Source organism: Alteromonas sp. ASW11-130 (assembly GCF_026183735.1).
Lineage (GTDB): Bacteria > Pseudomonadota > Gammaproteobacteria > Enterobacterales > Alteromonadaceae > Alteromonas.
The window spans coordinates 1-57,671 of record NZ_JAPFRE010000035.1; the positions used below are offsets into that span (position 1 = coordinate 1).

49 protein-coding genes and 1 tRNA gene are annotated in these 57,671 nt (G+C 43.9%); 31 read left to right on the forward strand and 19 right to left on the reverse strand.

Annotated elements, in window-relative coordinates; genetic code table 11:
* The first annotated feature begins 476 nt into the window (after positions 1-476).
* Positions 477-2,936, forward strand: coding sequence for a S8 family serine peptidase (locus tag OPS28_RS12380; RefSeq protein ID WP_265609779.1), 2,460 nt, complete (start codon positions 477-479; stop codon positions 2,934-2,936).
* Positions 2,937-2,942: 6 nt separating this feature from the next.
* Here the strand turns inward: OPS28_RS12380 and OPS28_RS12385 are convergent, their stop codons facing one another.
* The 6 genes from OPS28_RS12385 to OPS28_RS12410 form a co-directional block, all read right to left on the reverse strand.
* On the reverse strand, positions 2,943-3,584 hold the full coding sequence (locus OPS28_RS12385; RefSeq protein ID WP_265609780.1) for a response regulator: 642 nt from the start codon (positions 3,582-3,584) through the stop codon (positions 2,943-2,945).
* On the reverse strand, positions 3,581-4,276 hold the full coding sequence (locus OPS28_RS12390; RefSeq protein ID WP_265609781.1) for a sensor histidine kinase: 696 nt from the start codon (positions 4,274-4,276) through the stop codon (positions 3,581-3,583). Before OPS28_RS12390 ends, OPS28_RS12385 begins: the two co-directional genes overlap by 4 nt.
* Positions 4,263-7,367: a serine/threonine-protein kinase gene (locus OPS28_RS12395; RefSeq protein ID WP_265609782.1), complete on the reverse strand. Its 3,105-nt coding sequence runs from the start codon at positions 7,365-7,367 to the stop codon at positions 4,263-4,265. Before OPS28_RS12395 ends, OPS28_RS12390 begins: the two co-directional genes overlap by 14 nt.
* A 43-nt stretch (positions 7,368-7,410) precedes the next feature.
* Complete coding sequence (locus OPS28_RS12400) at positions 7,411-8,244, reverse strand: FHA domain-containing protein (RefSeq protein ID WP_265609783.1); 834 nt, start codon at positions 8,242-8,244, stop codon at positions 7,411-7,413.
* 1 nt (position 8,245) lies between these two features.
* Positions 8,246-9,094 carry a DUF6689 family protein gene (locus OPS28_RS12405; protein WP_265609784.1) on the reverse strand — a complete coding sequence of 283 codons (849 nt, stop codon included), beginning with the start codon at positions 9,092-9,094 and terminating at the stop codon, positions 8,246-8,248.
* Positions 9,095-9,175: 81 nt separating this feature from the next.
* Entirely contained in the window at positions 9,176-11,656 is a 2,481-nt protein-coding gene (locus OPS28_RS12410) for a S8 family peptidase (RefSeq protein WP_265609785.1), read from the reverse strand.
* Between the two features lie 202 nt (positions 11,657-11,858).
* Here OPS28_RS12410 and OPS28_RS12415 point away from each other — a divergent pair, with 202 nt between their 5' ends.
* The gene (locus OPS28_RS12415) at positions 11,859-12,911 is read left to right on the forward strand and encodes an aldo/keto reductase (protein ID WP_265609786.1); all 1,053 of its coding nucleotides are present in this window, start codon (positions 11,859-11,861) and stop codon (positions 12,909-12,911) included.
* A 159-nt stretch (positions 12,912-13,070) separates the two neighbouring features.
* Positions 13,071-15,017 carry an acetate--CoA ligase gene (acs, locus tag OPS28_RS12420; RefSeq protein WP_265609787.1) on the forward strand — a complete coding sequence of 649 codons (1,947 nt, stop codon included), beginning with the start codon at positions 13,071-13,073 and terminating at the stop codon, positions 15,015-15,017.
* Between the two features lie 546 nt (positions 15,018-15,563).
* Here acs and OPS28_RS12425 read toward each other — a convergent pair.
* The 3 genes from OPS28_RS12425 to rimK are packed head-to-tail and all read right to left on the reverse strand — an operon-like array spanning position 15,564 to position 17,963.
* Positions 15,564-16,013, reverse strand: coding sequence for an ATP-dependent zinc protease family protein (locus tag OPS28_RS12425; protein ID WP_265609788.1), 450 nt, complete (start codon positions 16,011-16,013; stop codon positions 15,564-15,566).
* A gap of 16 nt (positions 16,014-16,029) precedes the next feature.
* Positions 16,030-17,058: a succinylglutamate desuccinylase/aspartoacylase family protein gene (locus OPS28_RS12430; RefSeq protein ID WP_265609789.1), complete on the reverse strand. Its 1,029-nt coding sequence runs from the start codon at positions 17,056-17,058 to the stop codon at positions 16,030-16,032.
* On the reverse strand, positions 17,058-17,963 hold the full coding sequence (gene rimK, locus OPS28_RS12435) for a 30S ribosomal protein S6--L-glutamate ligase (RefSeq protein ID WP_265609790.1): 906 nt from the start codon (positions 17,961-17,963) through the stop codon (positions 17,058-17,060). The genes OPS28_RS12430 and rimK overlap by 1 nt, the downstream gene beginning before the upstream one ends.
* A gap of 256 nt (positions 17,964-18,219) precedes the next feature.
* Between rimK and OPS28_RS12440 the strand changes: the two genes are divergently transcribed.
* From OPS28_RS12440 to OPS28_RS12465, 6 genes are all read left to right on the forward strand, one after another.
* Positions 18,220-18,819 (forward strand): mechanosensitive ion channel family protein, encoded by a 600-nt coding sequence (locus OPS28_RS12440; RefSeq protein ID WP_265609791.1) that lies wholly within the window; start codon positions 18,220-18,222, stop codon positions 18,817-18,819.
* Positions 18,820-18,888: 69 nt separating this feature from the next.
* Positions 18,889-19,152 carry a DUF4212 domain-containing protein gene (locus OPS28_RS12445; RefSeq protein WP_265609792.1) on the forward strand — a complete coding sequence of 88 codons (264 nt, stop codon included), beginning with the start codon at positions 18,889-18,891 and terminating at the stop codon, positions 19,150-19,152.
* Between the two features lie 5 nt (positions 19,153-19,157).
* A complete protein-coding gene (locus OPS28_RS12450) occupies positions 19,158-20,846 on the forward strand; it encodes a sodium:solute symporter family protein (RefSeq protein ID WP_265609793.1) in 1,689 nt (562 codons plus the stop codon).
* 84 nt (positions 20,847-20,930) lie between these two features.
* Positions 20,931-21,017, forward strand: a tRNA-Leu gene (locus OPS28_RS12455).
* A gap of 246 nt (positions 21,018-21,263) precedes the next feature.
* A complete protein-coding gene (locus tag OPS28_RS12460) occupies positions 21,264-22,223 on the forward strand; it encodes a 3'-5' exonuclease (protein ID WP_265609794.1) in 960 nt (319 codons plus the stop codon).
* Between the two features lie 390 nt (positions 22,224-22,613).
* Complete coding sequence (locus tag OPS28_RS12465; protein ID WP_265609795.1) at positions 22,614-23,351, forward strand: hypothetical protein; 738 nt, start codon at positions 22,614-22,616, stop codon at positions 23,349-23,351.
* Between the two features lie 43 nt (positions 23,352-23,394).
* On the opposite strand, the gene OPS28_RS12470 is transcribed toward OPS28_RS12465, so the two are convergent.
* The gene (locus tag OPS28_RS12470) at positions 23,395-23,811 is read right to left on the reverse strand and encodes an MAPEG family protein (RefSeq protein WP_265609796.1); all 417 of its coding nucleotides are present in this window, start codon (positions 23,809-23,811) and stop codon (positions 23,395-23,397) included.
* Positions 23,812-23,893: 82 nt separating this feature from the next.
* On the reverse strand, positions 23,894-24,409 hold the full coding sequence (locus OPS28_RS12475; RefSeq protein ID WP_265609797.1) for a fasciclin domain-containing protein: 516 nt from the start codon (positions 24,407-24,409) through the stop codon (positions 23,894-23,896).
* Positions 24,410-24,605: 196 nt separating this feature from the next.
* Here OPS28_RS12475 and OPS28_RS12480 point away from each other — a divergent pair, with 196 nt between their 5' ends.
* Entirely contained in the window at positions 24,606-25,778 is a 1,173-nt protein-coding gene (locus OPS28_RS12480; protein WP_265609798.1) for a tetratricopeptide repeat protein, read from the forward strand.
* Between the two features lie 30 nt (positions 25,779-25,808).
* Here OPS28_RS12480 and OPS28_RS12485 read toward each other — a convergent pair whose 3' ends face one another.
* The 5 genes from OPS28_RS12485 to OPS28_RS12505 form a co-directional block, all read right to left on the reverse strand.
* Positions 25,809-26,648, reverse strand: coding sequence for an isopenicillin N synthase family dioxygenase (locus tag OPS28_RS12485; RefSeq protein ID WP_265609799.1), 840 nt, complete (start codon positions 26,646-26,648; stop codon positions 25,809-25,811).
* A gap of 96 nt (positions 26,649-26,744) precedes the next feature.
* Positions 26,745-27,956 carry a NupC/NupG family nucleoside CNT transporter gene (locus OPS28_RS12490; RefSeq protein ID WP_265609800.1) on the reverse strand — a complete coding sequence of 404 codons (1,212 nt, stop codon included), beginning with the start codon at positions 27,954-27,956 and terminating at the stop codon, positions 26,745-26,747.
* Positions 27,957-27,968: 12 nt separating this feature from the next.
* Positions 27,969-28,592, reverse strand: a complete 624-nt coding sequence (udk, locus tag OPS28_RS12495; protein ID WP_265609877.1) for a uridine kinase — start codon at positions 28,590-28,592, stop codon at positions 27,969-27,971.
* A 111-nt stretch (positions 28,593-28,703) separates the two neighbouring features.
* On the reverse strand, positions 28,704-29,660 hold the full coding sequence (locus tag OPS28_RS12500; protein WP_265609801.1) for a hypothetical protein: 957 nt from the start codon (positions 29,658-29,660) through the stop codon (positions 28,704-28,706).
* The gene (locus OPS28_RS12505) at positions 29,653-30,477 is read right to left on the reverse strand and encodes a PhnD/SsuA/transferrin family substrate-binding protein (RefSeq protein ID WP_265609802.1); all 825 of its coding nucleotides are present in this window, start codon (positions 30,475-30,477) and stop codon (positions 29,653-29,655) included. The genes OPS28_RS12500 and OPS28_RS12505 overlap by 8 nt, the downstream gene beginning before the upstream one ends.
* 418 nt (positions 30,478-30,895) lie before the next feature.
* Between OPS28_RS12505 and OPS28_RS12510 the strand changes: the two genes are divergently transcribed.
* A complete protein-coding gene (locus tag OPS28_RS12510) occupies positions 30,896-33,937 on the forward strand; it encodes a TonB-dependent receptor (protein ID WP_265609803.1) in 3,042 nt (1,013 codons plus the stop codon).
* 134 nt (positions 33,938-34,071) lie between these two features.
* Complete coding sequence (locus tag OPS28_RS12515; protein ID WP_265609804.1) at positions 34,072-34,758, forward strand: type 1 glutamine amidotransferase domain-containing protein; 687 nt, start codon at positions 34,072-34,074, stop codon at positions 34,756-34,758.
* Positions 34,759-34,800: 42 nt separating this feature from the next.
* On the opposite strand, the gene argR is transcribed toward OPS28_RS12515, so the two are convergent.
* Positions 34,801-35,265: a transcriptional regulator ArgR gene (argR, locus tag OPS28_RS12520; RefSeq protein ID WP_265609805.1), complete on the reverse strand. Its 465-nt coding sequence runs from the start codon at positions 35,263-35,265 to the stop codon at positions 34,801-34,803.
* A 250-nt stretch (positions 35,266-35,515) separates the two neighbouring features.
* Between argR and mdh the strand changes: the two genes are divergently transcribed.
* Complete coding sequence (mdh, locus tag OPS28_RS12525) at positions 35,516-36,454, forward strand: malate dehydrogenase (protein WP_265609806.1); 939 nt, start codon at positions 35,516-35,518, stop codon at positions 36,452-36,454.
* Positions 36,455-36,913: 459 nt separating this feature from the next.
* On the opposite strand, the gene ppc is transcribed toward mdh, so the two are convergent.
* Positions 36,914-39,535, reverse strand: a complete 2,622-nt coding sequence (gene ppc, locus OPS28_RS12530) for a phosphoenolpyruvate carboxylase (protein WP_265609807.1) — start codon at positions 39,533-39,535, stop codon at positions 36,914-36,916.
* Between the two features lie 232 nt (positions 39,536-39,767).
* Here ppc and OPS28_RS12535 point away from each other — a divergent pair, with 232 nt between their 5' ends.
* The 16 genes from OPS28_RS12535 (at position 39,768) to OPS28_RS12610 (ending at position 54,766) form a co-directional block, all read left to right on the forward strand.
* Complete coding sequence (locus OPS28_RS12535) at positions 39,768-40,388, forward strand: FKBP-type peptidyl-prolyl cis-trans isomerase (RefSeq protein ID WP_265609808.1); 621 nt, start codon at positions 39,768-39,770, stop codon at positions 40,386-40,388.
* A 124-nt stretch (positions 40,389-40,512) separates the two neighbouring features.
* Positions 40,513-41,046, forward strand: coding sequence for a TRAP transporter small permease subunit (locus OPS28_RS12540; protein ID WP_265609809.1), 534 nt, complete (start codon positions 40,513-40,515; stop codon positions 41,044-41,046).
* Between the two features lie 11 nt (positions 41,047-41,057).
* On the forward strand, positions 41,058-42,431 hold the full coding sequence (locus OPS28_RS12545; RefSeq protein ID WP_265609810.1) for a TRAP transporter large permease: 1,374 nt from the start codon (positions 41,058-41,060) through the stop codon (positions 42,429-42,431).
* A 13-nt stretch (positions 42,432-42,444) separates the two neighbouring features.
* Positions 42,445-43,536, forward strand: coding sequence for a TRAP transporter substrate-binding protein (locus OPS28_RS12550; protein WP_265609811.1), 1,092 nt, complete (start codon positions 42,445-42,447; stop codon positions 43,534-43,536).
* A 70-nt stretch (positions 43,537-43,606) separates the two neighbouring features.
* Positions 43,607-44,785 (forward strand): enoyl-ACP reductase FabV, encoded by a 1,179-nt coding sequence (gene fabV, locus OPS28_RS12555; protein WP_265609812.1) that lies wholly within the window; start codon positions 43,607-43,609, stop codon positions 44,783-44,785.
* 478 nt (positions 44,786-45,263) lie between these two features.
* Positions 45,264-46,601 carry a Na(+)-translocating NADH-quinone reductase subunit A gene (locus OPS28_RS12560; RefSeq protein WP_265609813.1) on the forward strand — a complete coding sequence of 446 codons (1,338 nt, stop codon included), beginning with the start codon at positions 45,264-45,266 and terminating at the stop codon, positions 46,599-46,601.
* 3 nt (positions 46,602-46,604) lie between these two features.
* Positions 46,605-47,807, forward strand: coding sequence for an NADH:ubiquinone reductase (Na(+)-transporting) subunit B (locus OPS28_RS12565; protein WP_265609814.1), 1,203 nt, complete (start codon positions 46,605-46,607; stop codon positions 47,805-47,807).
* Complete coding sequence (locus OPS28_RS12570) at positions 47,797-48,558, forward strand: Na(+)-translocating NADH-quinone reductase subunit C (protein WP_265609815.1); 762 nt, start codon at positions 47,797-47,799, stop codon at positions 48,556-48,558. The genes OPS28_RS12565 and OPS28_RS12570 overlap by 11 nt, the downstream gene beginning before the upstream one ends.
* Before the next feature lie 12 nt (positions 48,559-48,570).
* Positions 48,571-49,203, forward strand: coding sequence for an NADH:ubiquinone reductase (Na(+)-transporting) subunit D (locus tag OPS28_RS12575; protein ID WP_265609816.1), 633 nt, complete (start codon positions 48,571-48,573; stop codon positions 49,201-49,203).
* Between the two features lie 3 nt (positions 49,204-49,206).
* Positions 49,207-49,815 (forward strand): NADH:ubiquinone reductase (Na(+)-transporting) subunit E, encoded by a 609-nt coding sequence (nqrE, locus tag OPS28_RS12580; RefSeq protein ID WP_265609817.1) that lies wholly within the window; start codon positions 49,207-49,209, stop codon positions 49,813-49,815.
* A gap of 20 nt (positions 49,816-49,835) precedes the next feature.
* On the forward strand, positions 49,836-51,068 hold the full coding sequence (nqrF, locus tag OPS28_RS12585; RefSeq protein ID WP_265609818.1) for an NADH:ubiquinone reductase (Na(+)-transporting) subunit F: 1,233 nt from the start codon (positions 49,836-49,838) through the stop codon (positions 51,066-51,068).
* A gap of 64 nt (positions 51,069-51,132) precedes the next feature.
* Positions 51,133-52,155 (forward strand): FAD:protein FMN transferase, encoded by a 1,023-nt coding sequence (locus tag OPS28_RS12590; protein WP_265609819.1) that lies wholly within the window; start codon positions 51,133-51,135, stop codon positions 52,153-52,155.
* Between the two features lie 10 nt (positions 52,156-52,165).
* The gene (nqrM, locus tag OPS28_RS12595; protein ID WP_265609820.1) at positions 52,166-52,399 is read left to right on the forward strand and encodes a (Na+)-NQR maturation NqrM; all 234 of its coding nucleotides are present in this window, start codon (positions 52,166-52,168) and stop codon (positions 52,397-52,399) included.
* 142 nt (positions 52,400-52,541) lie between these two features.
* Complete coding sequence (gene dinB / locus OPS28_RS12600; protein WP_265609821.1) at positions 52,542-53,618, forward strand: DNA polymerase IV; 1,077 nt, start codon at positions 52,542-52,544, stop codon at positions 53,616-53,618.
* Complete coding sequence (locus OPS28_RS12605; RefSeq protein ID WP_265609822.1) at positions 53,615-53,842, forward strand: DUF1653 domain-containing protein; 228 nt, start codon at positions 53,615-53,617, stop codon at positions 53,840-53,842. Before dinB ends, OPS28_RS12605 begins: the two co-directional genes overlap by 4 nt.
* Before the next feature lie 69 nt (positions 53,843-53,911).
* On the forward strand, positions 53,912-54,766 hold the full coding sequence (locus OPS28_RS12610) for an MBL fold metallo-hydrolase (protein ID WP_265609823.1): 855 nt from the start codon (positions 53,912-53,914) through the stop codon (positions 54,764-54,766).
* A 581-nt stretch (positions 54,767-55,347) separates the two neighbouring features.
* Here the strand turns inward: OPS28_RS12610 and OPS28_RS12615 are convergent.
* A complete protein-coding gene (locus tag OPS28_RS12615) occupies positions 55,348-56,343 on the reverse strand; it encodes a THxN family PEP-CTERM protein (protein ID WP_265609824.1) in 996 nt (331 codons plus the stop codon).
* 600 nt (positions 56,344-56,943) lie between these two features.
* Between OPS28_RS12615 and OPS28_RS12620 the strand changes: the two genes are divergently transcribed.
* Positions 56,944-57,066 (forward strand): hypothetical protein, encoded by a 123-nt coding sequence (locus OPS28_RS12620; RefSeq protein WP_265609825.1) that lies wholly within the window; start codon positions 56,944-56,946, stop codon positions 57,064-57,066.
* A 136-nt stretch (positions 57,067-57,202) separates the two neighbouring features.
* On the forward strand, positions 57,203-57,520 hold the full coding sequence (locus OPS28_RS12625; RefSeq protein WP_265609826.1) for an antibiotic biosynthesis monooxygenase family protein: 318 nt from the start codon (positions 57,203-57,205) through the stop codon (positions 57,518-57,520).
* The last annotated feature ends 151 nt before the right edge of the window (positions 57,521-57,671 follow it).

Genomic DNA, 57,671 nt, shown 5'->3' on the forward strand with positions numbered 1-57,671 from the left:
CAATCCGTGAAGGTGGTCGTACCGTAGGTGCTGGTGTTGTAGCTAAGATTATCGAATAATCAAAGCTGACATTGAGTTATCCATAGAAAGGTCGCGTAAGCGGCCTTTCTTGCGTTTAGGGACCCGTCCTATACCGTGTAAAGGTTTTCAGAGTAATTTTTCTTTCTTAATTCCTAAACCCCCAATATAGTAATATTTACCACGCCCGTAGGGGTAAACCCCTATACAAAAATGCTAAAACTTTTGCGATATTCCCTCATGTTCGCGCTCTTATAAGAACGCAGACTTTTCACTGAAAATGAAATCGCTCCCGATGAAGATAGTGCTGTTAATCTTCATATTTGTGTAATGGTTTTGCATTGCACTACCTTTTAGCCCTTCTCTTGAAGGGCTTTTTATTTATAGGGGTAACCCCCCATATAAGGGGGCTATTTTTTCCCAGATACTAAATGAGTCAATTTTAAATGAGGTGGCTCATGAAAGTATTTAATAGAAAATCCCTAGTTTCAGTGGCGGTAGCATTTTCCCTACCATGCAGTGTCTTTGCGAAGACTTTCGACGAAGATCTCGCGGCGCAATTCAATCAAAACCCTTCATCATTGCAGCAAGTCATTGTTACGTTTGATGGCAAGGGGGCACCTACTACCGAGCAGCTCACTGCCCTTACTACTTTAGGCATCGATCAAGGGGTGAGTTTACAAAATTTACCCATCGTGGGTATCCTAGCCACAAAAGCGCAAGTTGAGCAGTTATATCAGCGTGATGATGTCGTCTCTGTGTGGAATAACGAGTCACTCCGCTTAGAGAACCATGAGTCTACCCAAATAACAGGGGTCCAAGCCATGCGCGCCGATAGTGAACTTCGACGCAATGGTGTACCTTTCTCTGGCAAGGGGATCGGCGTAGTTGTAAACGATTCTGGCGTCGATGGCACCCACAGCGACCTGGCATACCCGAATCATGTGGTACAGAATGTATTAGCCCAAACCAACCTGCATAGTTTGAGTGACCTGTTGCCGATAACCTATCAGGAAAATATAGCCAACACCGATATTGGTGGAGGGCATGGAACTCACGTAGCTGGTACGGTCGGTGGGAATGGAGCTAAAAGTGGCGGATTGCATGCTGGTGTAGCACCGGGAGCCGACATAATTGGCTATGGTTCTGGTGCAGGGCTGTTTATACTAGATACATTGGGCGGGTTTGACTACGCACTCACCCATCAGTTTAATTATAATATCAGAGTTATCTCAAATTCGTTTGGCAGCACGAGCGATGTGGGCACAGACTTTAATCCAGATCATCCAACGAATGTCGCTACAAAAGCATTAGCAGACAGAGGTATCATCACCGTATTTTCTGCCGGTAATTCTGGGCCGGGCGAATCTACCATTACTGGTAACTTTAAAAAAGCACCCTGGGTGGTTACCGTGGCGGCAGGAGATAAGAACGGTGAGCTGGCGGAATTTAGCTCCCGAGGAGTAGAGGGTAAGGAGGGCGAAGTGGTTGTTGATGGCGAAGTCTATACGTGGCAGGATCGTCCAACAATAACTGCGCCTGGAGTCGATGTCATTTCTGCTCGCGCTTCTACCTCAAGTTTAGGTGGTTTAAGTGCTCAGGATGATGTCGCTATGATTGATCCGGAACACCTCCCATTTTATACAGTTTCAAGCGGTACATCGATGGCGGCACCCCACGTGTCAGGTATCGTGGCATTGATGCTTGAAGCCGACCCCACGTTACATTGGCAAGATGTAAAACGTATTTTGCAAAATACTGCTACTCCTATGGCAGGACTTGCAGAATGGGAAGCGGGAGCTGGATATGTCAATGCACACGCCGCTATTACTGCCGTCGTGAATGGGGAAGCAGTTTTTGGTGATACGGTGAAACAGAACCGTGACTTTAACGGCAAAGCACTCGTAAAAGAAGGCGCTAGTTTTACCCTTACCACGACGTATCTACCGGCTGGCGAATCGCCAACAGAAACGTTCGAAGTAAGCGAAGATGTAGCTATGGTAGTAGCAAGCGCCACAATCGAAACAGCGACGGCCTTTGTATTGGAAGACCCTGCCGGTAATCGCTATGGTTCAGGAATAGGTTTACCCGTATTAGGATCGGCTGTGGGCACCACTGCGCCCGGTATGGCTGGTACCTGGAAGTTGTATAGTCGTGGTATTGGCAGTATCAGTGGGGTTTCTGTCGATCCGCTCGGCCTAACTAATGGGGTCGGCATTCCGGCATCTATCGATGTAACAATCAGGTTACTTGAAACAGCTGGCTTTGAAGGCATCGCAGATACACAAGGAGAGCCGAGCCGTCCGTTCGTAGAATATGTTACAGCACGCCATCTGATGGATGCGACTTCCCAAGGCTTTATGCCCCATAGCAAGATGACGAGAGGGGAGCTAGCAGACACTCTCACTTTGTCTGCAAATGTTCGACAGTCGATAAAAGGTAATCAGTTGCAATTTACCGACGCCGATGTGGAATTATCCGCCGCGCTTAATTCGGTAAGCGAAACCGGCAGTATCTTACACGATATAGCGCAAACGGATGAACCTGTTATGTTAGCTAAATCCGATACAGATTTTCTCCCGGAAAATAGCATTAGCCGAGAGGAACTTGCCTACTCACTGGTTCAGGCTTTAGGATTGCAAAGTGTGGCAACGTCCTTTGATCAGAACAGTACTATCATCGCTGTCGTATTTGATCAGGCAGTGGAAGTGGTTGATACCAAAGAAATTACGCCGGAGCTACGTGGCTATGTGCAAAGTGCCCTTGCTATAGGCTTGCTCGATGTTACCGTCGAAGTAGAGCAAGGTGAATTTGACGTAGCGCCTACTTTAAAAGCGTATTTTAACCCGTCTGATTCAGTAACGCGCGGCGAAGCCGCTTATATCATTACAGAGTTTGACCAGCTAAATACTAAATAATTACCATTACTCTAGCAGGCCGGCTTTGCCGGCCAACCTAATAAGTTCCGCGGAGCTACTTACGTGGAGTTTTTTGTAGATATTGCTACGATGGTTTTCAGCTGTTTTCAAGCTCATATTTAACAGCTCTGCAATTTTTTTACTGGTATTGCCTGCAGCGACTAGAAAAAATACTTCTCGCTCTCTTCGCGTTAATTCTGTAAGTGGATTCGCTCTGCGAGATCCTGCAGGTTGTTCGAGGCAAGTTTTTGCTTCTTCCTTAAGAGTATAAAAGTAGCGTTGGCCCTGCGCTATCGTCATAATTGCTTTTTGTAATTCTTCGCTAGACGATTCTTTCAGCATGTATCCACTAGCGCCTGCATCTTGCATAGCTTCAACGTATTCCAATTCGTTGTGCATGGAAAGAACCAATACTTTAGCTTCTGGCCGTTGAGCGAGTAGCTTGTCTATAGCCACCAGTCCACTCATACGTGGCATCGAAATATCCATTATAGCTACGTCAGGATTAAGCTTAATTACATGCTCAATAAACTCGATACCATCGCCACATTCGCCGATAACACTGATGTGGCCAGTTGAATTAAGCATTTGTACCAGACCTTGGCGCATTAAAACGTGGTCGTCGGCGATAACTACGGTGATGCTCATAAGGGTATCGTCAGTGAAATTCGTGTTCCGTTTTCTGGAGAGGAATTTATAGTCAGCTCGGCATTAAAAGCTTTGGCGCGATCTTCTATACTGGCTAGGCCCACTCCAGGCGTTATTTTATCTCGTGTAAACCCTTTACCGTTATCAATGAGGCTAAGTTTTACCATATTAAAATGTTGCCTTACCGTAATCTTCACATCGCTTGAATACGCATGTTTGATTGAGTTGACTAATGATTCTTGCGTAACACGAAATATCAATATACTGATATCTTTAGGTAAATCAGCGTTAACGTCAACCTCACAAGTATAGTTAATTTGCTCATGTTCAAACAGATTTCGGCACAGCCAGTTTAGTGCGGGTTTCAGCCCGAGATCATCTAAAATAGTGGGGCTCATCAGCCGTGATAATTGGCGTACATCCGACAGAGCCAGTTCGGCAATGTCTGCAAGTTCACTTACGGCAGGGTCAGTGGATGCCATTGTTTGCAAACGGCGGGTTAAGCCAGTTAATAGCTGACCTACTCCATCGTGAAGCTCACGTGAAAGTCTTGCTTTGTCTGATTCTTGCTGCGCCCATAATCGTTTAGCCAATTCAGTCAATGCATTTTGTTCATCATCAAGTCGAGCCTTTAACACGCCCTGTTGACGCTGAATTTCAGCAATTAAGGTGTCGGTATCAGAGTCGCTCAAGGTAAGTCCTTTGATAGTGCTGGGCTTGTGTCTCGTTTAGCTTTGATAACCATTGTTGGAGTAGTGCCCTACTTTTAGTTTCATCCCAGCTGCGATAGTAAATGTGATTTCGCCAATAGTTGGGATACGACTCAACCTTTTGTTTTAATTGTTTTATATCCCCGGTCAAGTATAACCATTGCATGTGGGCTTGATAAAAAGCAGGTTTTATTAGTTTATTTATTCGTTTCATATAAGTGCTGTCCGCTGGAAGCTTTAAACGATGTTGGAGATCGAGCAGAATTTTGAGTTCGGTTAACACCGGAATTGTGCTGGCGGTAAACGGAAGGGCTTCAGCTGTACTGTGCAATTGTTCTTTCTGGTTCAATTCAATATCCACTACTATTTGTAACCACGTTAGTACTGCTTGCTGCTCTTTCATGGCTGCACTTACTAGCTCATTCAACTCGCCAAGCTCTTCCTGCACACACAGCCAGTCTGCAATATAGACACAGACTTCTGCCTGCCACAGCTTCACTTCAGACAATGCTCGGGTATCACCCATATCGTGGGCCAGTTTTAACGCTTGCGCTATATTTTCTTTCGCAACGTGGAGCTTGCCTTCTGAAAAATTTAAAAAACTAAACAATAACTGATTATACATGTGCTCTTGGGTTTGTTGCGGAGCTAGTTGTGTCGCAACGCTTGCAAGACTTCGTGATGTAGCGAGTTTATCTCCCTTAACCAAACTTAATTGGGCAAGATTCTGGATCGTTCTGATAAGATGCGTTTTATCCCCATCACGCTCAAAATGCGTTTTGGCCTGTCGCCAATAAATATCTGCTAGGGAAAAGTCGCCCATAAGAAAATGCATATAAGCAACATTACTCATGCTTTCAGCTTGCTTACTCCCTTCTTTTAGCTGAACGCGGATATCTAAACCATGTTTGTAGTAGGCGAGTGCCTCCTGATATCTACCTTGTTCCTCAAATAAAAAGCCTAATGTGTCCAATACATGCGCTTGCTTAATTCGGTCCCCAAGTTGTTCGAGAAGCTCTAGTGCTTCATTTAAAGAGTCTTCAGCAAGTGCGTAATCACCCCCTATCGCCGCTACGTTGGCGAGGTTAGCTAAGGAGGTAACTCTTTCGGAGGGGAAGTCCTGTGGTGTTCTTAATGCCAGGGAATCACTAAAATATCGTTGAGCCACTGCATAATTAGCCAGACGCAAATGGGCGACACCGAATGCATTTAGCAGTAAGCTTTCTCCAGCAATATTCTCTTGTTGGCGGTAAAGAATAAGTGACTTCGTTAACGCTTCGTCGATGGCACTTTCAATATCTCCATTAATGATTTGCTGTCGGGCAAGCTCAAACCATAGTTGCGCATTTTTAGGTGAGCTACTTAATGCTTGGCGATAGTCTTTAAGAGCAGCATCAATATTGTCCGCCCAAATGTGTGTTTGCGCCCGCATTGTCAGCAATTTTGCATTTTTTGGATAAAGCGTGGTTAATCGCGTAATGGTTTGTTGAGCAAGTTTTAAGTCGTCCGTGATCTGAGCTTTAAGAAAGTTTCCCTGTAAAAGCCAGTATTCGTGAACGTTGGGTAGTGCTGCTAATGTATCTAATTGTTGATAAGCATCACCAATACGTCCTTCTTCCCAAGCCAACGTTGCTCCCGCCAGCCAACCCTCGGGAGCGTTTGGAGAGGTCTCTTGGAGAGCCTCGATTAGGTGATTTTGACTAACATATTCACTTTCAGATAATGCAGGATCTGTGGGTAAAAAATTAATGTCTGGTGCCGCAATAGGACTATCGGTGTGCTGGATGATCGCAGCTAAAATCTCCTCTGAGAAAGAGGTCAAATCATTTTGCATTGATTGAGTGTTTAAACTAGAGCTAATTGAAAAGAGTAGTTTATTGGCAGGCATGAGGTAGCCGGTGCTATCGAGTAAAAATGTTCCATTTCCTGTTGGTGCAGCGGTTAAGGTTACGACCAAGTTAGCATCAAGCGGCGTGGCGAGCTCCACTCGATCGTTTACGTTAACAATTGGATCAAGCGATAGATTAGCTACTAAGGGGCGAAAGTTTTCTTCTTCAAAAATGTTAACTTTCGGATGTTGGCTTAATGAAAATTTCAGCAGGCGATTGACTGTGGTTAAAAAAGGGATATCAGGTTGATTATACACAATTAGATCCACGTGCCCGTGGGGTATTTCAGATCGCTTCGGTGACAGGAACGAGTAAGCTAGAAATATTACTAAACATAATAGAGTAGCACTAGCGAACCAATATCGTTTGTTTGACGCGTCGCTATGTATATTTGAATTGAAACGGACCAGCACTGAATCTATTTCAGGCCGCTTAGAAGCAAGCCTATGAGTTAACGTATTTAAAAAAGCTCGCTGTTTGTGGTGCCACCATCGATCTTTTAATGAAAGTTTATGCACCGTTACACATTCAAGAATTTCGTGTAACACTTTACCTACGCTATAGGTATCGGCCACGGTAGACGATTTAGCGCCATGCAGTACTTCTGGAGCCGAATAATGCTTGTGACCGCTGGTTTGCTTATCAAACACTCCGTGTTGACCGATACCAAAATCAATAAGTACCAGTTTCCCGTTTGAATCTATCAAGATGTTATCGGGTTTGATATCTCCATGTAATACGTTGGCTTGACGGCATGTATATACCGCATCTAGCAGCTGATTTGACCAAGTAAGGTATTCAGATTTAGAAACCGGTTTTTGCAATCGGTGACAGAGTGCTTCACCCTCTACATATGCCATCGTGAAGAACATATGATGTGTATCGGCAAATACATCGTGAACACGGATAATATTGGGATGGTTTAGTTTTCTGGCGACCACTACCTCGGTACGAATAGTTTGCAATTGGGTGGAGTGGGTGGTTACACCTTCGATTAATTTAAGTGCGATATCGACTTGCAGTAATTCATCAAAGGCATGGTATACCGCGGCTTGAGCTCCTGCCCCGAGTTTTTCGCGGATAGTAAAGCGGCCCGCTAATACTGTGCCAGAGGATAATTGAGTAGAATTAAGTTGTTGAGTTTCAAGCGAGTTCAGAGAAACGCTGTCATGCGACTCAGTCAATAAACCACTCCTAAACTGATTATATCACTGCTTACTTAGCGTACTACGAACGATGCAGTAAAGATATCTTATGATCGATAGAATGGAATAATAACCGTAAAGACAAAAAATTTGCCATCGAGACAGCGAAAGATACATCGGTCTCTGTAAAGTATTGGCGACCTATTGTATTGTCACCATAGAGGACCCCTACTACCTGATTTTCTACCAAGATCGGGACACATAGTGCAGCTAATATATTGTTTTGAATAACACTTGCTTGTAAAGCGTAGCGTTGATCAGCTTTTAGGTTTCCCAAAGCTAGGGGAGTCCGTGTTTTAATGACATTTTTTATCACTGTCCGGCTACCGGAAAAACCTTCCGCATCCATCCAGGGTTCATAACCTAAACCCTGCTGAAAACCAGTTTGTTCATCGAGCAAAATAAGTGCAGCCCGTTCGCAACCCAACGATTGCAACATGCATTCACGTGCTACTTGAATAAGCGAAATACTATCGTCAGATTCATTCAACTGACTACGATATCGCCGTAACTGAAGCTTTCTCCAAATTTGCTGACTTTCCACTTTTTCCACATCGAGGTTACTTATGGGCTTCAGTCTGCATGCTACAGGTCCAATGGAAATAGACTGCTCATCTCCAATAGGTAATAACGTGACTCTTTCTCCATCACAGAAACAGCCAGTGCTGCTAGTATCATTTAGCGCCCATTGCTTATCATCGTTATTACTTAGAATGGCATGTCGCCTAGACACCTGCGGATGGTCGATTACTATGTCAGCAGTTTCCGCCCGTCCGATATGATACGGCTGACCTTCGAATAAAAGGTGTTCTGCCACCATTCCTTCAGGTGTAGAAACTGCTAATTGAAGTGGCATGTTACCGTGTCCGTAAACTATAACGCAGCGTATACAGATGAGTGAGCATTTCGCCTTTAACATTGATGATGTCATTAGATGAACGCCAAACATCCGGGATAAGGTCTCCAGACGCTGACTCAAGCAATGCTATCATCGTATCAATCTGCGTTAATGCAACGGCGTAATTCTGTAGTGTTATAGCTGAATAGAGGCTACCCATGGCAACGTCTAAAGGATTCAATACAGAGGTATCTATAGCGCTTCGATTACTAGATAGCACGTTATTTAGGGCACTAAACTTATCATTCAAATTTTCACTTAAGGAGCGCATATCAGCAAGGATGATAAAATCAGAAAAACTGCCTGTATTGCCCCTCGCCCGAAAACTTCCTGACGCTGTCAACATGGTAATATCTTCGAAATCTCCATTGTCGTGAGACCTGAATAACCGAAGTGGCGTACCTTCGACATAATGCAAAGCAGTGGTGTAGAGTTCTACCATAGCAACACCTTCAAATCCAAAACCAAAGTCGGCTTTGGGACTTATTGATACTAAAACAGGAAACGCACTATCGGCCGTAATTAACGAAGAAGGCAAGCGGTCTACAATACTGGGATCTGAGGGGTTTAGTAAAGTTGCGTGTATATCAATATTGTTAGCGTGTAAGCCGATACTATTGTCAAATTCTACCTTCACATCTACGCCAATATTGCCTGGTAGTGATATAGAGGCCTGAATCGTATCATCAGCAACAGTAAGTGAGTGGGGGGGCGTAACCTGTGCCTCCGCCATATTGGCGGTAATAATCATTAAGCCAACTAGCCATTGAAGACGCATTAATAAAAACTTTGGTGCTCGTGGGATCATGTGAATTACCTCGTCAGAATATAAAACAACCATAAAGCAGCTGCACGCCAGTATCAAGTTGAAACCGGCGCGCGCCATACCTTACTCAAAATATTGGGTGAATAGCCGCGATGCAATCACTGCATAATGGGCACGGCGGATTTGCTTATCAGGCGAAAATGTTGCCACAAGTTTAGGCTCAAGCCCAAAGCCGTCTTGTTCTACATCAAACTTAACACCTAACAGGGAAAGGGAGAGGGCAGCCTGGACGTAGCCTTTCATTTCATCCGGTATTTGTTCTTGATCAGCCAACACGATTTGCTGCCCCTTATATTCCACGATGATATCATTACTTGGATCGAACGCCTCAGCTAAGGGTTGCATCCCCAAAAGCTGTACAAGCGTGTAAGCCATCTCAAGCTTATTCACTCTGCCGTAAGCGGCAATTTGTTCATCTTTTGGCAGCATAATTGGGTTTTGTGACGCGGTAGCGTCTTTTAGTGCCCCCCCCGGCATCATCGCTGCCTCAATATAGGGGCGGCTATCAAAAGGTGTTACACCATCTAAAGGACGCGGCTCGTTCAGTAGATCGCGATATTGTCTGACGGCTCCCCCCATTACAGCATAGCGAGCTAGATCCATTCTTTTTAATTGCCAATCAGGATGAAATTTGCGATTGACGGAGCCATCCATTAACCGCTCACTTATAGCAAACTCTATGATGCCCCGCTGCGGGTGTTCGTCGATATCGTTAATACCGTTGAAGCCACCGCTTTCTTCAAATGATACAGTTACTGCGAAAGTCTCTGGTAGTCCAGGGCCATTAGTAACCCCCAATGGGTCTGCCTCAACCCCCGAAAGAGATGTTAAACCGTAAGCGTATATCCCCCACGTTCCAGCCATAGCAGGAGCAGAAACACGCATTTTTTCACTTAGTATCGGGGTGGTTAAATTGCCAAAATACTCTGTGCCATCAGGTGCCACTAGCACAAGCTTAGTCAGATTCGAGGGCGAACTGGCTGACGCTTTGATTAGCACTTCCGTTTCACCCACTTCAAACTGTGCAATCTCCGGTTCACCTACGGGCGAATAAAATAAATCAATATTTTCTGTTCTTTCGCTGGTGGAAACCAATGCGTTAGCGCGAAATTTCTTATCAGGCAAGTTGTTAACTGTTGTTCGATACTCCATATCGTAATTCAACGCTGCGGCGACTGCACTTCTGGCATTTACATAGCCAGCACCAACCTCCCATCGCTGGTATCCAGGCATATTGGTTGCCGATTCCTGAAGTAACTTTTTAATAGTGAGAGGATCTAGACTTGGGTTGGCTTCTAGCATCAGAGCTATAATACCTGATACATGAGGAGCAGCCATTGACGTCCCTGAAATCATAGTATAGAAAGGCATGTATTCGGTTTCTATTGCCTCTATATCAGCATCTCCGCCATTGGCGACGAGATTGGTAGTTGCGCGTGTAGAAATGATATCCACACCAGGCGCGACAATCGACACCTCGTTGTGATAAGTCCACTCACTTCCGTCGGGCATGGTGAAATCGCCAGATTCACTTTTTAGGCCGCGCGATGAAAAGTCGGCTAACCGCCCAAATTTATCCCCAGCGCCAACCGACACCCCCCACGGAATTTGAGCATAAGGGTTGTGGGAGTCTTCTCCAGGGCCATCGTTGCCTGCGGCAAATACACTCACTATACCTAGTTTATGAGCTTTGTAAGTAGCGAGAGAAACTGGTCCCAGAGGCTCATATTTCCCGCTGGTTCCCCATGAGTTATTGATGACTTTAATAGGATTTTCATAGGTATATAAATTATTGATTGCGAAATCAAAGCCGCCAATAGTGTCGAGCAAAAATAGACCGCCTCCGGAGCCATAGCCTATTAAATCAGCCTCCGGCGCGGCCCCGAGATACTTACCATCAGACATAAAGCCACTACCAGCGATGGTCCCAGCACAGTGCGTTCCATGGCCAGAATTGAGGTCGGTATTAATTTGACCTTTTATCGTGACACCGTCTGTCATACCGGTAACACTGATTGCTGAGGCATGGGTGAGTGCCTGAACGTTCTCCACCACAGTATCGCCGAACAGTAAATCCTGATGAGATGCGTCCACACCCGAGTCATTTACCATTATCGTCACGCCTTTGCCCGTGAACTCAACGCCATTTCTTTGCACGAAGGCAGCGCCTTGTATTTTGTTAACGCCAGTTATTTCGCGTGCATCGGCATTATAATAGTCCATCTTTCGGTTGGCGAAAATTGAACGAACGCTGTCTAATTTAGCGAGGGCTTCAATTTGCGCTTTCGTGGCCACTACACCAATTATGGGCAAAGCACGAAATTGAACACCTTTTACAATACCTAAATTTAGAATTTGTTGAATTTGAGCTTCAGCAAGGGGCTCGAGTTGATCGAACGTAACTACCGCCATCACTGCTTCAGTATTTGACAGCGTAGTTAACCTATTGGCAAGTTGGTTACCAATGTATGCATCAGCGAGGGCTTGTGAGCTCGGTGCAGCCATAAATACAGCAGCAACGGCAGAGAGAGTAAATTTTTTCATGATAGTCCCGACTCATTTAACGTGATTTCTGATGTGATAACAGAATATGGATTCATCATGACTGTTCGTTTTCTATTCATCTATAGGGGTTTCACCCTAGATTTGCCCTACTGCTATTTTCGTGGATAGGTAAAGTCATTGCTTCACGGAAGTGTATTCTCTATGGTTATCACATCCCAGAAACTTTTGAATTGAGGTAGAGATGAAATATCATCCGCTAGGGCGTAGTGGGCTAAACGTGTCTGAAGTGTGTTTGGGGACTATGACCTGGGGAATACAAAATACCCAGGCAGATGCGAATGAGCAATTAGCTATGGCAATTGATGCCAACGTAAATTTCATCGATACCGCTGAAATGTATCCGACGCCCCCGAATGAACAAACCTACGGAGAAACCGAGCGAATTCTCGGTCATTGGCTTAATCGCCATAGGCACTACCGCGAACAGCTGGTTATTATGAGTAAAGTGGCCGGCAGAGGGCTTAGCTATATACGTAACGGGTCCAAGATAAGTGGGGACTCACTTACTGAAGCGCTTGATAACTCTTTAGCGCGTCTGAATACAGATTACTTAGATGTGTATCAACTTCATTGGCCAAATCGTCCTACGCCCCATTTCGGCAAACATTGGCCAGGAAGCACAAATCCTTTAAACACCGAGATTGATAATGAAATCGAAGGCATGCGAGACATTCTACTTGCGCTCGACAGAGCTATGGCGAGTGGGAAAATACATCATTGGGGCTTATCTGACGACACGCCATGGGGAATTGCGACATACCTCAAACTGTGTGACGAAATGAATATCGAACGGCCAGTGTCTATTCAAAATGAATTCAGTCTATTACACACCAAAGATTGGCCTTATCTGATTGAACAATGTGTGTTTGAACACATCGCTTACTTACCGTGGTCACCTTTGGCTACCGGCATACTGACAGGGAAATACATGGGTGGCGAAAGGCCTGCCGGTTCGCGGTGGACGTACATTCAAAGACAGGGATTATTTAGAGACAAACCGGCGGCGCACGACGCTACAAAGCGTTACCAGCAGATTGCTGAAAGGCTAAATATCTCTTCAGCCCAATTGGCACTGGCGTGGTGTAAGCAGGTCTCGGGAGTAACGTCTACAATCATCGGTGCGACCAGTAAGCAACAACTTTCGCAAAATTTAGAGGCATTCAAACTGGAACTAGCGCCATCGACGCTTTCGCAAATCGATGAGGTGTTACAGCGGTACCCAGTAGGATTTTAACTAGGGTACGCTGAAATCAACAAGAAGGAATAACTTATTAACTTTAACGCTTGCCCAGAGCGTAAGGTTACCGTTAGAGTGATTGTGAATATGATTCACTATATATTTACATGTTACTTTCATTTTCTAATTGTTTCATAAAGCATTGGAGGCAAACGCATGACATCACCAAAATTGTATCCTGTTCCTGAGTCAGTCGCGCAACAGGCAAACGTAAGCACCGCTGAATATGCGTCGCAATATAGAGAATCAATCGTAAATTCTGATATTTTTTGGTTGGAACAGGCGAAGCAATTAGATTGGATTTCTTTCCCGACTAAAGCAAATGAATCCATCATCACAAAAGACCGCGTGGACATTAAATGGTTTAGCGGCGGTAAGTTAAATGCAAGTGTGAACTGTCTTGATAGACATTTACCAGATCATTCACAGCGTATTGCTTTTTATTGGGAAGGTGACTCACCCGACGACTCAAAGGCCATAACCTATCTACACGCTTTTCAAGAAGTCTGCCGATTAGCTAATGGGCTTAGGCAGTTAGGCGTACAAAAAGGTGACAGGGTGGCTATTTATATGCCGATGGTACCCGAGGCAGCGTTTGCCATGTTAGCTTGTGCACGAATCGGTGCAGTTCACTCCGTTATTTTTGGCGGCTTTTCGCCCAATGCCATAGCTGATCGTATCAATGACAGTAGCGCAAAAGTAATCATTACCGCTGATGAAGGAAGACGAGCAGGCAAAACCATACCTTTAAAAGCTAATGTAGATAAGGCATTGGAAAATGATGCGTGCCCCTCCATCAAATCTGTTCTGGTGTTTACGGTTACTAACGCTGACACTGGCGCAGGCAATGATATTGATGTCAATTGGAATGACTTGAAGAATGAATGTGAACCAACCTGCGAACCTGAAGTTATGGACGCTGAAGATCCATTGTTCATATTGTATACCTCAGGCTCTACTGGCAAACCAAAAGGTGTAGTGCATACTACTGGTGGTTACCAACTCTATACCAGCATGACCTTCAAAACGGTATTTGATTACAAACAAGATGATATCTATTGGTGTTCAGCTGATGTGGGCTGGATCACAGGGCATAGTTATATGATTTACGGGCCTATGGCTAACGCCGTTACCCAGGTGTTTTTTGAAGGCGTGCCAACCTACCCAGATGTACGACGCATTGCTCAGGTCGTGGAAAAATACAAAGTTAATATTTTATACACCGCACCCACCGCTATTCGCGCCCTTATGGCCCACGGTTATAAGCCTGTGGAAGGTTGCGATACGTCTTCTTTACGTTTACTAGGCTCGGTTGGAGAACCTATTAATCCTGAAGCATGGGAGTGGTATCACCGTGTTATTGGTAGCAGCCAATGTCCCATTATGGACACATGGTGGCAAACTGAAACTGGCGGTATCATGATCACGCCACTTGCGGGTGTAACAGATCTTAAACCCGGCTCTGCCACTCAACCTATGTTAGGTATTCAACCCGCCTTATTCGATGCTGAGGGCAACGAAGTTGAAGGTGCGGGGGAAGGAAACCTGGTGATTAAACAAAGCTGGCCCAGTCAGGCCAGAACGGTCTATGGTGATCACGAGCGCTTTATACAAACCTATTTCAGTACCTATCCTGGCGTGTACTTTACAGGGGATGGGGCCAAGCGTGATGAAGACGGTTATTATTGGATTACAGGGCGGGTAGACGACGTCCTAAATGTTTCCGGCCACCGCCTAGGAACTGCGGAAATCGAAAGCGCCTTGGTTGCACATGAAAAAGTGGCTGAAGCGGCAGTGGTTGGGTATGCCCATGATATTAAAGGGCAGGGGATATATGTATACGTTACCTTAAACGAAGGGATCCAAAGTAGTAATGAGCTAGCTGGCGAACTTAAAAATTGGGTAAAAAACGAGTTAAGTCCTATCGCTGTACCGGATAAAATTCAGTGGGCTGAAGGGCTACCTAAAACCCGTTCGGGTAAAATCATGCGTCGTATCTTACGAAAAATCGCAGCGAACGAACATGAGCAATTAGGCGATACGTCAACTCTTGCCGACCCATCGGTAGTGGATAAGTTAATTCAAGAACGCTTAAATAAATAGATATACCCTTCTACATGAGTAACCTCTCTGGCTACTCACTGCTGTAGGAACATTGTTTCTGCGCGTGGGTAGTTTCTCTATTCAGTAGTGGATGGGCGATGTGATACACCTATCTATGGCTCATAGCCTTACAGCTGACTAATAAATTGATAGTTTGGCAAAATGTGTTTTATCGTTGTTTTTGTAAAACGTTTCTCCCCCGTGGTTATCCCGCTACCAGCATAATGTGGCTTTCGTAACGATAAAACATGGTGCCAGTTACGCCAATCCAAATACGGTGCTATGCGCCAAAACGTTATCTTTTGACAGAGCCAATAATGTGATTGTGGCAACGTAAACATAACAACAACGTAATTGTTATTAATAGGTTGGCTACAGGTTATGAAAAAGCAAGATAGGTAACGGCAGCTGGCCTGCAAGGTAAACTTGCTTGGGGACCTATAGAGGCGACCCCAATAATACTAACGTTTCTACAGAAGAAACAAAGACTGATGTCGAACGTATGCTGCGCGTAATTGTTAATTGCTAAGTGCTAAGTGCTAAGTGCTAAGTCTTGGGTTTGGTTAAAATGTAATCATGCTCCGGATCAACGATAAAGTGTCCTGACATTGCTTCCCTTCCCAATAACATTAAATACGTCATTTCCGATCTGTCGGTTAAGGTTAGCTGAATTTCCCAGGTTTCCCCCGCCATCACAATTGGGGTGTCGATGGTATAGCGTCGCTCCCTGGTAGCTGTTGAACTTTTTACCTTTTTTTGTGCTACTACCTTTGCTTCACGGCGAACAATTTTCGATACATTATGAATATCCGGATGAATATCAAAACTAACCCAAAGTTCCCCGTCCTTTTCAAATTCGTCAATATTGTCAACATGAAGTGATGAGGTGGTGGCGCCAGTATCAACTCTAATATTCAAGTCCGTTATCGCGAGTTTAGGCAGGTCGCACAATTCAAGTGCGCCAACAAGTCGCTTTTCATGAGAGCTTTGGCTCATAGGCGTTATCCTGTTATTAAGTTATGGATTGTTCATCCGGTAAAAGGTGGTCCTGAAGTATCCCCACATGCTCTGCCACTGAACTTGGCCGTTTAAAATAAGCTATATGGTAAATTGCTTCACCTTCTTGAGTGAGAGGGATATTCTGTTTACCTATTACGACCCCTTCAGCAGGACAAACAATATCGCCTCTATGATCGCCAAACGGATCGGCAATCTTTGCCAGTACATCACCTTTATAGACGTGATCACCCAACTGAGCTAAGTGATTAACAAAACCACTTTCTGATGCACGTACCCAGCCGCTTTCGCGAGCAATAAAACGTTTAATATCATGGCCTTTACTGCGACTTTTGTTCAGCATTCCCAAATGGCGCATGGTATGAATGACACCTCGTAGACCTGCACGAATGGAAAATTCATCATACCGTAATGCCTGACCTGCTTCATAGAGTAGAATTTTCACCCCTGCATCACTGGCTGCTTGTCTTAGTGAGCCATCACGAATATCAGCATTCAGCAAGACCGGAATACCAAATGCTTTGGCCATTTCCAAAACTTCTATATCATCCAGGTTAGCGCGGATTTGCGGTAAGTTACTGCGGTGAATCGCTCCCGTGTGTAAATCAATGCCGTAGTCACACTTGCTAATAATTTCATTAAAAAACAGATGCGCCAGCCTACTTGCCAACGAGCCCTTTTTGCTGCCAGGAAAGCTGCGATTCAAATCTCTGCGATCAGGTAAGTAACGTGATTGCGCCAATACTCCGTACACATTTACTATAGGCACCGCTATCAACGTACCGCGTAATCTTTCGATTGATTTTGATTTAATCAAACGCGATACAATCTCAATTCCATTCAGCTCATCACCATGAATTGCGGCGCTGACAAACAGGGTTGGGCCGGGCCGTTTACCTCGTTTCACGTACACTGGGATACTCATGTGAGTGGCAGTGTATAGCGGAGGCATGTCTAACTGAATTTTTGCTGATTCGCCTGGGGCTACCGATACGCCACCTATTATTAGTTCAGGCTGGGTCATTAGCCTGTTCCTTTGGTTTTAGTATTGTGCGGCTTAGCCGATTTGGCGATAAAGTCGATAATCATACCTGCCACATCTTTATTGGTGGCATTCTCAATACCTTCCAAGCCTGGGGATGAGTTTACTTCCATCACCACAGGACCATTATTGGAGCGCAAGATATCCACTCCGCAGCAATTTAGTCCCATTGTTTTCGCTGCTTCGACGGCCGTTTTCCGTTCTGCCGGTGATAGCCTGACTAAACTGGCTGAGCCACCTCGATGCAAGTTTGAACGAAACTCTCCCGGTGCGGCTTGTCGTTTCATCGCAGCAATTACTTTACCCCCCACCACTAAACAACGTATATCTGAACCGCCAGCTTCTTTAATGTACTCCTGTACCAAAATACTGGCATTCAAACCCATGAATGCTTCAATAATTGCTTCTGCCGCCTTTTGAGTATCAGCTAAAACCACGCCAATACCCTGCGTACCTTCAAGCAATTTTATAACCACAGGGGCGCCACCTACATTTTTAATGAGGTCATCAATTTTATCAGGATGGTGGGCAAAGCCAGTACGCGGCATTCCAATGCCTTTACGTGAAAGTAGCTGCAACGAGCGGAGTTTATCTCGCGACCGACTGATGGCGACGGACTCATTAATACTATAGGTGCCAGTCATCTCGAACTGACGTACAACTGCTGTGCCGTAAAAGCTAACTGAGGCGCCGATTCTCGGTATGATCGCGTCATATTTGGGCAAGCGTTTACCCTTGTAACGTACAGAAGGTTTTGCACTGGTGATATCCATGTAACAGTGCATGGTGTCAATTACATCTACTTCATGACCTCTGTCACGCCCTGCTTCAACTAGCCGTTTGGTCGAGTACAGGTTCGCATTTCTTGAAAGTATAGCTATACGCATAGCGAATATTCTCTTTTAAATTTAGTGGGTTGCTACGCACCTTAGCAGTTATTGGATGACCACAAATTGGCTGCTTTAGTTCGATTGCGAGATTAATTCACTTTCAGTATAGAAGATAGTTTTTTTATTTATTGGATTGCGATTGAGATAAGTTCTATTCACTCACTGTATTAACATATAAAATCTTAAAACAAAACGTGCTAATTGTATGCGTTTTCCCTATGCTTTAGGCGTTGGGTATTGAGTGGTCAAAAAAATGGTGTGGATTAACGAACTGAGTTATTGGTTGTCAGCTTATAAAATGCATTTCATCTGGACGGTGGTTATGCTGGTAGCTTATTTAGCAATGACGCGATTCGTATTACCTCGAGTCGAGAGTAATATTGAAAAAAGCCGTTTAAAATCAAACAACGCGGTAAACGGCTTGTTTGTCGTTAGAATTTTAACCGCCGTCGTGACCTTTTCATTAATTTTAATAGCCTGGGGAATAGACTTTTCAGGGCTGCTTGTTTTATCGACCTCTATCATCACGCTTACCGGCGTAGCTTTGTTTGCTAGTTGGTCACTCATAAGTAATATCACTGCCTATTTTATATTGCTGACTAATGTGGCATTCCGTCGGGGTAATTATATTCGTTTACTGGACGGGGATAATTACATAGAAGGTTATATAGGCGACATAAACTTGTTTAACACCCGCCTCGTTACCCCCGATAGAGAGACGGTTCTTTACCCAAATAACCTTGTATTGACTCGACCTGTGCTGATTAACCCAAAAGTTAAATGGCAGTCAATGGGGAAGGTAGCGCCACTTCCTGCCGAAGAAAAAGAAATTAAAGAAATTCAAAAAACGTAATAACATTTTTATAGTGATTGCGAACGTTTTTTTGTAAGGTAACTGAATCCTGAATGTTAAAAAAACGTTATGAACGAACATCGCGGCCATGCAGTCGGGTACTGGAAAGCCAACTTACAATTACTTTTAACGCTACTTCTGGTGTGGTTTGCTGTGTCATTTGGGGCAGGTATCCTCTTCGTAGATTTTCTCAATCAGTTTTCTTTTTTCGGTTTTAAACTCGGTTTTTGGTTTGCGCAACAAGGTGCTATTTATACCTTTGTTGTGCTGATCTTTGTGTACGTGTACAAAATGAATGCGTTGGATAAGCGATTTGGCGTGGATGAAGATTAAAAAATATGGATGTTCAACAGCTCACATTTATTATCGTTGGCCTTACTTTCGCGCTATATATCGCAATTGCGCTTTGGGCCAGGGCAGCTTCAACTAATGACTTCTATGTAGCGAGTGGAGGCGTCCCGCCAGTTTTAAATGGCATGGCCACCGCGGCCGACTGGATGTCTGCCGCCTCTTTTATTTCAATGGCAGGCCTTATTTCTTTCATGGGCTACGATGGTGCTGTGTACCTGATGGGGTGGACGGGCGGTTATGTTTTATTGGCGCTTTGTTTAGCGCCCTATTTAAGAAAATTCGGCAAGTTTACTGTACCCGATTTTATCGGCGATCGATATTACTCCCAGACGGCACGTACCGTTGCGGTGGTATGCGCTATTTTTATTTCGTTTACCTATGTTGCTGGACAAATGCGAGGCGTGGGCGTGGTGTTCAGTCGGTTTCTGGAAGTCGATATTGTCACCGGGGTTGCTATTGGAATGGCAATCGTATTCTTCTATACAGTATTAGGGGGCATGAAAGGCATTACCTATACACAAGTAGCCCAATATTGCGTAATGATTTTCGCCTACCTTGTCCCTGCTGTTTTTATATCATTAATGCTAACAGGACATGTGCTTCCACAATCCGGTTTTGGGGCAACGCTTACAGATGGTTCAGATCTTTATCTATTACAAAAGCTCGATCAGGTTTCGGTCGAATTAGGCTTTGCAGAATATACATCAGGTAGCAAAAGTACCATTGATGTATTCTTTATTACGTGTGCATTAATGGTAGGCACTGCGGGTTTACCTCATGTTATCGTGCGTTTTTTCACGGTACCGAAAGTGCGAGATGCGCGGAAAAGCGCAGGCTGGGCGTTGCTATTCATAGCAGTACTTTATACTACGGCCCCCTCATTGGCAGCGTTTGCTCGAATTAACATGATCGATACTATCAATGGTCAGAACATGCAAGGCACGAATTATCAGCAAGCTCCTGAATGGATAAAAAACTGGGAAAAAACAGGTCTGATCGCTTGGGACGATAAAAACCAGGACGGCAAGATGTTTTACGCAGGCGATGAGCGCAACGAAATGAGTGTTGACCGAGACATCATGGTATTGGCCAATCCAGAAATAGCAAACTTACCTTCCTGGGTGATTGCACTGGTTGCGGCTGGTGGTGTGGCAGCCGCTTTGTCAACATCGGCAGGGTTATTACTCGTTATTTCAACTTCTGTATCACATGATCTGCTTAAACGAAATTTAATGCCATCAATTTCTGAAAAAGCAGAGTTGGGCTACGCTCGGATAGCCGCAGCCACTGCCATTGTAATCGCAGGATGGTTTGGTATTCATCCCCCCGGGTTTGTAGCACAAGTGGTGGCTTTTGCTTTCGGGTTAGCCGCATCCAGCTTCTTTCCTGCCATTATCATGGGAATTTTCAGTAAACGCATGAATAATATTGGGGCCGTCAGTGGTATGGTAACTGGCATTGTGTTTACAGCTAGTTATATTGTGTTTTTTAAATTTATCGCGCCTGAACTGAATAGCGCTGAGTACTGGTTATTCGGAATTTCACCAGAAGGGATTGGAACATTAGGCATGCTGATCAATTTTGGTGTCGCTTTCACGTTTGCGCGTTTTACAGCAGATGCACCACACGATGTCCAACACATGGTAGAAAATATTCGCTACCCAAAAAGCGAGTAGAACGGGTAAAACAAATTGACAAAAAAATGAGGTCGGCGTATCTTGCGTTGCCCATCCCAGCGTGCTTCGTTTAGCTTGCTGAAAGCCCAGGTGGTGAAATTGGTAGACACGCTAGCTTCAGGTGCTAGTGGCCTTACGGCCGTGGCGGTTCAAGTCCGCCCCTGGGCACCATTTATACATTCCAAAATATTCTAAAGCGTTCGCAATCCCTGACCTTTTCCCCTGAACTAGCACCCCTACTTCGATGAGGTTATCCGTAAGTTATAACGTGGCTAAAATTGACTACTGCACATTTGAGGATGAAAACGTGATGAACTTATGATGCATAATGAGTACAGCTAATATTCTGTCCAAACTAGTATTAAAAGAATGACTTGTACTGTGCTAATCTCAATTTAAGCTAAAGGGAGGATTAGAATGATTGAAATTTTAATTATGCTAGTTGTAGTAGGAGTGACAATTTGGTTTACGAAACTTTTGTTAAATAAACTCTTTGTTCCTCACAGTAAAAATCGAATTCCGATAGCAAAAACACCCCCGGCATTAAAGCAAGGTTCAGCCATCAATCGCAACACCGTTGAAGCACCAACCATACTGCAAGAAATCTATAATAAAAATCGAAAAGTCTACGTATTTGCCGATCTGGAAACCACTGGCTTGTACGTTGATGAACATAAAATAACCGAGGTGGCGGCAATTAAATATTCTGGTGGTGACAGCGTCGAATATTTTTTCACATTGGTTAATCCATCCACGTCAATACCTAAGCATATTACCAATATTACTGGTATTACTGATGCGATGGTTTCAAATGCGCCAAGAATGGAAGCGGTATTACCAGCTTTTAAAGAGTTTGTCGGTAATGCTGAGTTGATTTTTTATAACGCTCCATTCGATAAAAAGTTTCTGGACAAAGCAGCTTCAGACCTTAACAGCCCCTTCTGCAACAAATTTATTGATGCGCTTCCAATCGCTAAGGAAGCATTTCCTGAACTTCACGATCACAAGCTTACTACCGTTGCCAAGCACTTGAACGTTTCAGTTTCTGGTGCACATAGAGCATTAGATGACACTAGGATCCTAATGTTTGTATATCTAGGCTGTCGAGTTGCATTGCTAAGCCGTGGCCAATTTATGAATGCCACCGCATTGGGTCAGGCCTTAGGAGGTTATAGTGCAATCACAACAAATAAAGCGCTCGTAGAACAAGGATTTCAAACGAAGGCTAAGAATGAGGATGATAAGTGGATCTATACTCCAACCACTCAAGGAATGACCTTCATTCGTTTAAGTGAAAACGGAAGACACTTTTTATGGCACGAAAGTATTATCGAAAAACTAGATATGCAGAATTTTCCAATAAGCAAAAAAGCTTAACATTTGTTGAAAGCAAATCGCCCGTAACATCCTCATGTGCTATTTCCAATAAAAATCCTTTTAGGCGAGAATTCCAGTTTTCTATCGCGGAGCAGTTGCTATTGTTCCCCTATGAAGAGTGGCACCACGGTTAAATGTGAGTAATACCGACAGCATCACTCAACTAATAAATAACACAATTTTGTAGTGCAATAAGGGGCGCGACCGAGCTCTAAAAACTGTACAGGTCTAAACCGCACAAGGTATGTTCAAAAGAGTGAACTCACTTTAATTGCTGAGTATAAATGGGTATACCACAGTATCCATTAGGCTACCTAAAACACATTCTAACTGGTTAACAAATAACCACATTTTGTTATTATTGGCGCGTCAAAATGTGAGGTCAGTAGTATGCAAATCAACACCAATCTTGAAAAACAGGATTATATCAACGCTTACAAGGAGATGTGCTTATTCGTATTAAAGCGTCCGCTCTTTGCTAGTTTGATTATGGCGGTTGCTCTTGCGACAACAATTATCCCCTTTCACATGTTTCCACTCAAAATGGCAGGTTTTGCACTGACTATTTTAATCACGGTTTGTTTAACCACGCTGTTGTACCGTACAGGCTCGTTGCAAGGCTTGATTGATGAAGTACGGTTCCAACAAAAGGTGTTTCTACCCGCCGTTATCGCTATTTTAGCGTTAAGCTGGTTGGGTTTTGTGGTCGCAGATGTATTGATTGCAATGGTTGGGCAGCAGTCCGAGGTACAAACACAACTTGCGGCCGCCACTATATCTGAAGGGTTAACCTCTACGTCTATGTTGGCTGCGGTCCTTGCTGGTGCGATTATTTGCATCGCGCAGATCATGCCCTTTGTTTTGGCTTACTTTTGTAATGGCCTGAATGTGTCTAAACGGCAGGGTGAACATATTTGGCTGGCCTTAATGATGCGTTCTAAAACGTTCTTGGCATTCATTCCTGTAGCGCAGTTAATTCCAATCGGCCTGATATTTAATATCGATACTACTGGGGCTATGATTTTGCTGGCTTCGCTTTATAGCACATTTCTATTTTTTATTGTGTTTAACATTGAGCCTAAGCAAGCAGAGAAGTCACAGCAACTGACCATAGCTGAGCAAATGTAGCCGTGTTAGCAAACAGGACGGGCGCTAAGGCCGCCCTTTTTGATTACAGCAAATGAATTGCCAACATCACGAGTAGTACGCCACACGCTAACCACCCTATCATGAAAAAGTAGCTTCTTGGGCTAGGGTTTTTCTCGGTGGCAATAGCGTAGTAAAGTACCATATGGAAAAGTCGTGCTATGGCATAAATCCACACGATAATAGCTAAAGTACTGGGATCAAAACCAACCATTATTGCTAGCAGCGAGGGAAACACTATTAGCGGTAAGTTTTCCAGCGAATTTTGGTGTGTTCGATGGCTTCTGAACACAAAAGAGTGGTGACCTAAGTTGTCGTCGACCACCCCTGGTACATAGTGGGTCTGCTTGCGATGTGCCAGGGTAGCAACGAAGCTCTGTATAAATAAAAGCAGCAAGATAAACCACAAACCCCAAATTGCTAAATTGTAGGTGACAAACATAGCCTTCCTTTTTATTAGGTTATTTCTATCTTATTGTTTTAACGCAATAATATTATAATAAGTACAATGTATTTCAACATAGTTACAATTTACCCTTTACGTCCTTTGGAATAAGAAGCGTATCAATAGCGTGTATGACGGCGTTCGAGGCAGAAATATCGGCCTGAGTTATGTTGGCCCCGTTAACTCTTAACACCCCGTCACTGCTTGATAACTTCAGAGGTGCCCCTTCGACGGACCGTAAGTCAGCTTTATCTCCTAATTCACTTGCTTTATGTTTACCTTTGATTAAGTGATAGGTAATTACTTGAACTAAATATTCACGATTATCTTTGTTTAGCAGCCTGTTGAGCTTTTCTTCAGGAAGGGAATTAAAAGCTTCGTTCGTTGGCGCGAATACCGTAAACGGCCCAATATCACGAAGCGTTCGGGTAATACCAGCACTTTTGATTGCTTCAATGAAGATTGTAAATTGAGGATCCTTGGCGGCGGTCGCTATAAAATCTGTTTCTTCTTCCATGTACTCCTGAGCGCTTACGGAGGAAGCTAACACTATTAACGCTATTACTAAAAATGAACTCAAAGCTTGAATTCGCATATTTTTCTCCAGTATAGGTATCAGTTTGTTTTTCTTATGCTGACAATAGAATAAGTCACGCGTAATTTGCCAATATCATTTAACGAAAATTGCGGTTAAAAGGTTACCTGATAAGTTAAATGAAGCGGTGTTGAACCAATGCCCTCCTCTTTATTGTCTATACTAACAATAGGGTAAATAGGTTTGGGTGACCGCTATGAATCGCATATTAAATTTATTCTTATCCATATGCTTACTTTGTGCGTGTGTCACTACCCCCGACCCATCCGATCTATCAAAGTCGTCCTTTAAGAATTTAGACGACAATTTGTTTCCTAGCTATAAATTATTCAAAGTTGAAACCAAAGACCAAATATTTGCTCTTAATGAAGGGGCGAAATTGTTTGTCGATCGCATTAAAAAGCCCAGTCCTTCTAGCGCAGTGAATACGCCAGACGTGAAAAAGCTGGTAGAAAACATATTCGACCATACCAAGATGGGGCTCAGCTACAGAAATAATGCAAATTCAACAGCTAGCGAAACATTCGATAATAGAACGGCGAACTGCCTTTCTCTGTCTATCATGACCTTCGCAATGGCCAAGTATGCGGGGTTAGATGCCGCGTTTTATGTAGTGGATATTCCGGAATATTGGGTAAGGCAATCGGGGTTTGATGTGTTAAACGGACACATTAACCTAAAGATTTCGCCTGAAAAAGAACCGAATTCTATTGTGTTACTTAGCGAAATTGTTGATGTGGACTTTGATCCACAAGATATACGCAATCAATTTCCCAGAAAACGTATCGCTCCAGACCGAGCATTAGCGATGTTTTATGTGAACAAAGGAGCGGAAGCGCTAATGCAAAATAGTTATAGCAAAGCTTACGCGTATTTTAGAGAGGCTGTGCTAACTGATCCTGAATACTCTTCAACGTGGACGAACTTAGGGGTACTGTTTAGGATAAATGGCTACTACGAGGCAGCAGAGAAGGCTTACCGCCATTCGCTGGCACTTGATGAAAGCAATTGGACTGCTTGGGAAAATTTAGCTTATTTGATGAATCGGACCGATAGAAAGAATGAAGGTAACGCTATTTTAAACAGGCTCAAGCGCTTGCGATTACATAACCCGTTTTATCATCAAATTCTCGGCGAAAAAGCATTTGAAAAAGGGGAATACGCTAAAGCGATTAGACATTATCGTAATGGTTTAAAATTAGACAGAAAGAAAGCGCAGATATTATTCGGATTAGGTAAAAGCTATTATGCGGAAGGTAACATTAATAAAGCCGCACATTACTTATCTTTGGCCGCACGCTTTGCGCCCAATAAAGATTTAGAGAAAAGGTATCAGAGTAAGCTCTCTTTACTACAAACAAGTTTATAAGCGACACCCTAAATCGGGTGCCCGCATCAATTAAATGACACCCAGCTCCTTCAGCCGCTCTTTTAAGTATGAATCGGCCGTATGACGCTCTGATAAGACGACATCTGGACGTGGATGAAGAAAGAGTGGTAATGAAATACGTGACTTGGTCATATCTACGTTTTCAGGGTTTATCACTCTATGTGTGGTAGATGGGAAATAGTGGCCGGAAGCCTCTTGTAGCATGTCCCCAATGTTGACAATTAAATTACCGAAGTCACAAGGCACATCTATCCATGAACCATCTTGTGCTTTCACCTGTAAGCCAGGCTCGTTTGCGGCGGGGAGTATAGTAATTAAATTAATATCTTCGTGGGCAGCTGCTCGAATAGCATCGGGCTCTTCGTCACCTTTTAGCGGCGGATAATGCAATACACGTAGAAGAGTTTGATCACTATCTTTAATCATTTCTGATAGTGGCTGACTATACTTCTCGCTTACTTCTTTTGGAGAGTTCGTTTCAATCCAACTCAGTAGCTCTCTAGCAAGCGTATTTGCTTTTTCATAGTATGACGCAAGCAGAGGACGCAGCTCTTCAGGACACTGACCCCATGGATAGAAGTGAAAATACTCTTTAATATCTTTTTGCTTAAAGCCTTTAGCTACTTCTGAGACAGTTGTTGGGAAGAAGCCATCTTGCTTGTGTTTGTTATATAGGTATTGATGTTTTTCTTCGCTATCAAAAAAAGTTTGCCAGGCATCATAAATTTCCTGCACCATGGATTGCTGAAGAGGGTGGTTTTTTAGTACACCAAAACCGGTTTTGCGAAGCGATTCAACAAACAACTGATCCGCATTTTCGGCGTTATAATCGACTGCGACTAATTGCATAACTATCTTTCCAAATAAATAAAAGGGCTGAGTGATTTAAACAGCCCTACTTTTAAAAAGGGAATCTTACCGCAGATTTCACGGCAGTAAAATTGCTTAACCTAGTGACAAATAAAAACCTGCCAAAGAAGCACTCATTAAGTTAGACAAGGTGGCGGCAATAACCGCTTTAAGTCCAAGTGATGCAATCTCTTTGCGGCGGGTTGGAGCCATCGCGCCAATTCCACCCATTAATATAGCGATAGATGAGAAATTAGCAAAGCCACACAATGAAAAGGTTACAATAGCTTGTGTAGCCGGTGATAACGTATCTATTTGTTTAACAAAATCTAGATACGCGACAAATTCGTTCACCACAATTTTCTGGCCAATAAAACTACCTGCTATTTGTGCTTCTTCCCAAGGCACGCCAATAGCCCATGCTAATGGTTGTAAAATAAAGCCTAAGATACCTTGAAAGGTCACGCCATCAAAGCCAAACAATTCCGCAGTCCAGCCAATTAAACCGTTTAGCATGGCGATAAGTGCCACGAATGCCAATAACATAGCGCCAACGTTTAGGGCGAGTTGCAACCCGGCAGCTGCTCCAGTCGCCGCCGCATCAAAAACATTGGCGTAGCTGGTTTCTTCAGCATCTATATTATCCAGCTCATCATTCGCTTTATTAATTTCAGGCTGAATGATCTTCGCCATTAATAAGCCGCCAGGTGCAGCCATAAAGCTTGCCGCCAGCAGGTATTTCAGCTCCACACCTAAACTGGCGTAGCCTGCCATTACCGAGCCCGCGATAGAAGCTAATCCCCCCACCATAATGGCAAAGAGCTCTGAACGTGTCATGTGCGGTATAAAAGGACGCACCACTAACGGGGCTTCGGTCTGTCCGACAAAAATATTGGCCGCAGCCGACATGCTTTCTGGGCGGCTGGTCTTCAATGCAGCCTGTAAAAAACCACCGATAATTCGAATGATCCAACTCATAATACCTAAGTGGTAGAGAACCGCGATTAACGACGAGAAGAAAATAATGACAGGCAATACATTAAAGGCAAAGATGAAACCAAGGGATTTGTCGCCCACTGGGCCGAATAGAAAATTAATCCCTTGTTGGCTGTAGTTAATGATGTCGCCAACGAACTCAGTCATTTTCAACAGCATCTTAATGCCTGGTTCGAAATAGAGAATAAATGCACCTATCAGCGCTTGGATGGCGAATGCACCGCCCACTGTTCTCCAGTTAATCGATGATCTTGAAGCTGATAAAGCAAAGGCGATGCCGAGCAACAGCAAAATGCCCAGTAAACTTACCATAGCCAGTCTTCCTTATTGCAATGCCTGCTGGATATGCGATTTGATCACGTCCAGTGCGATTTGGTTTTTCCCACCTTGTGTAACAACTACATCAGCAGTGAAACGACTAGGCTCAATGAATTGGTGATACATCGGTTTAACAGTGGCTTCATATTGCTTTGCCACAGATTCTAATGTTCTCCCTCGTTGTTTGACATCCCGCATCATACGTCTCATCAAGCAAATGTCTAATGGCGTATCAATGAAAATTTTAACATCGTACAAGGGGAGCAGTTCCGGCCGGGCAAGTAACATTATTCCTTCAAGAATGATAACCGGGGCCGGTTGAAGACACTCGGTTTCAGGTAATCTGGTGTGGGTTTTAAAGCAATAGTGAGGGTAATCAATATTTTTACCTTCACGTAAGCTTTGTAGGTGAGCTTTTAACAGCTCGTGTTCAAATGCATTTGGGTGATCATAATTGTTCTTTTCACGCGCCTCCATAGGCAAATGATCCTGAGCGCGGTAATAGTGATCTTCCCGCAAGATCTGGACAGAACTGCCTTGAGCAGAAAAAGCATTAAACAAATTTTCGGTAAAAAGCGATTTGCCAGAGCCCGAAGCTCCGGAAATAGCAATAATTAATGGCGATTGCATAGCGTGTGAGGACAATTTTTCTTGGTGCAAAGATACTTGTTTGTACAGCATGAATCAATCACAACGTTATAAATTGTGCAATTTGGGCTCAAAAACCGAGTCAATAATTAATTACGTGTGGGTAATTTCTATGTCTGAGGCTTTCAAGTTGCGCAATGCAAACGAGTGTTGTTTAGATCGTGAGCCTTCGCCCTGCGCTCTGGGGGGATAGTATTTCTCTTTTAACGTGGGCTGACCGATATACAATTCATCCAAAGCTGAACGAATTTCGCTAAGTGTTTTGTCAAGATTAGCATTAAAGTCAGGACGCTTGCGTTTCGTATGACCCAGTTCAATTAAACGGCTAAACACTCTATTACATAAAGCAGAGAGTTCATTAGGTATGTCCTGTTGATGGGAAAGGGTACTGTTAGGATGGTTGATGCAATACTGTAACAAAGCTGCGTAAAAACAGAATGGTTTATTTTGTAAGTTCACCACTTTGTTATCAATATTATTAATTAGTGTTTTTTCTTCGAGATTGACAATCAAAATTGGCGTAAGCGGTTTTGGTGCTCTTTTCGATGGGGACGTGCTTTTCTCACTCCGTTTTGTTCTATATAAAGCCAATCCGAGAAAAATAGAAACAACCAGACTTGGAAGATTGAAGTGTAAATAGGTAAGTAGCGGCAAATTAGCCAAATGAATCGTCACGTGTTGTTCCGAAGATGTAAACGATTTTATTATAGGGTGGCTGTAATCCGCGTTAAAATCGTAGGTGTTGTGAACGTCTTGAATCGATAATACGCGCACGGGGAGGCGTTGTTCTCGTAAGTCGGCGTTTAAACTATGTATATACGATCGTAAATCTTGTTCGTTTACCGATGTTGAAAGGGCATCATTACCTACGTCAAGATAAAAACTATCCAATAAAATGCGTTCATATACACGGTCATTAGCTTGATGATGCAGCGCTAATGCACCAATGATTTGCCCGCCAAACACCGCTGTTTGTAACACTACAAATGCCGTAACAATTAGTAGTATCAGTCGGCGGCACGAAATGCGAGAAAATATTTTATTATTCATTACAGCTGCCTACTAATTCGACCCGTTGGTAATATCCTTTATTCTGACTAGTTGCCAAAGCCCTTATCATACTTTGAATAGCGCATTTTAAGTCGGTATTCTGGGTCTGCATCTTCAAATACCAACGCATCCCCGTAACGGTATCATTAACTGGGGTAATGTAGTTTTTAGAAAGAATTTCGCTATCGGTTTGATCCCAATAGGACGAGATAATATCTACTTCCCCGGCAAGTAATGCCTTTCTTAGCTCAAAATGTGAATTATAGTATTTTAGCGTAACGGTATTTTCACTTAAGCCTAAAGTCGTTAGCACCGTTTTGGGCACAATATGGCCTGAACGACTGCTAGGGTAATCCAATAAACCTATTCGCTGTCCCAATAGGAATTCCTTTGTAATTCGCGGTTTCTCTCTTAGGGCAATAAAATAAGCTTGATAGTCAGGATATGTAGCAATCGCCTCATACCCGTATATCTCATCCGCGACAAAAGCCTCAACTATATTGCTCTTTATTAATGCCAAATCACTTACACCGTGATTGATATAACGAAATGTATCGAGATCACTATGACCGACCCGTACTTCAACCTGGCCAAATTGTCGTTTTATCACACTATCATTACAGAGTAATTCCAGCGTGGTGTTGGCGACACCTTCATCTGTGATATAAACCGAGAAGGGGGTCTGATTTTCTGAAAGCGGAGCCGCACAACGTAAAGTATGGGTAATTTGTGAGGGCACTTCGGCTATATTCTTAAAGTTATCGTTGAAGCCCCAATAGCCAAAAACGGCTATCAAAGACAACCATAAGATAGGCATTGTTAGGCTGGGTGAGGGAAATTTGATCAAGTTTTGTCGCTGAGGTTTTCTTATTTATTGGCCTTATTTCATCAGTGAACGTTATTTATTGCAATAGGTAAAGTTATTTAAGAATGGTAAGTTGCTGTTTTTTGGTTTTATTTTATAAAATAACTTGAATTTTCTTAAGGGCTGTTTATTCGTTGGGGGTTTGTGACAATTGCGCCCGCAATGAAAGGGTCTTATCTAGTCATTCGTCCTTTGCATTAGAAGAATAAAAAGCACAGCGACTCATTAGGGTACAGTACGTTGGCACAGCGAAAAATGGCCAAGAGATTGTCACAAAGATGCAACAATAATCTTTAACAATTTCGCCGCCAAAAAAACTAGTCAGGCTACAAAAACAATTTTTAAAGCCAAATTAAAGGGAAACACACACATGTTTGCTAAATCTAAAATAAGCCGTGTTGCTATCGCGGTTGCTATGTCTGTTGGCATTGCTACCAGCGCAATGGCACAAGAAACTACGTCAGCTATAAGTGGTTATATAGTAGGGCCCCAAGGTACTCCTGCAACTGGTACTACTGTTACTATTAAGCATATACCTTCTGGAAGCACGAAAACCGTTACCGTAAATGATAACGGAGAGTTCGACGTAAGTGGTTTACGTGTCGGTGGTCCGTATCAGATTTCAATGGACTCTGATAATTTGAATGACGCTGTAGTAGATGATTTATACCTTTCATTAGGTGACACATTAAGCTTCGACTATGCCTTGACTTCTGGTAATGCTACAGTTGAAAAAATTCAGGTCACGGGCACGCGTTTAGCGGCAATGAACTTTGGTCAAAAAGGTCCGGCTGCTAATTTTGGACTCCAAACAATCGAAAACGCCCCCGCAATAAACCGCAATATCACTGATATTATTCGTATAGACCCCCGTATCTATGTTAATGAAGGTGCTGGCGATTTAAACCAAGTTCAGTGTGTAGGTAAAAGCCCGCGTTTTAACAGTCTGACCTTAGATGGCGTTCGTATGAACGATTCATTTGGTCTTAACTCTAATGGTTACCCTACAGAAAGAATGCCTTTTTCTTTCAGCGCGATCGAGCAGGTTGCTGTTGAAATCGCTCCCTTTAGTGTTATCTATGGCGGCTTTACTGCATGTAATATCAATGCAGTAACAAAAAGTGGTACAAACGAAATCCACGGCGGCGTGTTCTATGACTACACAAACGACAGCATGCGCGGTGACTCTCTTGAAGGCGAAGATATCACTTTAGGTGATTACAACGAAAAACGCTTTGGCTTCGACATTGGCGGCGCCATCATTAAAGATTCACTTTTCTTTTACGCGTCGTATGAGAAACTTGAAGGCGTGAACTTGTTTGATCGTGGTGTACAGGGTTCTGGTGCTATAAACGAGTTAAATATTACTCAAGCTCAAGTAGATGAGATTGTTCGTATCGCAAATGATCTTTATCAATACGATCCAGGTCCTATACCTTCCAGTCTCCCTGTTGAAGATGAGAAATTATTGGTTAAATTAGACTGGAACATCAATGATGACCATCGTGCATCTTTTACCTACAACTACAATGATGGTTTTAACAACAATGAAGCTGATGGTGATCTCGACGAATTTGAATTTCAAAATCATCTTTATGAGCGCGGCGCTGAGCTAAATTCTTATGTAGGTGCTTTCTATTCTGACTGGACCGATAACTTCTCCACCGAAATCCGTTTATCTTACCTGGAACTTGATAATCGTCAGATTTCGCTTGGCTCTTCAAACGGAAAAGTTGGCGGCAATGATTTCGGCGAAATGCGCATCGTTCTTGATGACGTCGATGTTTACTTAGGCACCGACGATAGCCGTCAAGCGAACGATTTGAATTATGATACGATGGGCTTAATTCTACGCGGTTATTATTATATGGATAACGGCCATAAGCTGACGTTTGGATATGAAAGAGAAGATCTAGACGTATTTAACGTATTCGTTCAGCACACTGAAACTGAAATGCGTTTCTTTGGTGGTATTTCTGCTTTTGAAGCAGGGACACCGGGAGCCATTTATTATAATAACGCACCGTCAGGGGATCCGAATGATGCTGCGGCAGTGTGGGGCTATGCGTCTAATAGCTTATATGTCCAAGATGAGTTTGACCTGACCGATGATTTGTCAGTAACTGCAGGGATTCGATACGACTGGTATACCACCGATGACGCACCGATTGAAAACCCTGATTTTACCCGCGAATATGGTTTCAGTAATGCAACTAATCTTGATGGTGCAGCACTACTTCAGCCACTTATTGGACTAACCTATACGTTGACTGACAGTACTGAACTTCGTGGTGGTATTGGTCGCTTCAGTGGTGGAAATCCGAACGTATGGTTATCCAATAACTTCTCCAACAATAATGTACTTCAGTTTGGTGCGCGTGGTCGCAGCTTTGGTTATACCGATGGGTCTCGCTCTCTGTTTGATGATGACGTAGTCTACAAAGGTGTAGAGGATGGCGTACCTGCCGGCCCTGGGTATGGTATCCCAGCAGAACTGTTTGACGCAGTGGCTTCGGGTGAAGGAAGTAATTTTGATATTAATTACTTAGATCCTGATTTCAAAATTCCAAGTGAAATCAAGCTTTCGACTGGCGTAACCCATATCACCGATGGCGGCTATGTTGTTACAGCTGACTTATTGATGTCATTGACTCAAGATGCGGCAATGATTAAGCGTGGCGATATCGTAAAAGTGGGCACCGTAGAAGGTGGTTATCCGGATTATGAGAGCACTAAGATGTCCTCGTTAGTATTGACGAATTCTGATGAAGATTCGCTATCTTATACTATCTCAGTGGGCGCGAATAAATCTTGGGACAACGGTTTCTCTTTAACCACTGGTTATGCGTATAACGAAGCCGAAGACGTACAGCCGATGACAAGTTCGGTTGCTTTCTCAAACTACCAGTACCGCGCTTTCTTCGATCCAAATGAAGAAGTATCTTCTACTTCGGATTGGAACGTACAACACCGGTTTACTGCTAGTTTGCAATATGAGAAAGAGTTCTTTGCTGGCTTAAATACTACCTTTACTATGGTTGCGTTGGCAAACTCTGGCCGTCCATACAGCTTCACATACGATCAAGATACGGGTAACAGCATTTATGGCTTCACCCCGTACATTGATAGCGACAGCGTGTTACCTCCAGGTTTTGAACGTAATGACCAGGAAACTCCTTGGTGGTTCAAGGTTGACATAGCCGTTAGGCAAGAACTTCCTGCGTTTTCTGCGGATCACTCGGCCTCTGTATTCTTTACTATCGATAACTTTACCAACTTCTTGAAAGATGATTGGGGTATTCTGGAAAGTGTTCCATTCAATACTGTGGAAGTAGGTACAGAATCTCCTCACCGTCGAGTTGGTGACGCTTCACTATGGGAAGCACGTATTGGCGTTAAATATGAGTTCTAATATTTAATCAATATTGCTAAAAGCGCCTCGAAAGAGGCGCTTTTTTTTGTCTTAAAATCGAGTGATTAATAAACTTTATCTATTTTAAAACGGTATGGAATAACACATGCTAAATTAAAGAAGCGAGGGAACATATGACAAAGCAAATTTTAATGGTAATGACGTCACATGACGCATTAGGCGACACAGGTAATAAAACAGGATTATGGTTAGAGGAATTTGCCTCTCCCTATTATGCGTTTGTAGACGCCGGCTATTCAGTCGCACTTGCGTCACCAAGGGGGGGCGAGGTGCCAATCGATCCCAATAGCCTGGAGGAAGATGCGTTAACGGACGCCACCAAACGCTTTGCAGATGACGAACAGGCGCGTACTGCGTTGGCTTCGACTATTCCGTTGATTGACGTACGAGCTGATGAATTTGACGCTGTTTTCTATCCCGGTGGCCATGGACCCTTATATGATCTGGCGGATAATCGCGATTCTATTACCTTGATCGAAAATATGCTTAAAGCCAATAAACCCGTTGCTGCCGTTTGCCACGCGCCAATTGTGTTAAAGGACGTTATGGGTGAAGAGGGTAAAGCGTTTATTGATGGTAAGGAAGTGACGGGTTTTTCAAATGAAGAAGAGTCTGCCATGGAACTGGATAAAATAGTACCGTATTTAGTAGAAGACGAGTTACGTTCCCGCGGCGGAAAGTTTAGTAGTGCAGATCAATTTGAACCCCATGTATGTGAAAGCGGCTTGCTGATAACTGGTCAAAATCCAGCGTCTTCAAAACCCGCCGCAGATGCATTAGTGTCACGCTTAGGAAGCTAAGCTTAGCTGGATAGTAAGAAAGGTGCGCCGAAAGAGGCGCCTTTAAACACTGTCAAATAGATCTTCTACACGCTGCCGTAACTCTTCGATTTTACTTACGTCAGCAGGGGCAATAAAAATGGTGTCGTCCCCAGCGATAGTACCTAATACACCATCTTTTTTACTCAGTGAATCCAATAAGCGAGCGATTAACTGTGCGGCACCGGGGCTAGTCCGAATAATTACCATAACGTTGTTATGCACGATATCTAGTACCAAATGCTTTAGCGGACTCTTTGCTGTCGGCATGCCAAGCTCGGGGGGCAGGCAATAGACCATATCGCCACGTGCATTGCGGGTGCGTACAGCACCAAATTTGCTCAGCATCCGGGATATTTTAGATTGACTAATATTGTCATATCCCTGGATTTTTAGCGCATCTACTATTTCGCCCTGAGACCCATAGCTTTCTGCTTTAAGTATTTCCTTGAATGCTTTCACTAGTTGTTCTTGTTTTATATTAGCCATTACATCTCTTATTTTTGGTGTTGTGGTAGGGTTACGTTATTATATACAAAACCGATTGTGCATTTTGCCCGATGGGTGCATGAAACGCAATTTAATTGCATAATCATTCATATTTTTGAATATAAGCAATCGCCTGTAAAGAATGCTGATTTACTATCTAGCTGCGCTTTGTATGCGATTGCGTTTTCTTTTGCGTTACATTACTGTGACGCTCCGTTATTAAACGTGAGTAAACCATAGGAGAAATGGTATGAAAGTAGCCGTGTTAGGTGCTGCCGGTGGTATTGGTCAAGCGCTATCCTTGTTGTTAAAAACACAACTGCCTGCTGGATCAGATTTAGCGCTTTACGATGTTGCACCTGTTGTACCAGGTGTTGCAGTAGATTTAAGTCATATCCCCACCGCAGTTAATGTCACCGGTCACGGAAAAGAGGAATTAGAACAAGCATTGTCAGGTGCTGATATTGTGCTTATTCCTGCAGGTGTCCCTCGCAAACCTGGTATGGATCGTTCTGATTTGTTTAACATTAACGCGGGTATTGTAAAGAACCTGATTGAAGGTGTTGCTGATCATTGTCCGAAAGCGTGTGTGGGTGTTATTACTAACCCAGTTAACACTACCGTAGCTATCGCAGCCGAGACGCTTAAACAAAAAGGCGTTTACGACAAGAACAAGCTGTTTGGTGTGACTACACTGGATGTAATCCGTGCCGAAACTTTTGTTGCTGAATTAAAAGATTTAGATCCGGCGAATGTGCATGTTCCTGTTATTGGCGGCCATTCTGGTACGACGATTCTTCCTCTGCTATCTCAAGTGGAAGGCGTAAGTTTTAGTGATGAAGAAGTTGAGAAACTAACTCATCGCATCCAAAACGCTGGTACTGAAGTAGTGGAAGCCAAAGCTGGTGGCGGTTCTGCAACGCTTTCTATGGGCCAGGCCGCGGCACGTTTCTGCTTGTCTCTTGTGGCGGCAATGCAAGGTGAAAATGTCGTTGAATACACCTATGTGCAAACTGATGATAGCGATGATGCAGCGTTCTTCTCTCACCCGGTGCGTTTAGGTGCAAATGGTGTTGAAGAAATCTTATCGTATGGTGAACTTAGTAGTTTCGAGCAAAAAGCTAAGAACGAGATGCTTGAAGGACTTCGCGGCGATATCAAGATTGGCGTTGAGTTTGTAAATAAGTAAAACCTATTTTTAACGTATGCAATGACACTTATCAGTTTGAATCAGGTTTCAATCGGGTACTGTCTAGTAGCATACATAAAAGTATTGAAAATCCGGCTAGCGTGAGCAGTCGGATTTTTTACTTATATTGTTGGGATCTTAAGTTGCGATGACTATTCCACAGAATTAGTGAGAAGGGTAAAGGCGAATTGTTTTGTAGCCTGAGAAGCAGCTTGCTCCAACCCTACAAGAGATTGTTGATTCAATAGCGTCCTTGTTTATCTCGGTCTTGTCGATGCCTTGCACGGTAATACCTATTGTGGTTAAAAGAGGTGGCGACTTCCGCCGAATTGACGGAAGCTTTTTGTCAACTTACTGAGTGACTACACCATGCCCATAGCAGACTGGCCGTATAGGTGGAAACCTTTGACGCAAGGTTCCCGATTAGATATGAGCCTTTATCCTAAATGGATGAGCCGACTATCCGGTGTTTCGCATTCCGATTGCAATTCCCGCAATGGTAACCATCATTGCTCTTTCCAATGTGGTATCAGCGGCATCGGCCTGTAACTTGCGGATACGGTCCAATAACTCTATTTGCAAAAAGTGGAGCGGCTGAAGATAACCTGCACGAATGTTCATCGACTCTTTGCCTTTAGGATCGTCGGCCATAATGGTCTTCTGCTTAGTTAACTGGAGTAACGACTCCACACTGGTTTTGAGTTCCGTGCGTAACTCCTCGCCAAAGTGTTTTAATTCTTCAGGTACTAAACGCGCGTCGTACTCTTCACTGATTCGAGGATCGGCTTTGTGAAAAACCATGTCCAACATAGATAAACGAGAGCGATAAAAGGGCCAGTCTTTGAACATTTCGTTAACGATTTTTTCATCGCTTGACGCCTTCACTTCATCTATTGCCCGCATAACACCCAGCCAAGAAGGTAATACCAAACGCGTTTGTGCCCAGGCAAAGATCCATGGGATAGCCCGTAAACTTTCTATACCACCTGAAGGTTTGCGTTTAGAAGGACGACTCCCTAACGGTAACTTGCCTAATTCCTGTTCAGGCGTGGCCACTCTGAAATAAGGCACAAAATCACGATCGTTACGGACTGTTTGGCGATAGTTATCACGTCCCAGCGCAGCCATTTTGGTGATGAGTTCACGCCATTCCTGTTTAGGTTCTGGCGGTGGAAACAGCATTGCTTCGATGATAGCGCTAGCGTAAATGCCTAAGCTGCGTTTGGCCAGCTTCGGCATACCAAATTTATAGCGAATTGTTTCGCCTTGTTCGGTAACTCTGAATCCACCTTCTAACGAGCCCGGAGGCTGTGAATAAATAGCTGCATGGGCTGGCAACCCACCGCGGCCAATAGTTCCGCCACGCCCGTGGAACAGAGTTAGGGTAACGTCAAATTCACTCGCGACTTTTACCAACGCTTCCTGAGACTCATATTGCGCCCAACCCGCCGCTAAAGCTCCCGCATCTTTGGCTGAATCAGAGTAGCCGATCATAACGAATTGACGGCCTTTTACGTAACCTCGATACCAATCGATGGAAAGCAGGCGCTGCATCACTTGTGGGGAGTTATTTAAATCATCTAAAGTTTCGAACAACGGGGCTACAGGCATTGGCCAATTTACACCAGACTCTTGCAGGAGCAACTGTACAGCCAGTACGTCGGAAGGTTCACTTGCCATGGAGATAATATAAATACCGAAGCCATCTTTACGGTGTTGGGCGATGACCTTACACGTATCTAATACTTCCTGAACTTCTTCTGACGCCCCCCAGTTTTGCGGAAACAGCGGACGTTTCGAACTAAGCTCTCGGAGCAAAAATGCTTGCTTATCTGCCTCGTTCCACTGGGCGTAATCCCCTAACCCTAAATAACGCGTTAGTTCGCTGAATACATTCGAATGACGCTCAGAATCTTGTCTGATATCCAGGCGCAACAAATGAACACCAAAGCTATGCACGCGCCTGATAGTGTCTAATAATTTGCCATCGGCCGTCACCTTCATGCCACTGTCGCATAACGAGTTATAGCATAGTGTCAACGGCTCAAGTAACTCTTCATCGGCTTCGATCCAGTTTGAACGATTAACATTCTTCCCAGCAAGATAGTCAGAGATACCATCTCGGGTGGCAATGCAGCGTTGATGTAATGGTCTGAGCACGGCACGATAGGGTTCATTCGAATCACCAGCAACGTTTCGTAATGCTTCGTTGCAGTCAAACATTGACAGTTCAACTTGCAGGTTATCCAAATCTTGAGCAAATAATTTAGCTGCGCGTTTTCTGGCCAGTAATAACACTTGTTCTGTCACCTTTGCGGTAACAAAAGGGTTTCCATCACGGTCGCCACCCATCCAGGAACTAAATTGAACGGGAGACGCATCAATAGGTAACGAAACGTTATATTCCAGTTCCAAACGCTCGTCCAAATCGCGTAAAAAGTCGGGCACAGCCTCCCATAGCGAGTTTTCAATTACCGAAAACCCCCACCGCGCTTCATCAACTGGAGTAGGACGTACAGAACGTATTTCTTCTGTATGCCAGGCTTGACTTATTAGGTCGGCAATACGGGTCTCAATACGAGAACGTTCTTTGTCACCTAATGTTTCCTGATGTACTGTTTGCAAACAGCTCGCTAGTTCTTTGTGTTTATGAATTAGTGTCCGTCGAGTAACTTCAGTAGGGTGAGCGGTTAATACCATATCGATATTGAGCTTGCTAACGGCTTGCTGAACCTTCTCGGCCGATAGATTCGCTTTATCAACATGTTCGAACAGTGTGTCGATTGACGCATCCACATCCATTACGCTGTTATATTCTTGCTCGGCAATATTTCCAAGATTCAAAAACTGCGCAAATGCTCTCCCCACGGTTAATAAATCAGTATCGGATAGCGTTTTGAAAGTTTCTTTCAGGTTTTCTGTGGCTGATCCTTCACCTTGATATGATGCTCGCCCATCTTTTCGAATAGTCTCAATCCGATCCAGCCACTCTTGACCAAGTTGTGCCTTGATGGTTTGTCCAAGTACTGTACCCAGATATCGTACAGTATCTTTTAGTTCAGCATCATAGTGTGATTGCATTGTATCCTCCTGTGTTATTGCTATTCACCTTACTGTGTGTAAACGAAGATGTCTAACCACATTCAGTTATAATTCAATCCTGTTTGTTTGGTTCAAATCGATTTAAATCAATAGGGACGCAGGGTGGCGTTGGGTATGATACAATGTTGCCTGTTTACAAATAGTCACCATAGTTTTTAATTATATTGATTATTTATTAATCTAAAAGTGTAATAAAATTTCAGGAGTGAATGTGTCAGATAAATTTTCTTCAATTGAATCTCAGGCAAGTTACGGTATCGGCTGGCAAATGGGCGAGCAGTTAAAATCAAACCCTTTTGACGGATTGACGTTAGATGCTGTTGTGGAAGGTTTGCGTGATGCGTTTAATGGTGAAGGCCAACAAGTAGACAATGAGCAACTTCGTGATGCATTTGGTGCAATCCATCAACGTATGCAAGCTGAAAAGGCAGATAAGAACAAGGAAGTGATTGCCGCAAATGAAGCATTTTTAGCCGACAATGCAAAACGAGAAGAGGTCACCGTCACAGAGTCGGGGCTGCAATACGAGGTGGTTGAAGCTGGAAGTGGTGACAAACCCGCCGCAGATAGCACGGTGCGTGTTCACTATCACGGTGAATTAATTGACGGCACGGTGTTCGATAGCTCGTATCAGCGCGGTCAGCCAGCAGAATTTCCTGTGAATGGTGTTATTAGAGGCTGGACAGAAGCGTTGCAAATGATGCCTGTTGGCGCTAAATGGCGTTTATATATTCCGTCGCAACTGGCTTATGGAGAACAAGGCGCAGGTGCCGCAATAAAGCCCTACAGTTCACTTGTTTTCGATGTTGAATTACTAGATATTCTTGGTTAAACAGCATTGGGTGTGGCTGCTTGAATAATTTTGTTCAAGTAGCCGCGCAACAGTTGGCAAAGCTGTGATTTGCCATTACCCTAGTCAGCCTTGTTATGTAAACGTTAATGTCAGGTTAGGGTTCATGCCTTCTCCCTCCGCTACAAGTGATAAGCTCACGCTGATAAGTCAGCGAATTACGCTCGTTAACCGCACGCTTTGCGTGGGTGTCAGTTTCGCTACCCTCCTGATGGTGGTCATTACATTTGCAATCGTTGTGCTTCGTTATGGCATAGGAGTGGGCTGGATTGCCATGCAAGAATCGGTAATGTATTTGCATGCGACAGTATTTATGATTGGTATCGCCTTTACTTTGGCTGACGATGCCCACGTGCGTGTGGATGTGTTTTATCACAAAATGTCGCTGCAAAAACGAAGCTGGGTAAATGCATTGGGTACGGTGCTTCTGCTTTTTCCCGTGTGTCTCTTTATTATTAGTTATAGTTTTCGGTATGTAGTTGAATCATGGGGGTTACTAGAGGCATCTCAGGAAGCCGGGGGGCTGCCTCTGGTATTTTTACTTAAATCCCTTATCCCGATAGGTGCAATACTTTTATTACTACAAGGTGTAAGCGTACTGCTTAACAGTATTAACCAACTTCGCAATTTAACAAGGTAACAGGAACAGCAATGGAGTGGATGGCAGTCGTTCTCTTTTTAGTTATTTGTTTGGTGTTATTGTTAGGTTATCCCGTTGCATTAACATTGGCCGGAACTTCCTTGATATTCGCTGGTTTGGGGGTGTATTCCGGTACGTTTGATTCGAGTTATTTAAACGCGCTTCCTAGCCGCTTGTACGGCATTTTAACTAATCAAACGTTAATTGCTGTGCCACTATTTATCTTCATGGGAATAGTACTGGAAAAATCGAAAGTAGCTGAAGCCTTGCTGGTATCTATGGCCCAGCTGTTCGGGCGATTTAAGTCTGGTATGGCTATTTCGGTCGTCTTAGTGGGTATGTTGTTAGCTGCGAGCACAGGCATAGTAGGCGCCACCGTCGTTACCATGGGTTTGCTTTCCCTTCCAGCCATGTTGAAGCGAGGCTACAGTCCCGCGTTCGCCAGTGGTGCAATATGTGCTACGGGCACTTTGGGACAGATAATTCCTCCTTCTATAGCTTTGGTGTTACTGGGGGACGTGTTATCCAGCGCTTACCAGAAAGCGCAGCTATCGATGGGAATATTTTCCCCCGAGTCAGTGTCCGTTGGCGATTTGTTCGTGGGCGCGATAATACCCGGCATGATTTTAGTGGCGATGTACCTGTTATACGTCTTTTCAATGTCGTTTCTATCAAAAAATGCGATGCCATCCAGCAGTGATATGAACACTGATGAACCCTTCAACGTGGGTAAATTACTCGGTTCATTGCTACCCCCACTTATTCTTATTTTTATCGTTTTGGGTTCAATCTTAGCTGGCTTCGCTACCCCTACCGAAGCCGCAGGTGTGGGAGCGATGGGAGCTTTGCTTTTAGCCATATTACAACGCAAAATGTCATTTGCGCGTTTACGCGGCGTGATGATGGAAACGACCAAAATTACTTCAATGGTGTTCCTGATCCTGATAGGCGCGTCTATTTTTTCTCTCGTCTTTCGCGGCTTTGGCGGGGAGGAGTTGGTGCACGAGTTCTTATCTGACTTGCCTGGAGGCGTCTTCGCAGCGATGGTTATCGTGATGCTGGTCGTATTTGTGCTTGGTTTTATTTTAGACTTTATCGAAATTACGTTTGTGGTTGTTCCTATCATCGCACCAGTTTTACTGTCCATGGGAGTTGACCCTATATGGCTTGGCATAATGCTCGCCGTAAATTTACAAACGTCCTTTTTGACCCCCCCATTTGGATTTGCACTGTTCTATTTACGGGGTGTAGCGCCGCCGAATGTTGCTACCGGCGATATATATCGAGGTGTTATGCCCTTCATTTTCATACAAATTATGTTATTAATAGCGCTCGCTATCTGGCCAACATTGGTCACAGCTTTGCCAGATTGGCTCTATGGATAATCGGATAAACAATATGCATAAAATAAAAATAATTTTTGGCTTACTCGCGCTCTTAGTCTTGCAGGCGTGTTCTGAAGAGACATCGGTGCCCACTTCAGAAGAATTGGTTGAAGTAAGAAATTACGAATGGAAATTAGTAACATCCTGGCCTAAGAACTTCCCTGGATTAGGTCATGCGCCAGAACTGTTTGCGAAATACGTAAATGAAATGTCCGGTGGACAGTTGAAAATAAAAGTATATGGAGCCGGAGAGTTAGTTCCTGGTTTTGAAGTATTTGATGCGGTCTCCCAAGGCACCGCGCAAATGGGGCATTCAGGGGCCTATTATTGGAAAGGAAAAATGCCTGCAGCGCCAATTTTTTCAGCTATTCCATTTGGTATGAATGCCGCTGAAATGAATGCTTGGCTTGCCCACGGCGGAGGCTTGGAACTTTGGCGCGAACTTTACGCTCCTTTCGGGGTTGTTCCCTACGCAGGCGGGAATACGGGCGCGCAAATGGCGGGTTGGTTTAAGCGAGAAATTACCAGCTTGGATGATTTTTCTGGTCTTAAAATGCGAATTCCAGGCTTAGGGGGCGAAGTGTTCAAAAAGGTTGGAGGCGTACCCGTGTCCTTGACCGGTGGCGAAATATTCGTTGCATTACAAACTGGTGCAATAGACGCGTCAGAATGGGTCGGGCCATACAACGATCTAGCCTTTGGCTTATTTAGGGCTGCTAAGTACTACTATACGACGCCTTGGCACGAGCCAGGATCAAATCTCGAGTTTTTAGTGAATAAAGAAGCCTTAGAAGCTCTTCCTGCCCATCTCCAAAAAATTATTGAAGTAGCGACCAAAGCAGTTAACCAGGAAATTTTAAGCGAATATGCCGCACGTAATGTACAAGCGATGCGTAAATTAACTAACGAGCACGGAGTCAAGGTGAGACAATTACCAGAAGACGTGCTTCAAGCGCTAAAAGCAGCCACGATGGACGTTATTGTAGAAAAGTCCGCGCAAGATGCAACGTTTAAAAAAGTGTATAAATCGTATGAAGATTTTTACAAGAAAATTGAGAAATATAACGCCCTTTCTGAGCAAGCATACTTCAATTTACGGCAATAGTTAGCTGCTCCGAGTTGTTATCATCAACTGCATGCATACAATAACGGCATCTCATCAAAGGAAAAACATTATGGTAATTAAGCCGAAAGTAAGAGGCTTTATTTGTACGAATGCCCACCCTGTGGGTTGTGCCGCGGCGGTAAATGAGCAAATTAACTTCGTTCAGGAGAATAAACCGGAAGGCGAAGGTCCTAAAAATGTGCTGGTCATAGGCTGTTCTACAGGGTATGGACTGGCATCGCGTATTACTGCCGCATTTGGTTACGACGCTAAGACGCTTGGTGTGTGTTTTGAAAAAGCGCCGTCTGAAAGAAAAACGGGTACCGCAGGATGGTATAACACCGCCGCGTTCCATGACGAAGCCAGGAACGCTGGTCTGTATGCCGACACGTTAAACGGTGATGCGTTTTCAGATGAAATGAAAACCCAGGTAATCGAAAAAATCAAAGCTGATTTGGGTAAAGTTGACTTAGTTATTTATAGCTTGGCTTCTCCGCGCCGAACTGACCCGGATTCTGGGATCACCTATAAGTCAACGCTTAAACCAGTCGGACAGGCGTATACAACCAAAACGTATGATACCGATAAAGACAAAGTACATGAAGTCAGTCTTGAACCAGCGAGTGACGAAGAGATTGCAGATACCATTAAGGTGATGGGCGGCGAAGACTGGGAACGTTGGATTAATAAGCTCGCCGAAGCAGATGTTTTGGCCAAAGGTGCCAAAACTACAGCATACACATATATCGGTAAAGAATTGACCTGGCCTATATACGGTCAAGCCACAATTGGAAAAGCGAAAGAAGATTTAGACCGTGCCGCTGCAGCAATTAATGGTTCTCATGATAATCTATCGGTAGATGCGCACGTTTCCTCATTAAAAGCGTTAGTCACACAAGCGAGTTCTGCTATCCCAGTGATGCCTTTATATATTTCACTCATTTACAAAGTGATGAAGGAAGAGGGCACCCACGAAGGTTGCATAGAGCAAATTCACGGGTTATTTAATACTTGCTTATATGGAGAAAATCCCACATTGGATGAGCAAAATCGTTATCGGATGGATGGGATAGAAACCAATGATGCCACTCAAGCGAAAATTAAGGCTTTGTGGGATCAGACTACGCAGGATAACTTCCATCAGCTTAGTGATTATAAGGGATACAATCACGAGTTCTTAAAGTTATTTGGTTTCGATATCGAAACAGTGGACTATGAGCAAGATGTCGACCCGATGGTAAAGTGGTAACTGGGTTTTTACTTGTTACTTGTTACTTTTGCATTTTTAAAGCCTGCGACAATGCAGGCTTTGTTATTATTTGGAGCGCCATAATCTACTTTTTCTCACTTTGCGGAAAACAAAATTAACAGCATCCGATTAAAAAAATGGCTGTTTATCCATTATTTGCATGGCACAAAGTAGCCGGTTGATGCTAAAATCCCGAAATTAAGTAGGGGTACTTTAGTTTACTCCTTTTTAGATATAGCTTTTCTCATGCTTAGCTACGCAATCTTTACGGACGATGTCGCTGACAAGCATAAGCTCCATAACATCAGTAAGCAGTGATCCAGTATCACCGGGAGATATTTGTTCTGGGGTAGTACTGTGTAGCCAGTTTGGCTTTAGTAGGCTATGTTTTTATGTCGATAGTGCTTTTTTGCATAAGCGTTCGCTGTTTAGCGGTCATGCGAAAGGGTATTTTTAATTTAGAGTAGTGCGAAAACATATGATAAAAATCAAGAAAGGTCTCGACCTCCCTATTAAGGGAGCGCCTGAGCAGCAAATCTCCGAAGGAGTAGCTGTTACGCGCGTTGCCATTCTGGGAGAAGAATATGTGGGCATGCGCCCAACGATGCACGTTCAGGTAGGCGATCAGGTACAAAAAGGCCAGATTCTTTTTGAAGATAAAAAGAATCCTGGTGTTAAATTTACCGCGCCTGCAGCTGGTGAAGTGGTTGAAGTCAACCGTGGAGCCAAGCGTGTACTTCAGTCAGTTGTCATTAAAGTGCAAGGTGATGGAAAAGTGGAATTTCCCACTGTTTCTGAAGCCAATATCGCGAATGCGTCTAGAGAACAACTTCAGCAAACGCTGGTTGATTCAGGTATGTGGACAGCGTTACGCACGCGGCCATTTAGTAAAGCGCCTGCACTTGGTTCAATACCTGTGGCTATATTTGTCAATGCGATGGATACAAATCCATTAGCAGCCGATCCTGCCCCTATTATCGCAGAACGTGAACAGGACTTTGTTCATGGCCTAAAAGCGATGACGGTGCTTAGTGGCGGTAAAGTATTCGTCACGAAAGCGGCGGGTGCAAATGTAGCAATTGGTGATGCAGCTGTCGACGTAGAAGAGTTTGGAGGTCCTCACCCAGCTGGCCTGGTTGGCACCCATATCCACTTCTTGGAATCGGCAGGCGCTAAGAAGGTTGTCTGGCATATAAACTATCAAGACGTAATGGCCATAGGCTCGTTATTGAAAACAGGCGAATTGGATAACCGTCGGGTAGTGGCATTGGGTGGACCAGCAGCCGTAAAACCACGATTGGTTCGTACCGTATTAGGTGCAGACATTGCTGAACTAACTGCAAATGAAGTCGTTGACGGTGATGTACGAGCCGTTTCTGGCTCTGTTCTTCATGGTACTACTGCGCAAGGAGTCCATGGGTTTCTTGGCCGTTTCCATTTGCAAATCTCACTACTTAAAGAAGGTCGTGAAAAGAAACTGTTTGGTTGGTTAGCTCCTGGTTCTGACATGCATTCAGTAACGAATGCTTATCTGGGCCATTTGAGCAATAAAACGTACGATATGACCACATCTACCAACGGTTCAGAGCGTTCCATGGTGCCGATCGGTAACTACGAACGTATTATGCCATTAGACATCCTACCTACATTGTTACTACGTGACCTGATATCAGGTGATACCGACAGCGCACAACAAATGGGTTGTTTAGAGTTAGACGAAGAAGATTTGGCACTTTGTACTTACGTTTGTCCAGGCAAATATAATTACGGCCCTATTCTGCGTAACTGTCTAGCCAAGATCGAGAAAGAGGGTTAAATAATGGGTTTGAAAGCGTATTTAGAAAAGATCGAACCTGATTTCGAGCCGGGCGGGAAATACGAAAAGTGGTATGCACTATATGAAGCTGCCGCAACAATTTTCTATACACCGGGTAAAGTGAACAAGGCGGGAACGCACGTTCGTGACAGTATCGACTTAAAACGTATCATGATTATGGTGTGGATGGCGACATTCCCAGCCATGTTCTTTGGTATGTACAATATTGGTTTCCAAGCTCAGGAAGCGCTTGTCGCTGGAGCTGGAACGCTGCCTGATACATGGCAAGCAGCACTATTCACCTCCTTGGGAGGGGATTTAACTAATGCGGGTGGTTTGGGCCTGTTCCTATATGGCGCCTGTTTCTGGCTTCCCATCTATGCAGTAACGTTTATTGTGGGTGGTTTCTGGGAAGTATTGTTTGCTTCAATCAGAAAACACGAAGTCAATGAAGGTTTCTTTGTTACTTCAGTTTTGTTCGCATTAACGCTTCCTGCAACTATTCCATTATGGCAGGTTGCCCTAGGTATCACCTTTGGTGTGGTAATCGCTAAAGAAGTGTTTGGTGGTACGGGACGTAACTTCCTTAATCCGGCTTTAGCTGGCCGAGCTTTCCTTTACTTTGCTTACCCTGTGCAGATCTCAGGAGATCAGGTATGGGTTGCTGCAGACGGTTTTTCTGGCGCAACTGCCCTGAGTCAGGCTGCTGCTGGAAACTTTGATTACACCAACATGAGTATGTGGTGGGATAGCTTTTACGGCTTTATACAGGGTTCAGCAGGTGAAGTATCAACCTTAGCGATCATTTTAGGTGGCTTATTCATTCTGTATATGCGGATAGCGAGCTGGCGTATCGTCGCTGGCGTGGCGATAGGGGTAGCAGGTTTTGCTACTTTACTAAACCTTATTGGTAGCGACACCAATCCAATGTTCGCTATGCCAGCGCATTGGCATTTCGTTATTGGCGGTTTGGCATTCGCGATGTTCTTTATGGCTACGGACCCAGTATCTGCCGCGTTCACTAACAAAGGTAAGTGGGCATTCGGTATATTTATTGGTGTAATGACGGTATTAATCCGTGTACTTAACCCTGCTTTCCCTGAAGGGGTTATGTTAGCCATTCTATTCGCAAACTTATGGGCGCCGTTGTTTGACTATTTCGTCGCGCAAAGCAATATCAAGCGGAGGTTAGCACGTGTCGGCTAAGAAAGAATCTTTAGGAAAAACAGTCGGCATCGTAGTTGCCGTATGTTTAGTGTGTTCAATTGTGGTATCGGGTGCGGCTGTGGGCTTACGCTCAATTCAGGAAACCAATGCTGCGTTGGATAAAAAATCAAATATCCTGGCCGCTGCTGGCTTGTATGAAATGGGCATGAGCGGTAGCCAGATTGAATCAACGTACAGCGAAAACGTTGAGCAACGTTATGTCGATCTGGAGACTGGCGAGTTTACTCAAGCACCTACACCTGACTATGACATGTACAAGGCTGCGAAGCAGGCCAACTGGAGTACTAAAGTTGAAGGCAGCAATGTTGGTTTCCAGCGCCGCGCGAATGTTGCTTCAGTTTGGCTAGTTAAGGACGGCAATGACGTTAATCGTATCATTCTCCCGGTCCACGGTAGTGGGTTGTGGGACTTGATGTATGGTTTTCTTGCTGTGGATGCAGACGGCGAAACAATCGCAGAATTGGTATATTACCAGCAAAAAGAAACACCTGGATTAGGTGGTGAAGTGCAAAACCCATCCTGGCAAGCTAAGTGGGAAGGGAAAAAGCTTTACGAAGATGGCGACGTTGCTATTCGCGTGAAGAAAAGCGCAAACCCCGATGACCCCTACGCTGTAGATGGTCTTTCTGGTGCGACTTTGACCAGTAACGGTGTGGAAAATACCATTCGTTACTGGGTAGGTGAGAACGGCTTCGGCCCGTTTTTGAAAAAACAAGCATGGCGTTCATAAGGGGAGCTTTTCATGGCAGACGCTAAAGAAATGAAAAAGGCTCTCTTTGGGCCGATTCTTGACAATAACCCAATCGCACTTCAGGTACTGGGTATCTGCTCTGCGTTGGCAATTACGACTAAATTAGAAACTGCACTTGTTATGTCGTTGGCATTAACCAGCGTTGTGGCTTTTTCTAATTTATTTATTTCACTTATTCGACATCAGATTCCTTCTAGTGTGCGAATCATTATCCAGATGACAATTATTGCCTCGCTGGTAATTGTGGTAGACCAAATCCTAAAAGCTTACTCCTATGAGATTTCAAAACAGCTTTCGGTGTTCGTAGGTCTTATCATCACCAATTGCATTGTAATGGGTCGTGCAGAAGCCTATGCGATGAAAAGCCCACCGCTGATGAGCTTTTTAGATGGCATTGGTAACGGTTTAGGGTACTCCTTTATCTTAATTGTTATTGGCACAATTAAAGAGTTGTTTGGTTTTGGTACCATTCTTGGCTTTGAAATTTTGCCATTGGTTCAAAATGGTGGCTGGTACCAGGGTAACGGTTTATTAATCTTACCGTTTAGCTCGTTCTTCTTGATTGCTGGAATGATCTGGTTTATTCGTACTATTCGCCCTGAGCAAGTAGAGCCTAAGGAATAAGTCATGGAATATTATTTATCTTTATTTGTTCGCTCTGTTTTCGTAGAAAATATGGCGTTATCGCTATTTTTAGGGATGTGTACGTTTCTAGCCGTTTCCAAGAAAGTTAAAACGGCAATGGGGCTGGGCGTCGCCGTAATCGTGGTGCTAGGTATCTCAGTACCGGTGAACCAGGTAATTTATGTAAACATCCTGGCGCCTGGAGCACTGGCTTGGGCTGGTTTCCCAGACGCTGACTTAAGCTTTCTTAATTTCCTTACGTTTATAGGGGTTATTGCTGCGCTGGTACAAATTTTGGAAATGAGTTTAGATAAGTTCTTTCCAGCGTTGTACAACGCACTAGGTATCTTCTTACCATTAATTACAGTTAACTGTGCTATTTTCGGTGGTGTTGCATTCGCGGTTCAGCGTGAATACAGCTTCACTGAGAGTATTGTGTACGGTATTGGAAGTGGCTTTGGCTGGGCAATTGCAATTGTTCTGCTTGCTGCGGTACGTGAGAAGCTAAAATATGCTGATATGCCTGACGGTATCCGTGGGCTAGGTTCAGTATTTATGATCGCGGGGCTGATGGCCCTTGGCTTCCAGTCGTTTACTGGTATTCAGCTTTAATTAAGCGTGGGAGCAACTAAATGAATCAGGTAGAAATCTATCTAGGCGTGGGCATGTTCATTGCCATTGTACTTGCGCTTGTGTTTATCATCATGTTCGCCAAGTCGAAACTTGTGCCAAGTGGTGACGTAAAAATTACGATTAATAACGATCCGGAAAAAGCAATTCACACCGAACCTGGTGGAAAATTGCTGGGTGCCCTTGCTGAGGCGGGTATATTCGTTTCCTCAGCCTGCGGTGGAGGTGGCTCGTGTGGCCAATGTCGTGTGGATGTTAAATCAGGTGGTGGGGAAATATTACCTACGGAACTAGATCATATAACCAAACGTGAAGCCCGCGAAGGTTGTCGTTTATCTTGCCAGGTAGCCGTAAAGCAGGATATGGACATCGAACTTCCGGAAGAAGTGTTTGGTATTAAAAAGTGGGATTGTGAAGTTATCTCTAACGATAACAAAGCTACGTTCATTAAGGAGCTTAAGCTTAAGATTCCTAACGGTGAAAGTGTACCTTTCCGCGCTGGTGGTTATATTCAAATTGAAGCTCCACCTCATCATGTGAAGTACAAAGACTTTGAAGTGCCAGAGAAATTCCGTGGTGATTGGGAGCGTTTCGGTTTCTTTGATATTGAATCAAAAGTAGACGAAGAAACTATCCGTGCTTACTCGATGGCCAACTACCCGGAAGAAGAAGGGATTATTATGCTGAATGTGCGTATTGCTACGCCGCCGCCAAATAATCTTTCTCTACCGGCTGGTAAAATGTCATCGTACATTTGGAGCCTTAAAGCTGGCGACAAAGCGACAATTTCTGGTCCGTTTGGTGAATTCTTTGCAAAAGATACCGAAGCAGAAATGGTGTTTGTGGGTGGTGGTGCCGGGATGGCTCCAATGCGCTCACATATCTTTGACCAACTCCGTCGAATCAAAACGGATCGTAAAATCAGCTTTTGGTATGGTGCCCGTTCTTTACGCGAAATGTTCTACGTAGAAGATTTTGATATGCTGGCAGAAGAAAATGATAATTTTGAATGGCATGTGGCCTTATCTGATCCTCAGCCGGAAGATAATTGGGATGGTTATACAGGGTTTATTCACCAGGTATTATTAGAAAATTATCTAAAAGATCACCCCGCGCCAGAAGACTGCGAGTTTTATATGTGTGGACCGCCTATGATGAACGCAGCTGTTATTAACATGCTTAAAGATCTTGGGGTCGAAGACGAGAACATTATGCTTGATGATTTCGGTGGTTAAGCAAGATGTGATGTAACAAAAAGGGGGCTTAACGCCCCCTTTTTAAATTCCAGAGAGAGTAGTCGTGTTTAAGCATATATTTGCAGTCTTAATATGGCTGGTTGCCAGTGTTTTACTTAGCGGATGTAGCGATGCAACCTCACCAGTGGTTCATCTGCAAGGTAAAACGATGGGAACTTCGTATAATGTTAAATTCGTTGTTGAAGAACAAAGTGACGTTGCCGGGTTGCAAGCCAAAATTGACGCTAGGCTAGCCGAAATAAACAAGTTAATGTCTACTTATGACCCAACATCGGAGTTATCTCGCTTTAATCAAAATAGATTTACCAAACCTTTTCCGCTGTCGAAAGAAACGGCATTGGTAATCGATGAGGCGCTCAGGTTAGGCGAACTCAGTAAAGGTGTATTAGATATAACCGTGGGTCCTTTAGTTAACTTATGGGGATTTGGCCCTAATAAGCGCCCTGAGCGTGCCCCTGACGAAGAAACTATCGCTGCTGTTAGAGAGTATGTAGGTCTAGATAAAATTCGTCTGATAGATACTAAACTAACAAAGTTGCACCCAATGGTGTACGTTGATTTATCCACTATCGCTAAAGGTTATGGTGTGGATGAAATTGTAGCGATACTCGAAGAAAGCAATCTTGAGAACTATCTGGTCGAAATTGGCGGTGAAATGCGTGTTTCCGGTCATCGGGGGAATGGTGATGAATGGCTCATTGCAATTGAAAAACCGGTTTCCGATGAGCGAAGTGTTCAACGTATTGTTTCAATTGGGCAACATGCTATTGCAACTGCAGGCGATTATCGAAACTTTTATGAGCAAGATGGGGTTCGTTATTCCCATTTAATCGATCCGCGCAGTGGCAAACCCATTCAGCATAATTTAGTTTCTGTCACTGTGGTCGATAAATCTTCTATGACGGCTGATGGACTGGCGACAGCTTTTAACGTTATCGGATGGGATGGGGCGAAAGAGTTAGCAGAAACCCATAAACTTGCCGTTTATTTAATTCGTAAAAACAACGGTGAGTTTGAAGAGTATGCATCTGAAGAATTTAACCGCATTGTAAAAATGCACGATTAGAGAGGTTGTCATGTCGACATTTATATTGGCATTCGTATTTTTTCTAGCCATGGTACTGGCAATGGCAGTGGGTTTTTTGGTGCAGCGAAAAAGCATTTCGGGTAGTTGCGGCGGCCTAGGCGCATTGGGCATTGAAAAAGCCTGTGATTGCCCAGAACCGTGCGATCGTAAAATTGCTCGTATGGAAAAAGAGCAAGCGCGCCAGAAAAAGCTGGATGAATGGAAGCAAAACCAAATCTTATAATACAGTCGCTACTTGCGCATACTGTTGCGAGTAGCTGCTATATCTTTTCAAATAAGACGCATGAATCACGTAATAAAAAGTGATTTTTTATCTAGAAGCATCTTATAATACTGTCTATGTGTACAGTTGAATCTTGTCTCTTGTGCGGAAAATAATTCACGTTGATATGGACTGCTTTTATGCAGCAGTTGAAATGCGTGATAATCCCGCGCTCAAAAATATTCCAATCGCCATTGGTGGTAGTGCCAAGGGGCGGGGAGTTATTTCAACTTGTAACTATCCTGCGCGCAAATTTGGTGTACGTTCAGCAATGGCTACAGCTTATGCTCTACGATTGTGCCCGGACCTTACGCTAGTAAAAGGAAGAATGGAGGTTTATGTACGTGAATCCCAAAAGTTACGAAAAATTTTCGCCGATTACACTGATTTAATTGAACCACTATCGCTCGATGAGGCCTATCTCGATGTCACGCATGTAAAGCTATTTTCAGGAAGTGCCACCCGTATTGCGCAGGACATTCGGCGCCGAATAAAAGAAGAATTGAATTTAACTGCCTCGGCAGGGGTAGCATCATGTAAGTTTGTGGCTAAAATCGCCAGCGATGAGAATAAACCCGACGGGCTATGTGTAATTACACCCGATAAGCTCGACAAGTTCGTTCGTCAGTTACCCTTAGGGAAAATTCCTGGTGTGGGTAAGGTGACGGTGCAGAAATTGAGTAGATTGGGATTACATACGTGCGAAGATGTTCGCCATTATCCTTTTGAACGTTTGCAAAAAGAGTTGGGCAAGTTTGGTACGGTATTGTACAACCGTGCCCATGGGGTGGATGATCGTACAATCAATACAAGCAGGGAGCGCAAGTCCATCGGGGTAGAACGAACGTTTGGTGAAGATATTCACACGCTTGAAGAGTGTGAAGCAATGCTACCCAATCTATTTGAGAAAATTAAGGAACGTGTACAAGGTTACGAAGCGCGCTCTGGTCAGACGATCAGAATTAAATCGTTAGGGGTGAAATTAAAATTCAACGACTTTCAACTAACGACCGTTGAGCATAAACATGCTCAGTTATCATTAGCTTTCTTTAAAACGTTACTGACTGAAGTTCATCAGCGAGCTAAGGGCAGGGGCATTAGATTGGTGGGTATACATATCAGCCTTGCGGAAGTCGCTCCATTCGAACAGCTACGCTTGCCATTGGAGGCGGGAGAATGACATCTAAATTAAGAAAAGTGCGACCAGGTTTATACAAGCATTACAAAGGGAATGAATACCGCGTTATCGGTGTGGCAACGCATTCAGAGACAAAGGAGCGAGTAGTGGTTTACCGGCCATGTTATGGGGAGCAGGCACTTTGGGTTCGCCCATTGGAAATGTTTTGCGAGACTATTTCGGTAAATAATGAGTCGGTCCCCCGCTTCGCTTTCCTAAGTGAATAACATTCCTATTGGATGTAGGCTAAACTTTATACTACAGTAACAGTTTCCTATATAAATATAAGGATAATCATGAGCCTACGCCCAAGGACACTTGCCCCAGTCTTAACCATGCTGGTATCACTAAGTGCAGACGCCACAGACAGATTTACTGATGTAGAAATTACGGTTACGCCGATGGGGGGGGCCATGCACATGTTGTCGGGCCAAGGTGGCAATATTGGTGTTTCTGCCGGCGAAGATGGCATATTGATTATTGATGACCAATATGAACCACTGGCGGAGAAAATTGCCCAGTCACTTTCAAAATTAGGTAGTGATTCCCCGAAATTTATCATCAATACACATTATCATGGGGATCATACCGGCAGTAATAGTTGGTTTCATACTCATAAAGGCAGTACGATTATGGCGCATGAAAATGTCAGGGTAAGGCTGCTTTCAGATGATAATGTTGTCGATGCCGCATTACCTAAAGTGACCTATCAGGACGGCATCAACATTTACTTTAATGATGAAACGTTAAAAATAATACACTTTCCAAAAGGGCATACCGATGGTGACAGTGTGGTTTGGATAAAAGAGCCCAACATATTACATACAGGTGATTTATTTTTTAACGGCCTCTTTCCGTATATTGATCTGAAATCGGGCGGCTCCGTAGCGGGTTACATCGATTCTGTCAAAACGCTGCTTGAGAAAATAGATGAATCAACCAAGATTATCCCAGGTCACGGACCCCAGGCAAGTAAGTCGGATTATGAAAATTTTCTCTCTATGATAGAAAACACAAAAGCCTTCGTCGAAAAACATAAAGCGGAAGGTAAAAGTGTGGATGATATCGTGGCAATGGGTTTAGATAAAAAATGGAAGAGCTGGCACTGGGAGTTTATTACAGAGGAGAAGTGGATAAGGACGCTTTATTAGTTTAACGCTAAGGCCACATCTCACCACCGATGCGAAGCAATCTCATACTAGTTGAGCAATGCCTCGATGCAGTAACTTTCGTAAAACGCAATGCCAAGAAGTTGAAGTGTTCTTGACTTAATCACAGCTATGCGTTTAGCACGAATGCTCGACGCGCTGAATTTAAAGCGGTTTTGCCGTAAATACCTTTCAAAAGTTGAGCTTTATCGTTAACTTTTGCTTACCATTGCGACGCTTGTATGCCTAGCATAATTGAGCAGGCATCATACGCGTAGGGCCACGAAGTGACAAGTGACAAGTGACAAGTGACAAGTGACAGCCTATCGGAGTAGGTATTTTTTCAATTTATCGTAGCTAATCGGTTTACGAAAGTGCAGGCTGAATCTTGATAGCATCATCTAACGAACTGGGGCCTTTAAGTTCAAGCGTAGAAGTGCTGCCGTTTAATTTAATGGGGGGCGCCCGTTAGGATAGTTGAAGAATAAATTGGTTCTCATCAGCACAAACAATCCCCACTAAAGGATAGCAGGGATTTTCGTTACGTAAATCGACGTTGCTACAGCTTTGAAGACCAGCGACAACTATTTAAACTTTCTACGAGAGAAACCCGCCAGCCCCAGTAGGCTTACAGCAAATACCGCCAGAGTAGATGGTTCTGGTGCATCGATAGCGCGAACTACGAATGCACGATTAGCGAATTGCGCATTGAGCACGTTTACGCCGCGTTCCCGAGTAATGAATCCAACCTGCCCATCATCGAAGACTACGTCCAAACCGCTTAAACGAGTGATAAGTTCATAATCCCTGTGCCACATTGAGGCATCAACGCCGCCCACTTTAAATTTAACCGAAAAGTCGACGAAACCCGGGCCCGAATCGACTACGTTAAGGTCAGTGCCCTCACCATCGGCAAAGCCAATAATTTTAAAGACGTCCGCACAGCCGTTTTCATTCACGGAATCTGGCGTACCAGAAGGAGGGCCAAAGGGACAGGTGCCTTCAGCATCCAGACCAACATTAGGTGTTTCCCAGAAATCAACGATGAACTCCAGTTCAGGAGCAATTACTTCCGCACCAGCAGGAGTAACCGCCTGCAGATGAATACCATCTCTAATGGTCACTGTATCCAAGAATTCGCCTGTAACAGGGTAGTTATCATGACGAAGTGCTGCACCCTGTCTAAATGCAGCATTATAGTCCATCCCTCTATCGACGGTCTGCGCGCTACCTTGCGGCGCGCCGCCGTTAATGTCTACCAAATTACCGTCTTCATCCCAGGTTTGAGTGGTGTTTTGGTCTACAAACGAATTGATACGAAGACAGCTTTGTCCAGCAGGCGTCACGGGATCTCCCCAGCACAAATTGTCTGGTAGTGAGCCTGTGGATAAAATTGATGGACCAAAATCTGAACTACTACCCGATGCTGTTACAGGATTGGTTCCAGAGCCTTCTGAGGTCCAGCTACTGAAACCAGCTTCATTTTTAAAATTCCAGTCGGTGATTAACATTGGTTCTGCAAAAGTAGATGTGCTTGCTGCTATGGCTGTTGCCGCAGCGATTAGATTTGCTTTTTTCATAGTCTTACGTTCCTTTTCCTTTCATTAATCGCGAGTACCTCCGCGCCGGTTAAAAATTGAGCATATCTTGTGCCATATTTCTATCCTACTGAAATGTAAGATTAAAAAAATTTAACAATTATCTTTAGATCACCCCTGTATAAAAAAGAGAAAGAGTGGTGTGTAAATAAGTCACTTACGTACCGGTCTCAAAGCTGAAACCTACGCGCCTTTGCACTTCTTGCTGCGAAAAACTTATTAACCATTGTGAAGCGAAGATCCCCGAAATAGGATTGGTAAAGCATGGTTCCGAAAAGACTTTGCCCCGCTGATATTGTTAGACCATGTGACAGATTTATTACCGCAGATAATGGTGAAGCGATGGGGGGCGTCTTTGGTAAATGATGGGTAAGGTGGGCTTGTCTGTTACCGTTAGATAGCGCGTTTTTTCGCGGCCTGCCCATACAGTACTTATTCATTAACTACTCCTGCGATACGACGTAGCGTTTTTTTCAGTCACGAACTTGACGAAGTAATAATTAAAGATGTCTTTTCTACCTCTGCGGCAGAAGAAACAGGCCTTAAAGCGGACGAAAAATACTAGCCATTGCTGGATGTAAAATGCCTGACTGGCGCGCTAGCAAAGCAATGAGATTGGTGAAACGGGCTCCTGGAGACGGCTTACCTTTGGTTATTCAAGATAACCAGGAAAAACAAACCAATGTCATAATTCATGTGCGTTAGGCGCCCTATTGTTACTCCTAAGCGTCAATAAGTATAATGCGTTCCAAGCATCTAATAATGTACAGGGCTTTCAGCGACAACACACTAATCCACTTTAGCTAGATTCGAATATTAAATTAAGAGGTAGAACCTGCGTATGTCACTCATCGTTAATACTCCACCGCCCCCTTACTACGCGGTCATCTTTACATCCCTTCAATCAGATAATCTGGAAGGCTATGTTGAAATGGCGAACAAAATGTTTGAACTGGCGCAACAGCAGGCGGGATTTTTAGGTATTGAGTCGGCGAGAGAAGAGGTTGGCGTAACGGTTTCTTATTGGTCAGATCTGGCTTCAATCAAGCGTTGGAAATCGCACTCGGAACATTTGCTCGCCCAACAACTTGGAAAGAAGTGTTGGTATACCGCGTACAAGACCCGCATTGCCAGGGTTGAACGGGATTATGGTGATTAGCTCCTAACGCTTCGAATAAACCTGCCATAGAGTGAAGCTTGTTAAATTTTCGTTTGTCGGGGAACGCCATACCGCATTTAGAACAGTCTCGACTATTACCGGAAACAAACCTATTTGTATCTTGTATTCGCGTAAAATTCGCTTCCCGACC

Excerpts from the sequence above, each read along its gene's own strand:
- OPS28_RS12380 (WP_265609779.1), top strand. The coding sequence starts at position 477 with ATGAAAGTATTTAATAGAAAATCCCTAGTTTCAGTGGCGGTAGCATTT.
- OPS28_RS12385 (WP_265609780.1), bottom strand. The coding sequence starts at position 3,584 with ATGAGCATCACCGTAGTTATCGCCGACGACCACGTTTTAATGCGCCAA.
- OPS28_RS12400 (WP_265609783.1), bottom strand. The coding sequence starts at position 8,244 with ATGCCACTTCAATTAGCAGTTTCTACACCTGAAGGAATGGTGGCAGAA.
- OPS28_RS12405 (WP_265609784.1), bottom strand. The coding sequence starts at position 9,094 with ATGATCCCACGAGCACCAAAGTTTTTATTAATGCGTCTTCAATGGCTA.
- OPS28_RS12410 (WP_265609785.1), bottom strand. The coding sequence starts at position 11,656 with ATGAAAAAATTTACTCTCTCTGCCGTTGCTGCTGTATTTATGGCTGCA.
- OPS28_RS12415 (WP_265609786.1), top strand. The coding sequence starts at position 11,859 with ATGAAATATCATCCGCTAGGGCGTAGTGGGCTAAACGTGTCTGAAGTG.
- acs (WP_265609787.1), top strand. The coding sequence starts at position 13,071 with ATGACATCACCAAAATTGTATCCTGTTCCTGAGTCAGTCGCGCAACAG.
- OPS28_RS12425 (WP_265609788.1), bottom strand. The coding sequence starts at position 16,013 with ATGAGCCAAAGCTCTCATGAAAAGCGACTTGTTGGCGCACTTGAATTG.
- OPS28_RS12430 (WP_265609789.1), bottom strand. The coding sequence starts at position 17,058 with ATGACCCAGCCTGAACTAATAATAGGTGGCGTATCGGTAGCCCCAGGC.
- rimK (WP_265609790.1), bottom strand. The coding sequence starts at position 17,963 with ATGCGTATAGCTATACTTTCAAGAAATGCGAACCTGTACTCGACCAAA.
- OPS28_RS12440 (WP_265609791.1), top strand. The coding sequence starts at position 18,220 with ATGGTGTGGATTAACGAACTGAGTTATTGGTTGTCAGCTTATAAAATG.
- OPS28_RS12445 (WP_265609792.1), top strand. The coding sequence starts at position 18,889 with ATGAACGAACATCGCGGCCATGCAGTCGGGTACTGGAAAGCCAACTTA.
- OPS28_RS12450 (WP_265609793.1), top strand. The coding sequence starts at position 19,158 with ATGGATGTTCAACAGCTCACATTTATTATCGTTGGCCTTACTTTCGCG.
- OPS28_RS12460 (WP_265609794.1), top strand. The coding sequence starts at position 21,264 with ATGATTGAAATTTTAATTATGCTAGTTGTAGTAGGAGTGACAATTTGG.
- OPS28_RS12465 (WP_265609795.1), top strand. The coding sequence starts at position 22,614 with ATGCAAATCAACACCAATCTTGAAAAACAGGATTATATCAACGCTTAC.
- OPS28_RS12470 (WP_265609796.1), bottom strand. The coding sequence starts at position 23,811 with ATGTTTGTCACCTACAATTTAGCAATTTGGGGTTTGTGGTTTATCTTG.
- OPS28_RS12475 (WP_265609797.1), bottom strand. The coding sequence starts at position 24,409 with ATGCGAATTCAAGCTTTGAGTTCATTTTTAGTAATAGCGTTAATAGTG.
- OPS28_RS12480 (WP_265609798.1), top strand. The coding sequence starts at position 24,606 with ATGAATCGCATATTAAATTTATTCTTATCCATATGCTTACTTTGTGCG.
- OPS28_RS12485 (WP_265609799.1), bottom strand. The coding sequence starts at position 26,648 with ATGCAATTAGTCGCAGTCGATTATAACGCCGAAAATGCGGATCAGTTG.
- OPS28_RS12490 (WP_265609800.1), bottom strand. The coding sequence starts at position 27,956 with ATGGTAAGTTTACTGGGCATTTTGCTGTTGCTCGGCATCGCCTTTGCT.
- udk (WP_265609877.1), bottom strand. The coding sequence starts at position 28,592 with ATGCAATCGCCATTAATTATTGCTATTTCCGGAGCTTCGGGCTCTGGC.
- OPS28_RS12500 (WP_265609801.1), bottom strand. The coding sequence starts at position 29,660 with ATGAATAATAAAATATTTTCTCGCATTTCGTGCCGCCGACTGATACTA.
- OPS28_RS12505 (WP_265609802.1), bottom strand. The coding sequence starts at position 30,477 with ATGCCTATCTTATGGTTGTCTTTGATAGCCGTTTTTGGCTATTGGGGC.
- OPS28_RS12510 (WP_265609803.1), top strand. The coding sequence starts at position 30,896 with ATGTTTGCTAAATCTAAAATAAGCCGTGTTGCTATCGCGGTTGCTATG.
- OPS28_RS12515 (WP_265609804.1), top strand. The coding sequence starts at position 34,072 with ATGACAAAGCAAATTTTAATGGTAATGACGTCACATGACGCATTAGGC.
- argR (WP_265609805.1), bottom strand. The coding sequence starts at position 35,265 with ATGGCTAATATAAAACAAGAACAACTAGTGAAAGCATTCAAGGAAATA.
- mdh (WP_265609806.1), top strand. The coding sequence starts at position 35,516 with ATGAAAGTAGCCGTGTTAGGTGCTGCCGGTGGTATTGGTCAAGCGCTA.
- ppc (WP_265609807.1), bottom strand. The coding sequence starts at position 39,535 with ATGCAATCACACTATGATGCTGAACTAAAAGATACTGTACGATATCTG.
- OPS28_RS12540 (WP_265609809.1), top strand. The coding sequence starts at position 40,513 with ATGCCTTCTCCCTCCGCTACAAGTGATAAGCTCACGCTGATAAGTCAG.
- OPS28_RS12545 (WP_265609810.1), top strand. The coding sequence starts at position 41,058 with ATGGAGTGGATGGCAGTCGTTCTCTTTTTAGTTATTTGTTTGGTGTTA.
- OPS28_RS12550 (WP_265609811.1), top strand. The coding sequence starts at position 42,445 with ATGCATAAAATAAAAATAATTTTTGGCTTACTCGCGCTCTTAGTCTTG.
- fabV (WP_265609812.1), top strand. The coding sequence starts at position 43,607 with ATGGTAATTAAGCCGAAAGTAAGAGGCTTTATTTGTACGAATGCCCAC.
- OPS28_RS12560 (WP_265609813.1), top strand. The coding sequence starts at position 45,264 with ATGATAAAAATCAAGAAAGGTCTCGACCTCCCTATTAAGGGAGCGCCT.
- OPS28_RS12565 (WP_265609814.1), top strand. The coding sequence starts at position 46,605 with ATGGGTTTGAAAGCGTATTTAGAAAAGATCGAACCTGATTTCGAGCCG.
- OPS28_RS12575 (WP_265609816.1), top strand. The coding sequence starts at position 48,571 with ATGGCAGACGCTAAAGAAATGAAAAAGGCTCTCTTTGGGCCGATTCTT.
- nqrE (WP_265609817.1), top strand. The coding sequence starts at position 49,207 with ATGGAATATTATTTATCTTTATTTGTTCGCTCTGTTTTCGTAGAAAAT.
- nqrF (WP_265609818.1), top strand. The coding sequence starts at position 49,836 with ATGAATCAGGTAGAAATCTATCTAGGCGTGGGCATGTTCATTGCCATT.
- nqrM (WP_265609820.1), top strand. The coding sequence starts at position 52,166 with ATGTCGACATTTATATTGGCATTCGTATTTTTTCTAGCCATGGTACTG.
- OPS28_RS12605 (WP_265609822.1), top strand. The coding sequence starts at position 53,615 with ATGACATCTAAATTAAGAAAAGTGCGACCAGGTTTATACAAGCATTAC.
- OPS28_RS12610 (WP_265609823.1), top strand. The coding sequence starts at position 53,912 with ATGAGCCTACGCCCAAGGACACTTGCCCCAGTCTTAACCATGCTGGTA.
- OPS28_RS12615 (WP_265609824.1), bottom strand. The coding sequence starts at position 56,343 with ATGAAAAAAGCAAATCTAATCGCTGCGGCAACAGCCATAGCAGCAAGC.
- OPS28_RS12620 (WP_265609825.1), top strand. The coding sequence starts at position 56,944 with ATGCCTGACTGGCGCGCTAGCAAAGCAATGAGATTGGTGAAACGGGCT.
- OPS28_RS12625 (WP_265609826.1), top strand. The coding sequence starts at position 57,203 with ATGTCACTCATCGTTAATACTCCACCGCCCCCTTACTACGCGGTCATC.